General features: G+C 35.5%; 45 protein-coding genes and 4 tRNA genes (1 of these 49 running past the window's edge). 25 read left to right on the top strand and 24 right to left on the bottom strand.

The window, feature by feature from the left end:
• The 5 genes in view from ACPDG9_RS11075 to ACPDG9_RS11055 are tightly spaced (at most 51 nt apart) and all read right to left on the bottom strand, a layout consistent with a single transcriptional unit that may run on beyond the window.
• A protein-coding gene (locus tag ACPDG9_RS11075) for a hypothetical protein (RefSeq protein ID WP_430527816.1) crosses the window boundary here: on the bottom strand, positions 1–1,163 show its 5' portion. The gene continues 1,132 nt to the left of window position 1, outside the view; 1,163 of the gene's 2,295 nt are visible here — the first part of the coding sequence; the start codon lies at positions 1,161–1,163; its stop codon lies beyond the left edge, outside the window.
• 48 nt (positions 1,164–1,211) lie between these two features.
• A complete protein-coding gene (locus ACPDG9_RS11070; RefSeq protein ID WP_430527815.1) occupies positions 1,212–1,784 on the bottom strand; it encodes a pentapeptide repeat-containing protein in 573 nt (190 codons plus the stop codon).
• A 51-nt stretch (positions 1,785–1,835) separates the two neighbouring features.
• Positions 1,836–2,978 (bottom strand): glutathionylspermidine synthase family protein, encoded by a 1,143-nt coding sequence (locus tag ACPDG9_RS11065; protein ID WP_430527814.1) that lies wholly within the window; start codon positions 2,976–2,978, stop codon positions 1,836–1,838.
• Between the two features lie 9 nt (positions 2,979–2,987).
• Positions 2,988–3,356, bottom strand: a complete 369-nt coding sequence (locus tag ACPDG9_RS11060) for a hypothetical protein (RefSeq protein WP_430527813.1) — start codon at positions 3,354–3,356, stop codon at positions 2,988–2,990.
• A 1-nt stretch (position 3,357) separates the two neighbouring features.
• Positions 3,358–3,654, bottom strand: coding sequence for a hypothetical protein (locus ACPDG9_RS11055; protein WP_430527812.1), 297 nt, complete (start codon positions 3,652–3,654; stop codon positions 3,358–3,360).
• Between the two features lie 153 nt (positions 3,655–3,807).
• On the opposite strand from ACPDG9_RS11055, the gene ACPDG9_RS11050 reads away from it, so the two are divergent.
• The gene (locus ACPDG9_RS11050) at positions 3,808–4,683 is read left to right on the top strand and encodes a helix-turn-helix domain-containing protein (RefSeq protein ID WP_430527811.1); all 876 of its coding nucleotides are present in this window, start codon (positions 3,808–3,810) and stop codon (positions 4,681–4,683) included.
• Between the two features lie 124 nt (positions 4,684–4,807).
• On the opposite strand, the gene ACPDG9_RS11045 is transcribed toward ACPDG9_RS11050, so the two are convergent.
• From ACPDG9_RS11045 to ACPDG9_RS11035, 3 genes are all read right to left on the bottom strand, one after another.
• Positions 4,808–4,878 (bottom strand) — tRNA-Trp (locus ACPDG9_RS11045).
• Positions 4,879–4,922: 44 nt separating this feature from the next.
• Positions 4,923–5,291: a DUF983 domain-containing protein gene (locus tag ACPDG9_RS11040; RefSeq protein ID WP_430527810.1), complete on the bottom strand. Its 369-nt coding sequence runs from the start codon at positions 5,289–5,291 to the stop codon at positions 4,923–4,925.
• A 234-nt stretch (positions 5,292–5,525) separates the two neighbouring features.
• Entirely contained in the window at positions 5,526–6,245 is a 720-nt protein-coding gene (locus tag ACPDG9_RS11035) for a hypothetical protein (RefSeq protein WP_430527809.1), read from the bottom strand.
• 462 nt (positions 6,246–6,707) lie between these two features.
• Here ACPDG9_RS11035 and ACPDG9_RS11030 point away from each other — a divergent pair, with 462 nt between their 5' ends.
• The 11 genes from ACPDG9_RS11030 (at position 6,708) to ACPDG9_RS10980 (ending at position 17,075) form a co-directional block, all read left to right on the top strand.
• Positions 6,708–7,181: a hypothetical protein gene (locus ACPDG9_RS11030; protein ID WP_430527808.1), complete on the top strand. Its 474-nt coding sequence runs from the start codon at positions 6,708–6,710 to the stop codon at positions 7,179–7,181.
• Positions 7,182–7,332: 151 nt separating this feature from the next.
• The gene (locus tag ACPDG9_RS11025) at positions 7,333–8,106 is read left to right on the top strand and encodes a hypothetical protein (protein ID WP_430527807.1); all 774 of its coding nucleotides are present in this window, start codon (positions 7,333–7,335) and stop codon (positions 8,104–8,106) included.
• Positions 8,107–8,309: 203 nt separating this feature from the next.
• Positions 8,310–8,882, top strand: coding sequence for a zinc-ribbon domain-containing protein (locus ACPDG9_RS11020; RefSeq protein ID WP_430527806.1), 573 nt, complete (start codon positions 8,310–8,312; stop codon positions 8,880–8,882).
• 206 nt (positions 8,883–9,088) lie between these two features.
• Positions 9,089–9,514 carry a hypothetical protein gene (locus ACPDG9_RS11015; RefSeq protein ID WP_430527805.1) on the top strand — a complete coding sequence of 142 codons (426 nt, stop codon included), beginning with the start codon at positions 9,089–9,091 and terminating at the stop codon, positions 9,512–9,514.
• A 607-nt stretch (positions 9,515–10,121) separates the two neighbouring features.
• On the top strand, positions 10,122–11,354 hold the full coding sequence (locus tag ACPDG9_RS11010; RefSeq protein ID WP_430527804.1) for a tyrosine-type recombinase/integrase: 1,233 nt from the start codon (positions 10,122–10,124) through the stop codon (positions 11,352–11,354).
• The gene (locus tag ACPDG9_RS11005; protein ID WP_430527803.1) at positions 11,339–12,610 is read left to right on the top strand and encodes a hypothetical protein; all 1,272 of its coding nucleotides are present in this window, start codon (positions 11,339–11,341) and stop codon (positions 12,608–12,610) included. The genes ACPDG9_RS11010 and ACPDG9_RS11005 overlap by 16 nt, the downstream gene beginning before the upstream one ends.
• Before the next feature lie 67 nt (positions 12,611–12,677).
• The gene (locus tag ACPDG9_RS11000) at positions 12,678–12,941 is read left to right on the top strand and encodes a helix-turn-helix domain-containing protein (RefSeq protein WP_160339287.1); all 264 of its coding nucleotides are present in this window, start codon (positions 12,678–12,680) and stop codon (positions 12,939–12,941) included.
• A gap of 100 nt (positions 12,942–13,041) precedes the next feature.
• Positions 13,042–14,280, top strand: a complete 1,239-nt coding sequence (locus ACPDG9_RS10995; protein ID WP_430527802.1) for a primase-helicase family protein — start codon at positions 13,042–13,044, stop codon at positions 14,278–14,280.
• 203 nt (positions 14,281–14,483) lie between these two features.
• Positions 14,484–15,419, top strand: a complete 936-nt coding sequence (locus tag ACPDG9_RS10990) for a toprim domain-containing protein (RefSeq protein WP_430527801.1) — start codon at positions 14,484–14,486, stop codon at positions 15,417–15,419.
• Positions 15,420–15,625: 206 nt separating this feature from the next.
• On the top strand, positions 15,626–16,117 hold the full coding sequence (locus ACPDG9_RS10985) for a BfmA/BtgA family mobilization protein (protein ID WP_430527800.1): 492 nt from the start codon (positions 15,626–15,628) through the stop codon (positions 16,115–16,117).
• Positions 16,080–17,075 (top strand): DUF5712 family protein, encoded by a 996-nt coding sequence (locus ACPDG9_RS10980; RefSeq protein ID WP_430527799.1) that lies wholly within the window; start codon positions 16,080–16,082, stop codon positions 17,073–17,075. The genes ACPDG9_RS10985 and ACPDG9_RS10980 overlap by 38 nt, the downstream gene beginning before the upstream one ends.
• Here ACPDG9_RS10980 and ACPDG9_RS10975 read toward each other — a convergent pair.
• Positions 17,068–17,760 carry a hypothetical protein gene (locus tag ACPDG9_RS10975; protein WP_430527798.1) on the bottom strand — a complete coding sequence of 231 codons (693 nt, stop codon included), beginning with the start codon at positions 17,758–17,760 and terminating at the stop codon, positions 17,068–17,070. The genes ACPDG9_RS10980 and ACPDG9_RS10975 overlap by 8 nt on opposite strands.
• Positions 17,761–17,777: 17 nt before the next feature.
• Positions 17,778–18,296, bottom strand: coding sequence for a hypothetical protein (locus ACPDG9_RS10970; protein ID WP_430527797.1), 519 nt, complete (start codon positions 18,294–18,296; stop codon positions 17,778–17,780).
• A 377-nt stretch (positions 18,297–18,673) separates the two neighbouring features.
• On the opposite strand from ACPDG9_RS10970, the gene ACPDG9_RS10965 reads away from it, so the two are divergent.
• The gene (locus ACPDG9_RS10965) at positions 18,674–21,751 is read left to right on the top strand and encodes a metallophosphoesterase (RefSeq protein ID WP_430527796.1); all 3,078 of its coding nucleotides are present in this window, start codon (positions 18,674–18,676) and stop codon (positions 21,749–21,751) included.
• A gap of 73 nt (positions 21,752–21,824) precedes the next feature.
• Here the strand turns inward: ACPDG9_RS10965 and ACPDG9_RS10960 are convergent.
• The 3 genes from ACPDG9_RS10960 to ACPDG9_RS10950 all read right to left on the bottom strand — a co-directional run bounded on the left by ACPDG9_RS10960 (position 21,825) and on the right by ACPDG9_RS10950 (position 22,100).
• Positions 21,825–21,898, bottom strand: a tRNA-Ile gene (locus tag ACPDG9_RS10960).
• Between the two features lie 27 nt (positions 21,899–21,925).
• Positions 21,926–21,999 (bottom strand) — tRNA-Ile (locus tag ACPDG9_RS10955).
• Between the two features lie 27 nt (positions 22,000–22,026).
• A tRNA-Ile gene (locus tag ACPDG9_RS10950) sits at positions 22,027–22,100 on the bottom strand.
• Between the two features lie 319 nt (positions 22,101–22,419).
• On the opposite strand from ACPDG9_RS10950, the gene rbfA reads away from it, so the two are divergent.
• The 6 genes from rbfA (at position 22,420) to ACPDG9_RS10920 (ending at position 30,667) form a co-directional block, all read left to right on the top strand.
• Positions 22,420–22,812, top strand: a complete 393-nt coding sequence (gene rbfA / locus ACPDG9_RS10945; RefSeq protein ID WP_430527795.1) for a 30S ribosome-binding factor RbfA — start codon at positions 22,420–22,422, stop codon at positions 22,810–22,812.
• 4 nt (positions 22,813–22,816) lie between these two features.
• Entirely contained in the window at positions 22,817–24,022 is a 1,206-nt protein-coding gene (locus ACPDG9_RS10940; RefSeq protein ID WP_430527794.1) for an ABC transporter permease, read from the top strand.
• A 211-nt stretch (positions 24,023–24,233) separates the two neighbouring features.
• Entirely contained in the window at positions 24,234–26,747 is a 2,514-nt protein-coding gene (locus ACPDG9_RS10935) for a tetratricopeptide repeat protein (RefSeq protein WP_430527793.1), read from the top strand.
• On the top strand, positions 26,747–28,525 hold the full coding sequence (locus ACPDG9_RS10930; protein ID WP_430527792.1) for an HSP90 family protein: 1,779 nt from the start codon (positions 26,747–26,749) through the stop codon (positions 28,523–28,525). Before ACPDG9_RS10935 ends, ACPDG9_RS10930 begins: the two co-directional genes overlap by 1 nt.
• 1 nt (position 28,526) lies before the next feature.
• Positions 28,527–29,612: a hypothetical protein gene (locus ACPDG9_RS10925; protein WP_430527791.1), complete on the top strand. Its 1,086-nt coding sequence runs from the start codon at positions 28,527–28,529 to the stop codon at positions 29,610–29,612.
• Positions 29,609–30,667, top strand: coding sequence for a hypothetical protein (locus tag ACPDG9_RS10920; RefSeq protein ID WP_430527790.1), 1,059 nt, complete (start codon positions 29,609–29,611; stop codon positions 30,665–30,667). Before ACPDG9_RS10925 ends, ACPDG9_RS10920 begins: the two co-directional genes overlap by 4 nt.
• A gap of 105 nt (positions 30,668–30,772) precedes the next feature.
• Here the strand turns inward: ACPDG9_RS10920 and ACPDG9_RS10915 are convergent, their stop codons facing one another.
• Both ACPDG9_RS10915 and ACPDG9_RS10910 read right to left on the bottom strand, forming a co-directional pair.
• Positions 30,773–32,380, bottom strand: a complete 1,608-nt coding sequence (locus ACPDG9_RS10915; protein WP_430527789.1) for an ATP-binding cassette domain-containing protein — start codon at positions 32,378–32,380, stop codon at positions 30,773–30,775.
• A gap of 267 nt (positions 32,381–32,647) precedes the next feature.
• Positions 32,648–33,757 carry a hypothetical protein gene (locus ACPDG9_RS10910; RefSeq protein ID WP_430527788.1) on the bottom strand — a complete coding sequence of 370 codons (1,110 nt, stop codon included), beginning with the start codon at positions 33,755–33,757 and terminating at the stop codon, positions 32,648–32,650.
• A gap of 157 nt (positions 33,758–33,914) precedes the next feature.
• Here ACPDG9_RS10910 and ACPDG9_RS10905 point away from each other — a divergent pair, with 157 nt between their 5' ends.
• The gene (locus tag ACPDG9_RS10905) at positions 33,915–36,665 is read left to right on the top strand and encodes a DEAD/DEAH box helicase family protein (RefSeq protein WP_430527787.1); all 2,751 of its coding nucleotides are present in this window, start codon (positions 33,915–33,917) and stop codon (positions 36,663–36,665) included.
• Positions 36,666–36,959: 294 nt separating this feature from the next.
• Here ACPDG9_RS10905 and ACPDG9_RS10900 read toward each other — a convergent pair whose 3' ends face one another.
• Both ACPDG9_RS10900 and ACPDG9_RS10895 read right to left on the bottom strand, forming a co-directional pair.
• Complete coding sequence (locus ACPDG9_RS10900; RefSeq protein ID WP_430527786.1) at positions 36,960–39,338, bottom strand: TonB-dependent receptor domain-containing protein; 2,379 nt, start codon at positions 39,336–39,338, stop codon at positions 36,960–36,962.
• Positions 39,339–39,555: 217 nt separating this feature from the next.
• On the bottom strand, positions 39,556–41,937 hold the full coding sequence (locus ACPDG9_RS10895) for a TonB-dependent receptor domain-containing protein (protein ID WP_430527785.1): 2,382 nt from the start codon (positions 41,935–41,937) through the stop codon (positions 39,556–39,558).
• A 351-nt stretch (positions 41,938–42,288) separates the two neighbouring features.
• Between ACPDG9_RS10895 and ACPDG9_RS10890 the strand changes: the two genes are divergently transcribed.
• Complete coding sequence (locus tag ACPDG9_RS10890) at positions 42,289–42,600, top strand: helix-turn-helix domain-containing protein (protein WP_430527784.1); 312 nt, start codon at positions 42,289–42,291, stop codon at positions 42,598–42,600.
• A 78-nt stretch (positions 42,601–42,678) separates the two neighbouring features.
• Here the strand turns inward: ACPDG9_RS10890 and ACPDG9_RS10885 are convergent, their stop codons facing one another.
• The 6 genes from ACPDG9_RS10885 to ACPDG9_RS10860 all read right to left on the bottom strand — a co-directional run bounded on the left by ACPDG9_RS10885 (position 42,679) and on the right by ACPDG9_RS10860 (position 51,066).
• On the bottom strand, positions 42,679–43,671 hold the full coding sequence (locus tag ACPDG9_RS10885) for a beta-ketoacyl-ACP synthase III (protein WP_430527783.1): 993 nt from the start codon (positions 43,669–43,671) through the stop codon (positions 42,679–42,681).
• Between the two features lie 158 nt (positions 43,672–43,829).
• Positions 43,830–44,726 (bottom strand): helix-turn-helix domain-containing protein, encoded by an 897-nt coding sequence (locus tag ACPDG9_RS10880; RefSeq protein WP_430527782.1) that lies wholly within the window; start codon positions 44,724–44,726, stop codon positions 43,830–43,832.
• Between the two features lie 143 nt (positions 44,727–44,869).
• On the bottom strand, positions 44,870–48,031 hold the full coding sequence (locus tag ACPDG9_RS10875; RefSeq protein WP_430527781.1) for an efflux RND transporter permease subunit: 3,162 nt from the start codon (positions 48,029–48,031) through the stop codon (positions 44,870–44,872).
• 24 nt (positions 48,032–48,055) lie between these two features.
• The gene (locus tag ACPDG9_RS10870) at positions 48,056–49,117 is read right to left on the bottom strand and encodes an efflux RND transporter periplasmic adaptor subunit (protein ID WP_430527780.1); all 1,062 of its coding nucleotides are present in this window, start codon (positions 49,115–49,117) and stop codon (positions 48,056–48,058) included.
• Between the two features lie 25 nt (positions 49,118–49,142).
• Positions 49,143–50,465, bottom strand: a complete 1,323-nt coding sequence (locus tag ACPDG9_RS10865; protein ID WP_430527779.1) for a TolC family protein — start codon at positions 50,463–50,465, stop codon at positions 49,143–49,145.
• Complete coding sequence (locus ACPDG9_RS10860) at positions 50,458–51,066, bottom strand: TetR/AcrR family transcriptional regulator (protein ID WP_430527778.1); 609 nt, start codon at positions 51,064–51,066, stop codon at positions 50,458–50,460. Before ACPDG9_RS10860 ends, ACPDG9_RS10865 begins: the two co-directional genes overlap by 8 nt.
• A 317-nt stretch (positions 51,067–51,383) precedes the next feature.
• Here ACPDG9_RS10860 and ACPDG9_RS10855 point away from each other — a divergent pair, with 317 nt between their 5' ends.
• Positions 51,384–52,361, top strand: coding sequence for a polyprenyl synthetase family protein (locus ACPDG9_RS10855; RefSeq protein ID WP_430527777.1), 978 nt, complete (start codon positions 51,384–51,386; stop codon positions 52,359–52,361).
• 7 nt (positions 52,362–52,368) lie between these two features.
• Entirely contained in the window at positions 52,369–52,719 is a 351-nt protein-coding gene (locus ACPDG9_RS10850; protein ID WP_430527776.1) for a hypothetical protein, read from the top strand.
• A 73-nt stretch (positions 52,720–52,792) separates the two neighbouring features.
• Here ACPDG9_RS10850 and ACPDG9_RS10845 read toward each other — a convergent pair whose 3' ends face one another.
• Positions 52,793–53,371 (bottom strand): hypothetical protein, encoded by a 579-nt coding sequence (locus ACPDG9_RS10845; protein ID WP_430527775.1) that lies wholly within the window; start codon positions 53,369–53,371, stop codon positions 52,793–52,795.
• 116 nt (positions 53,372–53,487) lie between these two features.
• Here ACPDG9_RS10845 and ACPDG9_RS10840 point away from each other — a divergent pair, with 116 nt between their 5' ends.
• Both ACPDG9_RS10840 and odhB read left to right on the top strand, forming a co-directional pair.
• Entirely contained in the window at positions 53,488–56,259 is a 2,772-nt protein-coding gene (locus ACPDG9_RS10840; RefSeq protein WP_430527774.1) for a 2-oxoglutarate dehydrogenase E1 component, read from the top strand.
• 48 nt (positions 56,260–56,307) lie between these two features.
• On the top strand, positions 56,308–57,531 hold the full coding sequence (gene odhB / locus ACPDG9_RS10835; RefSeq protein WP_430527773.1) for a 2-oxoglutarate dehydrogenase complex dihydrolipoyllysine-residue succinyltransferase: 1,224 nt from the start codon (positions 56,308–56,310) through the stop codon (positions 57,529–57,531).
• Positions 57,532–57,671 lie beyond the last annotated feature (140 nt).

Raw genomic sequence — 57,671 nt, 5'->3', positions numbered from 1 at the left:
AAATCGTCAAAGAAGACGTCTACTTTTTGTGTTTTTGCTTTTTGTTTTTGCTTTTGATTTGACTGGTGAAAGTACAATTCAGGTTGCTTGGCTTTGATCGATCCAATATGCAATTCCTCTTTGACTTGGTTTGATATGCGTTTGAGGTGCAAGCTACCGCGGTTCACGAACCATTCATCTAAAGAGTTGACGCGGGTACTGTCTATATCGATGGCTTGAATAGTCAAATCAAACGGCAATAGTTTAGCGTTGACCGCCGTTTTAGTTTCTTTCTTTTGGGTTGATAACGGATTCGCTTCTACTTTTACGTCGACAAGTGGTGTTTGTATTTGATCAATGTGGAGATAGAAATCCGCTTGATTCTTATACCCCCAGTCGGTGCCTTTTAGTAGTAAGGATGGTGCATCTATTGTTACAAGTCGATGTGGTAAGTCTGCCTTCGCCTTAGAAGCGGTCAACGGGAGTAAGGAAAGGCGTTTTGTGCTGATTTGATGTGTATTAATCTCAATACCGCGAATGTTCAATTGTTGCGCATCTGAAACTAAACTAGTAACAGAGTCGCAGGAAATAGTGTAATCTTTATAGGTAAAGGGAAGGGGTTTGTCTTGGGTTTCTACACCAAAGTGAATCCCTTTGAGCTTTGCATTAAAGTTGTGTACTTCGTGTAAACGCAGGTTTTGTTCTGCTTGTTGTATCACCACATGGGCTTGTTTTACAACAATCGATTTAATATCAATGGCGGATATAAATTGTAGTGGTGCTTTGGCTGTGGTATCTTGCTCCATTTGACGCTCATATACTTGAATGTCAGGTTGAATGATTGCAATCCCTTGGGCCGTAAGATGATGTCTTTTAATCAGCTCCCAAATCCCAACTTGTTGAATGTCTATTTGGTTGACACGCCCCTTGATATAAGAAATGGAATCTACGGGCGTGGTTGCTTTAGGTTGAATTTTAATCTTCTTTACCGTCAATTTACGTTCCGCTAATGCGTAGTGAACCGTTTCATAGGTTAGGTTATAAGGAGAATCGTTTTTCTCCGCTATAATGCTTGGTAGGTATCGATTGATAAGAGTATTGATGATCCATTGACTTGAGCCATAGAGTACAACTCCTAGAACAAGAATGAACAGGATAATTTTATATTTCTTTTTCAAATGCATAATGCGATCCCATAAGTTATCACTTAAAGGTACATTTTATTTTGGTAATTACTTTAAAATCAATTGATGTTTTCGGAGGAGTCCTTCCAGCCCCTCTTTCGCAAAGATGGCATTTTTCAACTTCGTTGAGTCGGGATCGATATCAAAATTATAACTGGTATAAAAATCTGCTTTTTCAGCTTTGGCTTTGGTAAAAATGGCGCGGTATAAATTGCAATTGTCAAACAAGACTTGAGATAAATCCGCTTCCATAAAATCCGCACTGATCAGACTACAATTGATGAACGCTGTTTTCTTTAAGTTTAAGCCATAGAACAAAGTGAATTCAAGCGTACAGTCTGTAAAAGAAAACTCAAAAATAGTTTGATCCATCATGGTGAAATTGACGTGAGTAAAATTGCACATTTGGAAGTGGCAATTTCTTAGTCCGACATAGTTTATCTCTGCATTTTTGAAATTGCAATTTTTAAAGTCGCAATCAATAAATAGCGTGGATAGAAAGGAACAAGCGGTGAAATCACAGTTGATAAATTTACAATTTTCATATTCTTTAAAAGAAATACTGTGCGGCTCTAGCGCGATATTTTCAAAAGTTTGGTCGTAGATAAAATCGGGTGTCATGGGCGATCTATATTAAAAAAGCCTAATTATATGCATTAGGCTTGTATGCTATTATTCAATAAGGTGAGGTACAAATCTACTTTTATCTGTCGTAATTCGTCTATCACTTTCTCGGAAAGTAATTCCACAAGGTTCTTGTCCAATGAGCCAACTACCAATAATGAAGTACCCTTTACCTAGGTTAGGGATATGGGCTAAGGCTTGACAAACATATCCCTCGTCTCCATAATCTCCTTTGGTAGCCTCAACAATTTGATTATCGAGATAAAGGGTTACATTGGCTCCTTCACGGGATAATAGTGGTTTCTTGACGAAATTTTGCATGCCTTTTGGCTCGTCAAAATACGATTCGAGTAAGAGTGGGTGGTTGGGGTACAATTGCCATAGAATAGGCAGTATAGCTTTGTTTGAAAGTATCATTTTCCAAGAAGGCTCAATCCATTGCGCTTGCGCCATATCATTGGGAATATGGAGTGCAAAGGGCTCGTAAATGAGCCATTCCCAAGGATAGAGCTTAAAGATATCTGTGATTACTTCATCCTCTAAATCGGTGAACGTTTCTCCATCCCAACCAATGTCGTCAATGAAGATGAGTTTGGTGTTGATTCCCGCTTGTATGGCACAATCGCGTAAGTATTCGATATTGGTGAGATCTTCTAAGGTTTCTCGCATACAAGAAAAATGAAGTGTACTGCCTTTTAGATAGGCTTTCGCATCTTTCCAGGATTCAATTAATCGATCGTGTACGGAGTTAAATTGATCTTTAGAAGTGCCAAAGTAGGTATTCATCCATTGCCATTGAACAACACCTGTTTCATAGAGTGAAGTAGGGGTGTCCGCATTAAACTCCAATACCTTGAGCTGTTGTTGAACAGCGTCATATACAAAATCGAAACGACCATAGATACTCAATTCATCATTTTCCCAAGAGCGTTCAATATGTTCGTGGAAAAACAAGGGAATTTGAAATTGGTCATATTGTTTATTGGAGATGACATAATCCACTGCTTCCAGGCACATTTGCCATAGATCTGCTGTTGCAGCATAGATTTCATCTGCCATGTTTTCCGAGATGCTATAGTAGTAATCTTCCATCCAATACGGAACATTGTTTTCATCCGTATGATAGCCAAAACCCTGCTCTTCCAATCGGTGTTTCCAGTTGGACTGTGGTGTTAGTTGTTTTATCTGCATGAATTTCAATTAAGAAGAAGCTGTGTTGCTTTTTGATGTATTACCAAAGCCACCACGTGCTGTTTGCTTTTTGTACGCATCTGCTTTAGAAGCGTTTGTACCTACATTGGATTGAGGGGAAATACCAGGACTTGTATAGCCCATACCTCCTCCCATCATGGGGCGAAAAGCCATATACCAAAGCAGCGCACTTCCCATTCCCATGCCACCTCCACTACGTTGCTGTTGGTATTGATCCGTTACTTCTGTGTAAGGAGCACTACTATCTGCACGCATAAAGACGCGTTGTTGTTCTTCTTTCGTTTCCGTAGGTTTAGAACATGAAGCTAAAGTTGCTGTAATCAAAACTAAAGAAACGGCTTTACTACTTTTTTTCATACTATTCTACTGTTACGTAAATTGGAATTTTTTCTAAACTAGTGGGTTGAGATGCTCCCCAGTCATTGATGTTCTTAGCGGTCGTAATTGTGTCTACTTTTTGTTGTATCATTTGACCATTAACCCAAATTGTTTGAGCGGTTATATGATAGATACTATCACCAACAGAAACCGTTTTTAACGTAACTTCTCTTGCTGATTTCTTATCTAGTGATTCTAAATTTTGGGACGACTGTTGTTGGGTACAAGCAGACGCTAGTAAGGTAATAGTACCTATAACGAGTATTGCTTTTTTCATTAGAGCAATTGGTTTTTAGATTGAGTAACAAAGTTTGAAAATAAAATTTGCTTATGCAATTCTTAATCAATTAAAATGAAAGTTCTTGTAAGATAGTTAATTATATTGGGCTACGTTAGATTTCTTGTTACTTTTGTTGCAAAAGGGGAGGATATGGATGAAATCGCTATTTTACAAATTAATGATCTGACGCATAATAACTTACAGACAGACTTTTATGCGAATACGCTGTCACAGCATTTGCTTGATAACCACAGTCATATCGAACGACCACATAAGCATAATTTTTATGTGGGGATCTTATTTACCAAAGGCGAGGGGATTCACGAGATTGACTTTAATCGGTATCACGTAAAGCCTGGTTCTGCTTTTATGCTGGCACCAGGGCAAACACACAGCTGGGAGCTTTCAGATGACATTGAGGGGTTTATCTTCTTTCACACGCAAAATTTCTTAGACTTATACCTGTTGAAAGAATCGCTGCGCGATTATCCTGTTTTTCGATCTGCCTTTTATCCCAATCACGTGATGTTAAATGAAAGAGATACCGATGTTTTGGCTTTTGTATTAAAGCGAATGGTTCAAGAAGTTCGCCAAGAGCAATGGAAGCGCAATCAGCAACTCGTCAGTTTAACCTTGTTGTTTTACATTGAAACCAATCGCATCTTATTGGGAGGAGAAACCTTTAAAACAATTCAAAATAATTTATATGCGACCCATCTTCAGCTATTTGAAGAGCTAATCGAAAAACACTTTGCGGAGGAGAAATCTGCGGCGGTGTATGCGAGTTGGATGAATATGACACAAAAGCACTTGAATCGCGTATGTAAAACAATGGTCAATCAAACAACTACGGATATTATTTTGGATCGCGTCGTTTTAGAGGCAAAGCGAATGATGATTTACACAGATCATCCGTTGAATGATATTGCTTCTATGTTGGGGTATGATGATTATTCTTACTTCTCTAAGTTATTTAAAAAACGAGTGGGAGAAACACCAAAAGAATTTTTTAAGCGATATCAGTAATCAGGGATCGGTTATCGTTGAACGTCCTACATAGGGTTGATCGTTTTTGTAACAATAATTTTCAAACAGAAATCAAAATCAATATAAATAAAAAAAGTCCTTACAATTTGTAAAGACTTTTTTGCACGGGTGGAGGGATTCGAACCCCCATCAACGGTTTTGGAGACCGCTATTCTACCCTTGAACTACACCCGTTTTTGTTTCAAGTGGTGCAAAGATAACTAACTTTTTGAAAGAAACTATTCTTTTTTATAAAATATGTTTAACCAAATGATGCGCGATAATCTGTAGTTAAATGTCCAACATAATAGTAAGACAACAACAATGGCGATAAAGGTTTGAAGTAGAGTGATATGCACGTCAAATATAGCATTGATAATTAGTCTCAACACCATTACAGCACACATTTCTGCAACTGTAAGTCCATAGCTTACATACATGCCTCCAAAGTAAAAACCTGTTTCTCTATGGAAATTATAATGACAATGTGAGCATTCTTTCGTCATTTTCGGCATGCGCATGGTAACGGGATTCCCCTTATCATAGAATAAATCTTCCTTGCCACAGTTTGGGCATTTTCCACTTAAAACTCTTGATATGTATGACATAAGATAATTTTTATGCAAAGTAAAGTAAAAATACTGAAATGCAACGGTTTTAAAATGCTGTATTTTGGTGTAATTCGGACATTTTAAAAAAGGTTATTACTTTTTCTGTCTTTTGTATAGCTGTTATATTGTTGGTTGCCCTTCTAAGTGTGTAATTAAAACGGACATACAAAGAGGGTGAACGCAAAACAGCAGTAAACATTGTTTACTGCTGTTTTTATCACGAGACGTTGTTTATTCTTCTTCGTATTCTTCGGTATAGTTTTCTTGTTCTACTTCCGTTTCATTTTCTGAACTATTTCTAATGTTCAAATATTTTAACGGGTTAGTTTCGTTTTCACCGCTGTAGTAATCGTCAAACTCTTTAACCAAGTTAGCGATCTCTTCTAAAGACATTACATCGTTGTCCTCTCCAGTAGCATTGTAATATTCTGTTAGTTTTAGGCGATCTGTATCGTATTTTTTTCGAATTGCCGTTTTTTGAGCTGCATATATTTTTCTATCCATTCCATATTTACGATAGATTTCTTTTTGCTCAAGTTTGTACAACTCATTCAAGTCTTTTAAATCCTCTTTTAAGCCTTTGTCAATGTTATTGGTTTGATCGTATTCAACTTTTTTCTGTGCCCAAATATCCATTTGATCTTTGGTTAAGGTGCGTTGTATGAATAATTGATAACCAGCTTTTATTTTTTTCTCTGTTTCTTTTTTCTCAACAGGCAACATGTCTGTTCTGTCGTTTAAAGCTTGTAAATCTCTTTTAATGTATTCATTTTTAACAACAAAAGAGGCTTCTTGCTTTTGATTTAAACCTAGCTCTCCTTTATTTTCAAGAAGAACTTCAATATCCTTATACATAATAATGTCGTTCCCCGTTAATAACACAGGTTTTTTTTGTGCATATGTCATTGACATAGATAAGAATAGGATTGATAATGAGATGATCTTTTTCATTTTTTTCTTTGTTTCTTCGATTGCAAATTTAGTACAAAATAATCTTTTTCCTTTCGTAGTAGGAGTAAATAAAATAGGGACTGTCGCTCGTATTTTACTTTCATCCATCCTCTGTTTAAAAACATCAGTAAGCGCGTTTTCTACTCCGCCACTTCAACTTGTGTTTTGGTTCTTTTTACAGATTATAATTGTTTACAAAATTAAACATATCTTTATTAAAATTAGTTAATTTTTTTTAAAATATTAATTCAAAGCGTCTAGGACTACTTTATTTTTCTTTTTAGAGAATATTAACCTTTAATTCGATTGGTTTCTACTACTAGTTAAACGTGGAATCTCTATTTATGGTGTGTTTTCTGATTTATTTTTTGTGAATTTTTACTCGTTTTTACCCGCATAAGGTGTTTTTTTATATTTTTAATTATTATTTAATTTGTCTTTATTTATGATAAAAAGCTATATATGCGTTTTATTCAATTATTGTGCCAAAATTTGATTTTTAGATATTTTTATGATCATTTGCGATTTGTAAGTGTGGTTATTTTTATCTTTTTTTTAACTCCAACCCTGTGTGCGCAGCAGCGTGAAAGTAAAGGGGCGGAGAGCGTTGGGTATGCTATAAGAGACTCAATTCAAGTGAATAATGTAGAAAAAGGAGGACTTTTTCTTGAAATAAAAAGTTACTTTGAAGATTTTAGTCCAACTAAACCAGGAAGTGTTACGCAGCTTTATTGGCTCGATCAACTTCCTAACGGAGACTTAGAAGTTCGCTATGTTTTTGTAAATGAATTGATCGATTTTCGCGTGGAAACAAAGTTTCATTATGCGAATAATGAGACACAACGCTTAGCACTCAATTTAGGGCGGCGAGTGCCTTTGTCGGTTGAAGTGAAACTTTGGGTGGAAAACGGGCAATTAAAGGTTGAATTATTGTAATACCTTCATTTTGTGGTGTAAAATCCAGATGAAAAATTCTTTTTAAGTTAATTTTTCGTATTCGTTGGTTTTATTTTTTGTATTGGTTGGTTTTTTTTCTACTTTGCGTAACCCAATTCGGGAAAATGTACAACAAAACCACTAAAACACAATGAAAAAGCCAGTTATTTTTACCTTGCTATTGTTAACGATGAGTACGGGTGCATTTGCTCAAATGGCACTAGATCGAATCGATGCAAATCCAAAATGGAAGCAATACGACCATTTTTTTGAAAAAGATGCGCAAAGTGTGTTTCCTAATGATCGTATCGAGTATGAACTAAAGGACGGCAAAATTAAAAGCTATCGTTTGTATTACAAAGATGAGTTAGGTAAGTTGTTTGATGTTTTCTATGATGACAAAGGACGCGTGTATCAAGAAGTTCTAATGTACGATGCCGATCGCGGTCAAGTTAGAGAAGTCGTGTATCAAAGTACTTTTACTTACGATGAAAAAGGAGCTATGGTAGATGATGGTGAACATACGTATACTAAATTTGTCAAAGGACGCCCTATGTTGGTTACCTCTCGAGAGTATTCGGAAGAATATGAACGTGGGTTTAGTACGGTAAGAGCTTATAATGAAAGTGGTTCTATTCGCCTAGAGAAAACTACTTTTTTCGACCAAGGCGAAAAGAAAATAAAAACAAGTACCTACAAATACGATTCGTGTGATAATGTTGTAGAGGTTAATACAAGGACGATTATTGCTCCAACGTATACCAAAGCAAAGCGAAAGAAGAAAGATAGAACACCGCCACGTCGACCTGTTATAGAAAAAGAAGTGTTTGAATATGAATACAATAGTGACTGTATCTGGACTAAAAAGTATAAAGTAGAGAACGAGATGAAAACCTTGCTTCGCGAAAGAGAACTTGTGAAATAGCACAAAAACCAATCAAACTATATTATGTAAAGCTCAATGAACTTTTGTTTGTTGGGCTTTTTTTATTGCGTTACACGTATTATTGTTTGGTGGATATGGGAGTAAACTGTTAAATTTGACCGTTAAATTAACCAAAGGGAATGTCAGTGTATAGCATACTACTTGTGGGAATTGCTAAAACAAACCAAAAATAAATTTCACAGATGAAAAATGTATGTCAAAATTGCCAAACAGAGAATGGAACAACGTCTAAGTATTGTTCAAGTTGTGGCTATCAACTTCCGGAAATTGAAGTAGAACCTAGTGTTGACCTGACTTCCAAGGAAACAGATAGTCAATTACCTAAAAAAGCAAAGAAGATAAATTTAGGTGTTTTGTTGGGAATCGTTATTGGAGTAGCCGTTGTGGGTTTTGCTGTCAATTATTTTTCGAAATCTTCCGTTGCAATTGATCAAAAATTGAGTATTGTCGCTTCGGAAATCAATAAGAACTGTCCCATGGTGATTGATCAAGATATCCGATTGGATAACACGGTAGCTATGCCGAATAAGACGTTTCAATACAACTATACCCTTATCAATTACGAAAAGGCACAGTTGAACATGGACGTAGTAGAAGAGACACTGTTTCCAACGCTGTTGGAAAATGCAAAAACAAATCCGGATATGAAAGAAATGCGTGAGGCTGAAGTGACGATTAGTTACTATTACAAGGATAAGAAAGGAGAATTTGTAACAAAATATGTCATTACTCCAGCTATGTATCAAAAGAAGTAAAGGATCACATCCCGTATAGATGAAGCCTTTTCAATGCATTGTTGAAGAGGTTTTTTTATAAGTTTACTTTTGTTTCTCATTAAGTATAATGTTTAATAAAGAATACATATTTTTATTTTCTGCTACTTATAGTAAGATGTCGATGCTTTTTAAAAGGAAAACAAATTGGAAATAGCGATGTTTATTTCCCTGAATGGACCACAATAATGATAGAACAAGAAAACACAACCTACGAAAGTAAGTTTTATTCAGTCAATGCAATTCGCATTGCAACTTTTTTAGGAGGACCTTTAATTGCGGGATATTTAATTCGAGCCAATTATCGCGCTTTAGCAGAGGAACAAAAAGCACAACAGGCGCTCGTCTTGGGTATTGTGTCTACTCTTGTTTTGGTAGTTGGGCTCTTGCTGCTCCCTGTAGAATGGGTTGATCGAATTCCCAATTATATTTTTCCTGCCATCTTTGCGGGTATAGCGGGGTGGATAGTAGAAGTAAAACAGGGAGATGTATTGCGACTACATAAAGAGAATAACAAGAGATTCTATTCAAACTGGAAGGCAGTAGGTCTTGCTTTGCTTTCGGCTTTAATCTTGTTTGTTACGGCTGTTTTGTTGCTGTTGCTTTGGGAATAAATAATGGAAATAAATGATGGGAATAAATGAAAAACTATTGGGGAGAAAAAGTAGTGCTGATCCTAGGTGTTATTGTCAATCTTGTCTTTAATCTAATCTGTATGGGGTTTATGCTCGTAATGGTTTTATTTTCTCATTTGAAGCATAAGTTATTTAAGCGGCGGTAGGGGGCATGACAAGAATTATAGATGAAAATAGAACTTGAATAGAACGTAGATATAAAGAGTATGTTGAATATTGAATATATAGAAGCAGGAATAGAAGATTGTGAATTGTTGACACAAACGGCAAAAAAAGCAAAACCCCTTCAATATCTGTTGAAGGGGTTATTTTGTGGTCCCACCTGAACTTGTTTTGTTTTTTAATTCGTTTTTATATAGTTTTACCTATTGATAATCAGTTTAATATGGTTTATTTTAATTCGTTTGAACTGATTTGAATTCATTTTAATCATATTTCTAACCCCTAATTTGCCCCTTCGTAAAAAATGGATTTTTAGAGTATGTTTTTAAGATTTTGATCGATGAAAATTAAAAATAGGAAAAGCTCCTGTTTTTTTATGCAAAAGCGTTGCCCCCTTGGCAAGCCCCCTTAAAAAACAATAATAATGAAGTACTATTTCGAGCTGAGAAAAGATAAGATCGATAAAGAAGGTATGGTTCCTATTCGCTTAGTTGTTACTGCTCCAAAAGTTAGGATAAGAAAAAACATAAGCGTCAAGACAAAACTCGATGATTGGGATGCTGAGATTAATCAAATTCGTAATATCAAGAGAGATGATAATGAACTGTATTTGGACTACAAAGAGTATAATGCTATACTTACTAATACCATTAATAAAGTAGAACATATCTTCGATTTTTTTAGATTTAACTCCATTCCTTTTACAGAGAAAATGTTTGAGGAAAAATATAAGTTAGAGACAGTTAGTGTATCTATCCGTTTTTTTGATGCTTTTAGTGAGTATATTAAAGTTTCTACTGTTTCTAAGGCTAAGTCAACTATAACTAAATATAACTCCGTAAAAGCGTTCTTTATTGATTTTGCCACATCTTCCAAGTATGTTATGCGTTTTGATACTATAGATTTTCGTTTTGAGGAGGCTTTTATGGAATACTGTTTTGTTGAGCGTAAAACATTGAATAACTATTACGGAAAGTTAGTAGCTACATTAAAAGCATTTATGCAATGGGCATTTAATAGAGGGTATCATAACAGCTTAGAATTTAAAAAGATTAAAAGAGTTGATAATGAAATAGAAGTTGTGTTTTTGACTATGGATGAATTGATGAAACTTTATAATCATAATTTTGAAAACAGATCTATGGAAAGAGCTCGTGATATGTTTTGCTTCCTTTGTTTTACAGGGCAGAGGCATAGTGATATCTATTCTCTTAGAGATTGTAATATAGTTGAAGATTATCTGAATTATACTGTTGTTAAGACTAAGACAGTTCATCACCAGGTATATTTAATATCATATGCAAAAGAGATACTAGAGAAATATAAAGACACTCCTTATAGCCCTGTACCAAGAATCACTTCTCAGAAATTGAATGAGAGACTTAAAGAATGCTGTGAGGAAGTTGGAATTACAGATAAGATAAGATTAACTCGTTACATAGGTGCTAATAGAATAGATACAGAAGTAAGAAAGTGTGATGTAATTACTTCACATGTAGGAAGAAAGACATTTATCACTAATAGTATCATTTTAGGAATTTCCGAACGAGTAATTAAGAGTACGACCAATCATAAAGATGAAAGAAGCTTTAGAAGGTATGTGCATGTTGGAGAATCATTTAAACAAAAAGAACTGAGTAAATGGGAAAGCTTATAAATATGATTAAAGAATTCTTTTTTGCTAGTGAAAAAGAAAATATAAATAAATTCCAACTTGTTTTAAAATCATACAGTACTCAAGTAGTAGAATATTTAGAAACTAATGATGGAATAACAGAAGATGATTTGTATCTCGAAATAATACAATATTTTAATCTTAAGGAATTATGTGAGTTACAATTTCAGATTTCATTAAAATCTAATTTGACTAAGTATACTTGTGTTTTTAAAAAATATGATTTTAGTCTATTAGTAGAGAAAAATTCTTTTAATCCAATAAAAAAGGCAAAAGTAAGCCTTTCAAAAACAGAGTATTTAGCTTATTTATTAGGAGAGAAGAACAAACTACTTAATACTTCAAGAATTATTAATGTATCTAATTATATCAATAGCATTGATATAGAAATATTACAAACTATGGCAATTCTTCAGAAACAGGTAATGACTCCTCTTAATGTAAGAGATGCTTTTAGTTACTTTTTTATTTATGAGAAGCAAATAGCAATGAATCTGTTTAAGAATTATATAAGTCAGTATGTGAAGCAATATAAAGACTACGACGAAGTTGTTTTTATAATGCATACTGTTATGGATGATTTACAAGCAAGATTAGGTTTGGAGCATATTCCTATGATAGATAGTTTTAATTATCAAAGTGCTGATATATTCTCACAAAATAATTTAATTTATTCGAGCTTTTCTGAAATCAGAAATCTTGCAAATTTTAAGGAATATTTTTTAGAAGTGTCACCAATGGATATGCTTGATGAAAAATATTTTATCAATGTAAAAAATGATTGCACTGATGTTCAATATGTGGAATATGTACTATTTGAGTTCTTTAAGTTAGTATGTAAAGATCAGTTTGAGTTTAAAAATACAAATGTGTTTTTACTCTTTTGGTCAAATTGTACAGAGAAGATTTCTTGTTATGACCGTTTTGAATTAGGACATGCTCATATGGTTTTAAATCGCTTAGTAAAAGAAGATAGACAGATTTTAAATTATATAATAGCAGTCTTTTTATACTTTAAAAATGGAGATTTATTATCTAAGGTTCCTACTAATGTACCAAAGATATTATCAATGTATTTTGGAGAAAATTCTTTAAAAGAAGGTACTATCAAAGACTTATTGACACGGGAAGTTATAAGTAATATAAGTTTCAATAAAGACAATGAGTATATTAATGATTGGGCTATTGGTATTCAAAATCAATATGATAAGGTGTTTGTTGATAGTGGAGTGTATTGATGTGTACTGCTTTTTAAATCTTTAGTTTTCATATTTGCGGTGTTCAAATGTTCTAAAATCAATTCAAATGAGTACAAATGTTTTAAATGAAAAATGTGAGAGTATGTCTAATCAATCTCAAGAGGTATTAGCGAATACTTTTTTCCCTACAGGAGATGATCGTATGTCTCAGCAAGAGGTGGCTAATATGTTTGACAGAACGGTTCAAACTATTATCAATTGGAAGAATAAAGGAAAAATTCCTTATTATGAAATTGACGGACGACCTATCTTCTCTCGTAAGCAATTAATTCAAATTGCTTTAAAAAATCAACATCTTTTAAATCCATAAAAAAAGCGTTTGCTTCCTTCAAAAAATCAAACGCTTAGAATTTTATTTTTTAATCAAATCCTTATAGTGCAAATATAAGGATTATAATCTATTATTTATTATGAACTTAGATTCTGCCGAATTTCTTCGAGTAGGCACGGCTTATTATGCCATTATCGAACGACCTACACTCAACAAAACAACTGAAAAGATTATGCTTCCTTGGAACAAGGAAACTATTGTAAATGATTTTGGAAAAGACTTTGTTTCTACTATTAAGAAATATTACGGTTTCTGTTGTATTCCGCAACATATCAATTACAGCAGAGAGATAGCTGACTTCTACAATATTTATCATCCTATTGATTACCAAATACAAAGATGTAATGACGACTTAACTTTCTTAGAAAGAAAACTAAAATACACCTTAGATTTTATACGCCATATTTTCGGAGAGCAATACCACTTAGGTCTTGACTATTTTAAAATTCTATTGGAATACCCTACTCAAGTTTTACCTGTGCTTGTATTAGTTTCTAAAGCTAGAGAAACAGGTAAATCAACAATGCTTAAATACTTAAGAAAGATCTTTTCATTTAATGCAACTTACATCAATGCAGAATCTTTTGTAAATAATTTTAATTCAGATTTAGATGGTAAATTATTAGTACTTATAGATGAAGTCGTTACTGATAATCAACAAATCACAGAACGCATCAAGTTTTTAAGTACTGCTGACAGAAATAAGATTGAAAGAAAAGGTAGAGATAAAGAAGAAGTAGAATCTTTTTACAAGTTTGTAATGACGAGTAATTTTGAGGATTCGTTTATGAAGATAGATAGAGAAGAAATACGTTTTTGGGTACGCAAAATTCCACAGATAGAAAAGAATCCCGATTTCTTAGACTTACTCTTTAAAGAAATCCCAGACTTCCTAAATTATCTACATACAATACCCTATTCTACAACTAAGAAAACACGTATGTGGTTTACACCTGAGCAAATACGTACTGATGCACTTATAAAACTAATGAACTCCGAAAAAAATAAACTAGAGCAAGAAGTACTTGATTTATTAGAAGAACTTACAGATAGATTTGGTGATAAAGTAATATGTCTTGCCCCTCTAGAAACTTTTACACTCATTACAAAAATTAATAAGAGAAGTAACATTAAATCAAATGATATTAAAAAAATCTTCAAAAATTGGGGATTTATGCCATCAGATAACTCCTATAAATATTCGGGTTACAAATATGATTCAAATGGAGAACTAGTAAAATTTGATAGGATTGGACGCTATTATAAAATTGAGTTGAGTAAAATTATCCAATATTTTGATGATAATGATGATAGGTAGCATATGTTGTTTAATTTCAATAAGTTAACCGTCATCAAAATCGTCATCAAACTGTCATCAAATTTATTTTGATGACAGTTTTTTAAACAGGTTTGATGATTGATGACAATTTGATGACAACGTATTTTATTAATTATCAATAAATTAAAAGATTCTGTCATCAGGTCATCAAAAATACACTAAAATTTAAGTCGCTCAGAATTATGACATGTAGTGAAGCAAAAAAGATAAGTTTAGTTTCTATTATAGATAAAATTGGAGCTAAAAAAATCAAGCAGAACAATCGGGAAGTTTGGTATATAAGTCCGTTTAGAAATGAAAGTACAGCATCTTTCAAAATTGATATAAATAAAAATATTTGGTTTGATCACGGAGCTGGTAAAGGTGGTAATGTTTTAGACTTTATAATGGCATTTTATAAATGTGATTTAAAAGAAGCTTTACAGATTTTAGACAACGAATCTTTTTCTTTTCACCAGCCCATTTTTAATGATAATGCTATTGAAAAAGAAAAGAATTACGAAATAAGAGTGATTAAGCCACTAACGAATACTCAATTAATCAACTATATCCAAAATAGGTGCATCAGTCTTAAAATTGCTAAAAATTACTGCGTAGAAGTTTATTACAGTCTAAACAATAAGTCTTATTATGGAATAGGTTTTAAAAATGACTCTGAAGGATATGAGATCCGAAACAAATACTTAAAAATGTGTTTAGGAACCAAAGCACCTTCTTACTTTAATAATAACAGTAATCAAATTGTATTATTTGAATCGTGGAGCGATTTTTTGAGCTTCCTAACATTATACCCTAGTGCTGAAAAATGTTATGACTTCTTGATATTAAATTCGGTTGGGACATTAAATAATGTTTTAATTAAAGAGTCTAATAATTATTTGTATAAATGTACAAATGGGGAAAGTGACAAATGTATCAATGTACATATGGACAAAAGTATAAATAATGTTTTGTACAAGGAATTAAAGTATGATGTAGTTATTTGCTGTTTTGATAATGACGATGCTGGAAACAAAGCAACTGAAAAAGTGCAAAATACTTTTCCTAATCGTGTAAAGGATGGAAGATACTTATATCCTAATCACAAAGATTTGAACGATTGTATCTCCACAAAGTAAGGACGGTAGGGACTAGCAAGAGGGAACGGGGCAGAGCCCTGTTCATCTTGTTTTAATTGTTGCAATCAATTAAAAATCAAGTGATTAATAATTTAATCGTTCTCGTAAATTATATTTAAAATATAATTATTATGTCCCTTCCCTATTTAAACCATTGTAATTCAATACATAACCATTAATGTCAAATATATTTACATCAATACTTCATGAAAACTAAGAATGAAAAAGAAACTACAACTGTAGCTTTATCAGTATCTGATAATCAACGATTAACAGAACTATGTAAAGCATATTCAATACCTAAAAAAGACTTTATAGGTATTATATTGAATTACATTGAAATCAATGGTATAAATCCGAAGACACATCATGCTCCTAAAACTGAATTGGAAAAGATAACTAAACGAATTAATCAATTATTTGCCTTTATCAAAACACATGAAAAAGATTACACTCGACCTGCGTTAGAAGCAATTTTAGCTACTGAAAACAGAATGCAAAATAGTATATCTACCCTAGCTACTAAGAAAGATTTGAATGAATTAAGAGTAATGGATTTACTAAATCAACTCTTAGAAATCCTTAAAAAAAGTAACCAAGAACAGACTAATAAAATCCTAACTGAGCTTAAATCTTTTCAAGAAAACACTGTAGATCATCTTGAAGAAATTAAAAATAAAAAAGGCTTTTCACTATAAAAATATACTTATGCACATAAAAATACAAGGTGGTGGAAATGGGAAATATGCTAATAGCGGAAGTTGTTCTTCGCTTGTTAGTTATTTAGAACACGAAGATTTAGATCGTATAAAAAAAGGACAAAAAGTAGAACCTTTTTTCTCGCATACTGACGATGCAATCAAAAGCAATGTAATTATTGAAGCGATAGATAACAACAAAAAGAAATTATGTAGAGATGAAGCTAAATTCTTTATGATAACAGTTAGTCCAAGTCAAAAGGAATTACAACATTTAGGCAAGACGCCAGAAGAGCAATCTGAAAAGCTAAAGGACTATATTCGTCACGGAGTGATGCAGCAATATGCTGGGAACTTCAATAAAGGGCTAAATGCTGAGGATATAATGTACTTTGCTAAAATACATCACGAACGCCAAACAAACAAGGATGAAGGCAATCTACACATTCACATCTTAGTGTCTCGCAAGAGTGCTGATGGGCGATTAAAGCTCTCGCCTATGACTAACCATCAAAACACGAATAAAGGTGCTGTAAAAGGTGGATTTGTACGTATTGATTTTTATACAAGTACAGAGAAAGCTTTTGATGAGAAGTTTTTATATCAACGTCAGCGTGAAGAACAATTTGACTATAAAAAGCAGTTTAAAAATGGTACTGCAAAAGATTGGGAACAGCTAAATAAAGAAAAGTACCAATATAATCAACAACAAAAGGAAAATAACAATCATTTTATACGAAACTGTAAAGAGCAAGGTTTTTCAGATAAGGTAATTGACCAAATGCTTCAAGGTAATTCAATCGAGAAAGGAAATGAATCTTTCTCGATTGGATTAATTGATAATTCTTTTCAACTTGTTCGCTTTGTTTCTTCTATGTCTCAAGCTCTGCAGTATGTGGGTGGCAGTGGACAAAGCCCTGTAGATAATCGTAGAAGGAAGAGAAAGCGATCTATTTAGATCCTTTTTCTATTTGTTTCATTATTTTAATTACAACTATCTTATAATCATGAATTAATTGATAAAGAAGTTTTCCTAATTGATGCATATTAAAAGCATAATCAACTTTTTCATAAATCGGAAACTCTCTCGATTCCGAAAATCTAATATAAAGTAGAAAATCTTTATCTGGGTTATCTTTGTTCTCATACAAATCACTTCCAATTTTGATATGTTCTTCAGAAAAATGTATTAATCCACTAGTGTTATTATATATAGTTTTAAAAAAAGGAAACAACTTGTCTAATTCAGTTGCTAAATAACCATCCCACATTTTGTTGCCTTTGGAATCTTTAATATCTCTAATAGAAACTCCTGATGTAACCTGATTATAAAAAAACACCTTATCTTCTACTAAATTTAAAGCGTGAAACCTCATACAGTTATCAGCCTGTAATCTTATCAAGCTTACTGCAGTAATCCAATTATTGGATTCGCTTAACGTTAGAAATCCACGATTTAACTCAATTGCTCTATGAATAATTGCAAAAACAAAATGACTAATTTTAGACAACCGTTTATATTTGGTTTCCTCATTAAATATATCAAGCCCCAATTGATTTAAAGCACTATTTAAAACTTTAATTTGTTCAAATATTTCTTTCAGATCTAAATCAGTTACATCTTTATTAATAGGGTCTTTCATACTACTTATAAATTATTTCACACAAACATATTCAAAATATCCTCATTAGTCCTAGCTTGTTTATTAAAATTTAATACTTTATCGTATTCAATTTCAGAAATATAATCTACCACTACTTCTACTCTATGTAGGTTTTCTATATACATATAAAGCGCTCTGTAAATTACTGAATCAGTATTGATACCACTTAAGAATTCAAACATCATTTTATTAAATTCAGCTTCGTTATCTTTATTAGTATTAACAGGCTTTTTGGACTCTATTAGATCAGTTAATAAAGCTGCAGTTACTAACACATCATTCTCAGCAATGATTTTGACAATATCTACTCTTTGTTGCTGTGTTAGAGATTCTAAAAATTCATGAATACATTGGTAGAAATGTGTACTTTGTTTTGCTTGAGCATACTCTTCCATAGATAAAAAGTACCCTTCAGATAATTTGATACATTCATCTTCAATGACGACTTCTTTACTTCCTGTTAAAATTAAGTTGATTAGTGGAACTAAAACTGAGTAATATTCTTTTGTTTTCATAATGCCTTGGTTGGTGGTTAAAAAAAAGGCGTGAAACTAAGATCATGTCCTTATCAGAGGTTTGCGACAACCCAACAGCCAGACAGACTCAGCCCACGCCAATATAAGGCACGGGCGTAAGTCTATCGCTATGTTGGCTGTCATCTGAAGGTCGCAATTTCTGATAAACCAATAACGATAGATTACGCTTGTTCGTAATGTTTTCTAATGCAAATGTAGTTAATATTTGTATTATTTAAGAAGTGTTATTTGTTTGAATTATTTTATAATATTAGCATAGTGTTTAATTTGTTTTAACTAATTTAAATAGTTTGTATCTTTCGCTATAAAAAGCTTTTGAGTAATAACTCTTTATATATTGATTTAATAAAAAAAGTATGATAAAAGTAATTCAAGTTGGTGATCTTCATTTTGACAATACAAATGATTATCAGAATATTAAAGTTTATAAACGATTTATTGAGGATTTAGTATCTAATAATAGTGTTGATGAGAATACTATTTTGGTTATTAATGGAGATTTGATTAACATGGGGGGAAAAGGGTTCGGAGGTGTAGACCAGGGGTTAAGAACATTTAAAATTAAATTTATAGATAGAGTACTTGAACAATTTCCTATTTTAAAAAATAGATTATTTATAGTGCCTGGAAATCATGATATAGATAGAAAACTAGTTGATAAATTTGTTTTTACATCTAATATCGACAGATGTAAAGAAGATAAAGAGTATAAAGAAGAGTTTTTCAATGAGTTTTCAACAAGAGAATCTATAATCAAGCATTTTACGAGTTACAAAAAGTTTAAGAATATGTGCTTTTCTTCATACGATGACTGGATTAATAATGATTATTACGACAATATGATTATTAATTTAGGTTCTAGAAAGGTAGGAATAACATGTGCAAATTCTGCTTTGTTTTGTGTAGGACATAACGATAAGGATCATTTATTATTAGGCCGTAAACAGATTGAAAACTCTATTAACCAACTTGAAGATTGTGATTATAGAATCTTTATATGTCATCATTATTTGTATTATTTGAATGAAATAGAGAGAAGTGATGTCGAAGGTCTAGTTAATTATAATTATCATTTAGCACTTTTTGGACATGTTCATGAGGATAAAACAAGTTTAACTGATTTTGGGAAACATAAAATTTTTGAGTCTACGTGTAAAACACTTAAGTATGATACAGAAGGATCTTTGAAATACTCTTGTGGATATAAAATTATTGAATTTGACGGGATTAAATATAGTGTTAATGTGAGATTATTTAATAGTTCTACATTTAGTTTTTATGATTCTACTGATGATCAGACTCCAACTGGAAAAAAAGAGTTTTTTATTAACACAGAAGGAGTAGTTTTAAGGAAAACAGAAATTAATGTGAGTAATATTTTTAAAGACTTTTTAAATGATATAGGCGCTAATTTTACTAATCAATCGTCTACTAGAATAAATCTAGAAGATTTGTTTGTCGTTCCAAATATTGAGAAAATTGGATTGCAAGATGAAGAACAAAATCAAAGTGTTCAAATGGATTTTGATATTGTTCTAAACGATTATGGTTTTAATAGTCATAATATGTGTCTTATAGGAGAGGATTTATCAGGTAAAACTACTCTATGTAAGGTTATTTATAAACGCATTAATAAAATTAAAGATAATTGTGTTGTTTATTTGGATTTTGAAGAATTAACAAAAAAAGAAAGCCTGCAACAGTTTATTGAGCGTCAATATCGTAATCAATATGATTGTGAATTCTATGAAGTTTTTGATACTTATAAGATTTATCTTATCATAGATAATCTATATAAAAATGAAGCACTTGTAACATCTCATAGTAAAGAGTTTAATGAGTTATTTAGTAGATATAATTACTGTATAGTTTGGGATGAACTTGTTACTTTTCAAGAGTTATTTATTAACCAGTTGATAGATTTGTCAGTTTATAAAATTCTTTCGTTAGATGACAATAAGCGAAAACAGCTTATATTAAAATGGTATGATTTAACTAAGGATCTTATTACAGGGGAGAATTATAAGTCAGCTGTTTATTCCGCTATAAAACTTGTAAACTCTATTTTAGGTAAAAATCTAGTTCCTAGTTATCCATTGTTTATATTAACAATTCTACAGGCAAATGAACTTTCAATAACTCATGAGTTGAAAGAAGGAACTATCGGTCATTATTACGATGTTCTTATTAAAACATCTATGAATCAAAAAGGAGGAACAAAAGAGATAGATAAGTACTATTCTTATTTAAGTGAATTCTGTGGTTATTTGTATTTTGTAAATAAGAACCAATTAATAACTGAGGATGAAATAATGAAGTTTCATATAGAATATAAAAAAGTTTATGGGGTTGAATTGAGTTTTACTACAGCAATTAATTTTCTTTTAGAAACAGAGATTTTAGTTAAAGAGAATAGTTTTTTTAAGTTAAAGTATCAATACCTGTATTTTTATTTTCTGGGAAAATATTTCTCGGATAATTTTGAAAGTAAAGTATATACTTTTGATAATCAAGAAATTGATATAGATTCTGAAGTTAAAATTTTAACAGGAAAACTCTATGAGTCTGAGGCCGCTAATATTATTCTATTTCTAACTCATCATAATAAATCTAAGAAAATTATAGATTTTATATTAGAAAGTGCAGATGAGATTTTTAAAGAAAATACAATTATAGATTTTAAGGATAATAATTATAGAAATCTAAATGAAAAAATTGAGCAATTGACTTCTACTACTGATAATGTTAAAGAGATCAAAGGTTCTAAAAATGAGGTTTTTGATTCTATAGGATTTATATCTAACGTTAATAAATCTTTTAAAATTATTGAAATTTTAGGTAATATATTAAAGCATAGATATGCTTCTTTTAGACAAGATGATAAGGTTCGTATGATTAAGACTATTTATAATCTTGGTAATCGAAATATCTCAGCTATCCATGATCTTATTTTTGAGGATAAGAATAACTTTGAACAAAAGATCTTAGATGTAATAGATGTAAATAATCATCTTTCTGTATATGATAGAAATCACATAGCTCAAAAGATACTATTTAACTTAATATACTTGACTAGTTCTTCAATTATTTCAAAAATTTGTTATTCTATTGCGACAAAAGAGTTAGAGCCTGCTTTCGAGACTATTAAAGCAGAGAAAACTACTCAGTATGGTGAATTATTATTTTTAGGTAATTATTTGGAGTATACCCCAACTGTACCTATTAAACAAATAGATATATTAATTAAAGATTTTGGTAGGTATTCTTTAGGTTATAGAATTCTTAGAAAACTTGTGATTTCGTATCTACGTATTTATGAGCAGAACGATAGTGAGAAGCAAAAGATTGATGGATTGTTGATGATTGGTATGCAAAATCAAAGATATCTGCAGAAATCTTCTAAGCAAATGAAAAAGAAGCATAGTAAAAGATAGGTAGTATGTCCCCTAATCAACCCCCCTAAAAAAAATAAACCCCTCATTACCAAGGTAATGAGGGGTTCTTTTGTGGTCCCACCTGGGCTCGAACCAGGGACTTGCTGATTATGAGTCAGCTACTCTAACCAGCTGAGTTATAGGACCGGTCGATTTGACTGTAAATTTTGATTGTGGTCCCACCTGGGCTCGAACCAGGGACTTGCTGATTATGAGTCAGCTACTCTAACCAGCTGAGTTATAGGACCGGTCGATTTGACTGTAAATTTTGATTGTGGTCCCACCTGGGCTCGAACCAGGGACTTGCTGATTATGAGTCAGCTACTCTAACCAGCTGAGTTATAGGACCAGTCAAATTGACGATTAGCGGATGCAATATTACAGCGTATTATTGGTTTTTGCAAGAAATAAAATCAAAAAATGAATATTTTACCCTATCTCAATTCCTAACCCCTAACCGATAATTGATAACTTTTTCGTTCTCAGTCTCTTTTTAACTTTCGCTCTTATTTTGATCGATTTACAAATGCGGAAAGGAGGTGGGATAACCGAATTAAATGGCTTTGAAAACTCTTCCTTTTTCAGCTGTAGAAGGCTTGTTAACCAGGGATCTATATTCTTCCTAAAATATAAAAAAATTGCTATCCAAAAAATTGTATTTTTGCAGCATGGAGACAAATAGACAAAAGAAGATGGGTGCGCTTCTGCAAAGTGACCTCGTAGATATATTACAAGGAGAAGTGCGCAAGAACGGAATAAGCAATTTGATTATTTCAGTTTCTAAAGTACACATTACCTCAGATTTATCAATCGCAAAAGTGTTTTTGAGTATCTTTCCTGCTGAACGTGGGGGAGAATTATTGAAGGCTATTCAGTCGAACGCGCCACTCATTAAGCACGACTTATCGCAACGTGTAAAAAATCAAATGCGTAAGGTGCCAGACTTGATGTTCTACGTAGACGATAGTTTGGAGTATATCGACCAAATTGACAAAGCACTAAAAGGGGATGAAAATCCAATTGCTAACCCTGATTTATTAGCGAAGAGAAAGAAAAAATAAACGAGTGAAGATAGCCTTTTACATAGCCAAACGCTACGCTTTTAGTAAGAGCAAGAGCAAAGCAATTAACGTCATTACAGCAATTGCCTCTATAGGTATTGTTGTAAGTGCTATGGCGATGTTAATTGTGTTAGCTGTGTTTAGTGGTCTTCGCTCCTTTAGTTTGTCCTTTACAAACGAGCTTGATCCCGCCTTAAAAGCGTTTAGTAAGCAGGGAAAAACGTTTGTTGTATCGGATGCACAATATGAAAAAATAAAGCAATCCCAATTGTTTTCGGGAGTTGCTCGTGTAGTAGAAGACCGTTTGCTTTTTACTTATAATGAAAAGCAAACCGTTGCTATACTTAAAGGGGTAGATGACGATTTTTCAAAAGTGAGTCAGTTTCCCGAAAAAGTAGAATTGGGACAGTGGATTGCTCCCGATTCAGATGAGGTTGTCGCCGGAATGGGGATGGCTTATCTTTTATCTATGGGGTTATTTGATATTGAACACAGTCTTCAAGCGTTGTCTATAAGACCAGGAGAAGGCGTTGTCAGTAACCCAGAAGATGCTTTTATACGCACATACTTGCATCCTGTTGGGATTTATTCCTCTCGAAATGAGGATGTTGATAGTAAATACGTATTCTGTAATGTTGATCTAGCTCAGCACTTACTCAGTCTATCCGAAAAGGAATACACTAATTTAGAATTTGCACTGAACAAGGATGTGAGTGAAAAACAAGCGGTTTCTTTTATTCAAGAAGTACTCGGTGATACGGTTGTTTTAAAAAATCGAATTCAAATGAATGATAGTTTATATCGCATGTTGAATACCGAAAACGCCGTGGTGTATTTTATCTTTTTATTAGTGGTGATTATTGCGCTGTTTAACTTAGTTGGGGCCTTATTGATGATTATCCTCGAAAAGAAGATGAATATTAAAACCCTAAATGATTTGGGGGTATCTTTAAAACAGCTCAAACGCATTTTCTTGTTACAGGGAATGATTATTAGTACAGTTGGTGGTCTTGTTGGGATTGTCTTGGGGATGATCTGTATCCTGATTCAGGAATATTGGGGTGTTATTCTCATTCGTCCTGGATTTCCTTACCCCGTAGAGTTTAATATCAGCGATGTATTTGTTGTGTTTGGCTCTATCTTTATTTTGGGCTTTATCGCTTCTTATATCGCTTCAACGCGTGTGAATAAAAAATATTTACACGATTAACTTCTTTTTTTTTATCGCTAAAGCATTATATCCTATACTGTTGCGCGGTTTTCCTCCTTTTTTATATTCCCTATAAATGGGGATTTTTATTTTTCAAGGGTACACTTTTTTATAATTAACAAATTATATCAATAGCGTTTCTTAAATTTGTGTTTGCTTGGACAAAATCCAACACAATAAAAAAATTGTTTTAATAGAAAAAGAAAAAATTATGGGCGAGTTTAATGTAAGATACTTAAGCTACATTAGCGAATTTGCAAACGGACAAGAAAGCTTGAGCGGAGCTGCACAAGCGTATGTTGAAGCAAATGATTACGCAGATCCAATACGATGGTTTAAGGCACATGCACTTTGTATGTTAGCCTTACAAACGGGAAAAGAAGGGACAGTATTTCAACAGTTATACGAACAAATTAATGAGGAATCAAATCGTGAACGAAGTAGTTTTTATTTGAATGATAAAGATTATGCGTTATGGTTTGACGATGTTGTTTTATTAAATCAGCTTTTTATTGATAAAGGGTATGCAAAGGCTTATACCTTTATGCATGAATTGTATATGAATGCGCGTTATGAGTTTAAGGATGAGGAGAAGGCAACAGCTTTTTTAAAGCAAGGCTATGATGCAGGAGATCCTACAGCTAAGGCATTTGTTGGATACAATTTATATTATGGCAGTCAAGGGTATGAACAAGATCAAGAGAAGGGATTGGAGTTTATCCGCTCTTCCTATGCGCCAAATAATCGCGTAGCACCTTTATTTGCCTTGAATATTGAATTTCGCGCTTGTGAATCTGCGGAAGAAGGAAAGGCCGTCTTAGACAAATATCACGATTTAATTCACGTAGAAAAACGAGGGTTATACGTTCTAGCTGATTATTACTTGAGAGAAGGTGAGGATGAAAAAGCAGCAGAAACTTTTTTAGAAGGAATCAACAACAACAGTGGTTACTGTAATTATATGATGGGGTTGATGATTTGCAATACGCGTTTTGCTCCACTAGGGTATGAAATTGAGCAAGGAGTTCCTTATTTGCAAATGGGCTTTGCGCACGGAATCGCTTATGCTGGTTTCGTTCAAGGCTATTATTATCTGTATCCGGCAGATCAAAGTGAACCCCAATTCGAAAAAGCCATCCGAACTTTAGAAAAAGCAGCGTTATATTGCTCTAATGAAGCACTATTGGAATTGGCAATCCTGTACTTATATCACAGCGATTACAAAAATATAGCGAAAGCAATCACCTATCTTGATCGTGCAATTGAAGGAAAATCGACACGTGCGATGAATGAAAAAGCAGTGGCGCTATTAGAGCATCAAGAAATTGAACAAAATCCAGTAGAAGCTCATGCGCTTTTAGTTGAAGCGATGGAATTAGGAGATGATTACGCTCCTTATCGCTTGGGATATGGGTATCAATTTGGTGAATTTGGAACGGAAGACGAGTACAACAAGTGTATCGAATTTTATGAATTAGCTGCTGAACGAAACAGTGGATTGGGAATTGAATATGCTGGAAGATACTACCGTTATCATGAAAATCCCGACTTAGATAAAGCTATTGCTTACTATGAGAAAGGATTGGAATTGTACAATTCGAACTACTGTAAGGTAGAGTTGGCGATGATGCTCGAACGCGGATACGGCTTAGAAGCTGATCCTGTAAAAGCAGAGCAGTATTACTTAGAAGCAATAGAGAACAACTATCCTTTTGCTGCTGTACGTGTAGGATACTTATACGAAGATGGCTTGTTAGGGGAAGTAGATGCAGAAAAAGCGAGAGCGTATTTTGAAATGGCAGCAAATGCTGATCTAGCAGAGGGAATCTATCAATTTGCACGTTGCAATCGCTATGGTATTGGTGGAGAAGAAAATCGCGCTTTAGCCTTTGAATTGTTTGAAAAGGCATTGGGATACGGGTATAACGATGCGAATGTAGACTTAGCTTTAGCATATGAAGAAGGAGCAGGAGGAATAGAGGAAAACCCTGAAAAAGCGGTGGAATACATGACTGCTGCTGCTGAAATTGGCTTTGGTTATGCACAATATAAATTAGGTACTTATTACCTCTATGCTTACGGAATAGAGAAAGATCTAGACCTCGCAAAGTATTGGTTAGAAAAAGCAAAAGACAACGGATCGGCTTTGGCGATGCTTACTTTAGGTGATTTCTATTTGTATGGATATGAGGAAGATCAGCCGTATGATTTAGCTTTCCCTTACTATGAAGAAGCACAACAACAAGGCTACGTTTCAGAAGGATTGGGAATTTGTTATCAATTTGCTATTGGAGTTGAACGCGACGATAAAAAAGCGTTCCATTACTATAAAATTGCCGTAGAACGCGGATACGATGCTGCTTATTTCCGCTTGGGAATGTGCTACTATTACGCCATCGGTACAGAAAAAGATTATGTAGAAGCGATGTACTATCTAAGAGCTGTTGCAGATCGCGGTCACTTAGAAGCGTCTTCTTATGTGGGAGTGATGTTGGTGAAAGGTGAGGGGGTTGCACAAGAAGCGGTTGAAGGAGTAAGTTACCTAGAAAAAGCGGCGAATAACGGATTTGATATGGCGCAATATGAATTAGGTAATTGTTATTTAAAAGGAGAAGGTGTGGAGCAAAACGATGAAACTGCTTTACATTGGTACCAACAAGCGGCAGAAAATGGAAATGAAGACGCACAAAAAATTGTTGGAGGCCCAAGAAAAAGAAGAAGATAATGGACAATAAAAAGAATTATCAGTTCCAAGTGAATATGAAGGGAATGATAGAGCTGTTGAGTGAGCATATTTATAGCTCACCAACGGTCTTCATTCGAGAATTACTCCAAAATGGGGTGGATGCTGTTACCGTAAGAAAGGGAATTGATGAGCGTTTTCAGGGTAAAATAACCTTGTTTTTTGATAAAGATCAGTTGATTTTTCAAGATAATGGCGTGGGGTTAACCCTAGATGATATGCATCAGTTCTTATCCGTAATTGGACAAAGTTCGAAGCGCGGGGAATTGGCGGAAAAAGATCTAATTGGTCGTTTTGGAATCGGTTTGCTATCTTGTTTGGTGGTTTCAGAAGAAATTGTTGTGGAATCGCGCTCTTTGTACAAAGAGGAATCTGTGCGTTGGACAGGACGTGCTGACGGAACCTATGAAGTCGAAATGATTGATCTACTTCCAGAGGTTGGAACTCGCGTTATTCTACAAGCTAAAAAGAATTGGAGATCGCTTTTCAAAAAAGAGGACGTAAAGCAAAATGTACTCTTCTACGGAAGTGCATTGCCCATCGAAATTAAGTTTATTGAACAAGGGGAAGAGGAAATTGTATCTGATGGAAATCCCATTTGGTTAGATCCTAATGCAAGTAAGGAAGCCTTATTAGCCTACGGAAAGGATGTGTTTAAAACGAAGTTCTTAGATGTATTCCCAATCTCTTCTGAAGCAGGGGATATTCAAGGGGTTGCTTTTGTGATCCCAAATAAAGTAAATGCATCGACTTCCAAAGAACATAAAATATTCTTGAAACGCATGTATTTATGTGATCAAGCGACAAATTTATTACCCGAATGGACTTCTTTCGTTCGTTGTATTATCAATTCGAATGGATTGCAACCAACAGCATCGCGTGAATCCTTGATGAATAACGCTCTGTTGACTGATGCGAAAAAAGAATTAACGACGTGTTTTAAAGACTACCTGAAACTCTTATCGGTTTCGGATCTCGATAAATTAGAACACATCATTTCTATTCACCATTTGTTTATTAAATCTTTAGCAGCATCAGATAATGAAATATTAAAATTATTTGAAGACTATCTGCCTTTTGAAACGAATCAAGGTATGCTATTGTTTAGGGATATTCGAGTGAATTACGGCGCGATTTACTACACGCCTTCACTTGATGATTTTAGACAAATTAGACGTATTGCAGGATCGCAAAAGAAATTGGTGATTAATGCTGCGTATAGTTATGAAGCAGATTTGATTCAAAAAATAAAAGCGAGTAATCCTGCTTTGAAAATTGAATTGATCAAACCCAATGACGTATTGGATAGTTTTGAAGCGGCTTCAATTACCGATGATAGTATCGATCTATTTCTTGAGAAAGCCAATAAAATTTTAAAACAACACTATTGCAAAGCAGAGGTAAAGCGATTTGAACCTCAGGATACTACGGCAATTTACATTGCCAACGAAGAAGCATTGAACAGCAAGAGTATGCAAAATCTATCTCAAAGTTCGAATCCATTCGCAGCAGCATTAGGACATTTTAAAAAACAGGAAGAGGTTTTGCCAACGTTGTGTTTTAATCAACAAAATGATTTAGTCGCTAAATTGTTGGTTATTAAAGATCCTGAGTTATTTGAAGCGTTGATCAATGTATTGTATGTACAGGCTTTGATGTTAGGTGGATATACCATCAACAAACAAGAAATGGATATTTTTAATCATGCCCTTTATCAATTTGTTATTTTGGGAATGACTAACTTTTTACCAGAGTTCTAAGATGTTCTATCGTTTAGAGATACAAAAAATACTCTTGCAAATTCAGGAGTATGTTCAAGATTCAAAAGACTGTATTGCTTTGTTGAAACAGGCCATTCACCTGGCTGATAAACACGGAGATATCAATTGGGGAATTGATTTGCGAATCATGTTGATTCGCGAAGAACGCTGTTCTTCTGCTTGTATTGAAAGTCCTTTGGCTTTTGCTTGGCTATTAGAACAAGCGCGTTTGCATCCTGATTTGTTGTCTGAAGTGGAGTTTTTGGAAGAATACGAATGGATGATTTGTTCTGCTTATGGCAATGTGGCTATTTCTCTGGATCAAGTTCACGCTATTGCAGCGGATTTGGAAGAGAAATTAGAACAATTCAAGGTCTCTAAACGCAGTTTTTATTATACGATGGCGGGGTTTGCTCAACATCTAGGGGATTACAACCTAGGTGCAGCATATGTAGCGAAAGCTAGGGAAGAAGCACTGAGTGAAGATTGTAGTGAAGCGATGGCCTATGACAATGAAATAGAAAGCGCCGCCCGATTAGGCCATTTTGACCAAGCCATTGCGCTCATGCATCAAATGGAATATAAAAAGATCCGCGATTTCTCCTTGCCTTTCGAAACCTATATCTCCATGGGGTATTTTATGATGCGCTATGGTGATGAACGCGCGCGCATTTACATCGATAAAGCCAAAGAAGAGTTTGTAAAATTACCTGAAGTCAATAGTTCACTCCTCTACGGATTGACACGTTTAATCTATGCCTTGCATTTAATAGAGGATGAGGATCGTTGGGGATATTACGAAATCGTCGCAGGCTGGGATATTGACGCAGAAGATGACTTAAAACTGATGTTAAGCCGTCATATGATGTTCGTCTTAGATCAAGAAGAGAAAAAACAATTAACCCTATCTCCTTCTGTTCCTTTCTATCAGGAAAGTGGTTTTTATGACCTCAAGGTATTAGCTCTTGCCTATAGGAAAAGCGCTTATGATTGGGCCAAACGATTTGATTTGCGCAATGGTAATACCTTTGCACAAGATGATTTAACCCGAATGGAAGAGGAGAATAAAAGAAAAAAAATGCTATGAATTACAATTTAGAAATCCAAAAGATCTTACTAAAAGTAGAGGGACTTAAAAGTTTAGAAGATAAAATAATCGCCCTGAAAGAAGCGATTCAATTAGCAGATCAACACAACGATATTGATTGGGGATTTGATTTGCGCTTGGATTTAATCCGCCAAGAACGCAATACCTCTCGTTGTAATGAGAGTTTTCCTGCTTTTGCATGGATCTTACATACCAGCGATGCAAACGAAGATTACTTCGACGAGTCTGAATTCTTATGGGAATACAAGTGGATGTTTTGCTCCGCTTATCGCAGTGCAGTAATTCCGATGGATGAAATTGAGAAAATTGGAGAAGATTTAAAACGCAGATTAGTGAAAAATGGATTCAGTACCCGTGCGTATCACAACGTGATGACAGGGTTGGCCTTCCATTTACGCGATTACGATTTAGCGAAAAAATACATTGATGCAGCCAATGCAGAACTTGTAGATGATATGACCAATTGTCCTGCTTGTGAATTGGATACAGAAGTAGAATTGCTTTTGTTTCAGAATAAGTTAGATGATGCTATCGTGAAAGCGCAAGATTTAATTCATAAAAAATTAACGTGCTATTCAATGCCTTTTCAGACATTTTGCAGCTTGACGTATTACTCGTGGAAAGCGGGAGATATGGAAGGGGCAGCGAAGTACTTCGATAAAGCAATTGAAGAATATGAGGCCCATGATCAATATGATAGCTCCGTGGGGTATTCTATGGGTTTATTGATGTCGTATATGAATGCAGTCAACCATCCTGAAACGTGGTCGTTCTTTGAGCGTATTGCAGCATGGGACATTGAAGCAGAGGATATTCACCGTTATAACTTTGCGCGTTATATGTTGCCGATTATGAAACAAGGTGGAAAAAGAGAATTACAGCTATCTACGCAATTGGAGTATTACAAAGAAAGTGGGATATACGATTTAGAAGATTTATACGCGTATTTCAAACAACAAGCTCAAGCATTCGCAGAACGCTTTGATGCACGTAATATGAATACAAATTACACAACGGAAATTGCAGGGTTGTAAAGGATAATAGACACTATACTAAAAAAGGGAAGCATTAAAACGCTTCCCTTTTTTAGTATAGTGTCTAATCCGTAGCTGTTGGTCGTCAACAACCAACCACCGATGTTATGAATTCCCTCCTTCTTCCAGTAAAATCGTGCGATTAGGTTGAATAACCTCACGCAAGTTTACGTCGTGAGAGACTAATATAATAGTTCCCTGATAGTCTTTTAAGGCTTGATATAAGCTTTCTAAACCAAAAATATCAAGGTTATTACTCGGCTCATCCAGCACTAAAACATCCAAGGAGTCTAAAGAGAGATTCAGACAACAAATCGTTAAGCGCAAGCATTCTCCGCCACTCAATTGTGCGACTGGTTTGTTCCAAATTTCTGGTCGAAAGCCATATTGAAATAAGGTGTTTTTTAAACTAGCCTCATCGAGTAAGTTGTGATTGAAATTCGCAGCTTGTTCGAGCAGGGTTTTACTGTGATCTAAGAGTGAATAAAACTGATCCAAATAGGCTATTCGACTCGTCATTCGATCAATCGTTCCCTTGGTTGGTTGTATTTTCCCTACAAGTAAATGCAATAAGGTTGATTTACCAGAACCGTTTAAACCTTCGATTAATAGGCGATCACCGCTTCTAACTTCAAACTTCATAGGCGTTGACCAAATTTCAGCTACTTCATTCGCGTATTGATAATTGACGTCTTTGAGCTGAAAGAGCACTTTATTAACGTGGAGATCAGAGTTGTTGAAAGATAAGTGAAATGGTTTGAGCTGTTCAAGTTGATCTTTTAACTCCCATAATTCTCCTTGTAGCTTTTGTTGTTTTTCGGCTTGAACTTCCGTGCTCTTCGCACTGCTGTTTTCTGCTGCATTTTTAAGCATGTTCACGACAATTTTTGGTAAACCGCCTTTTTGTTCTGCACGTTTATTTTGTCCAATTGCTTTTTGTTGCTTTTGCATCAGCTTTTGTTGCTCCACTTTGACTTGACGCATGTCTTTTGACAGCGCATCTATGCGATGCTGAAGCGTGCCTAACTCCTCTTGTTTTTGCACTTTGTAAAAATCGTAATTTCCCTTGTACTGTTGGATGCCTTTGGTCGTAATTTCAAACGTTAGTGCTTGACGGTTGAGTAATTCAATATCGTGGCTTACTAAAAGTACGGTTCCTTTGTATTGATCTAAGAAGTGAAAGAACAATTGTCTGGTTGCTTGATCAATGTGATTGGTAGGTTCATCCAATAGGAGAATATCGGGGTGATGAATGTGGATAGAGGCAAAATAAACGCGCATTTGTTGTCCACCACTGAGTTGGTCCATCGGTAGGTTTAAGTCTTTTCCCTCCAACTGCCAGTATTGCAGGGCTTGTGCTATATTTTCCTCAATTTGCCAATCATCATCTAGATCGACATAGTCTTGTTCGTCGATTGATCCCTGTAAAATTCGATGTAAAGCCTGTACCTTCTTGTCCGTTTGCAAGGCTTGTTGGATCGTCTGACCTGAAAGGTGGTTGCTGTTGATTTGCGGTAAATAGTAAGCCGTTCCATCCAACTGAATAGCAGCTAGAGGTGTGGTGGCAATGAGTTTTAACAACGTGCTTTTTCCTGTGCCGTTGGCACCGATTAAATTGGCTTTCTCTCCTTTGTTAAGGACGAGATTAACTTCTTGAAATAAGGGGGTTTTATCCGAATGTTCGTAGGATAGGTTTTTTATAACGATAGACATAAGAATCAAAATAAAATAGATGAGTATAAAAAATTTGTGGCCCGTATACCACTACTCACGGTATTAGAGTGAAAATCACATAAATAAATAAGTATTAGGAATCTAGAAGATAGATGCCGATCAAACATTTTGCTCCTACAAGTTGTTTATAACCTGTATTGTTAAAACGATGTACTTATTTATATTTTCATTTGATTGTTTATTCGTTACTACTGACGCAAAGATAATAAAAAAAGCTATTCGAGATCGAATAGCTTTGTATTGTTCTTAAAAAAGACTGATTTGCCCTTGTTGGCTGTTGTCTTTCACGGGTTTCTTTTTTTCCTTTTTAACCTCTTTTTCCCCTTTATCATCTTGTGATTGAACGGGTGTAAGTGTTTCTTCTTCAAAGAGATTCAGTGTTTCTTCTTCTCCTTCTTTTGTCGGGCAATCTGAGGAGAAAGGATCTTCCGATTCAATGCAAATGGAAGTTTTGGTTACAATGCCATCAAAAACAGGGGGTGCAACTTGTTGTGCCCAAGAAGGAGTAGCAACAGCTTCTTCTTGTAGTTCTGTCTTTGTTTCTTCTTCCAAAATGGATTCCTCTCTTCCTGTTGTTAGCGTTTCACTCTTCGCTGTTAAAGTAGGGAGTTCTTCTGTTGGCGTTTCCTCTTGAGGAGATGCTAGTTCTTCTTCCACAGCGGGATCTGCTGCAACAACGGTTTCCTCGGCTTTATGTACTACCGTTTCAAGGACTGTAATTGATTCGTCCTTTCCTTCAATTTCATTGCTTTCCGTTTCTTCTAGGGTTGCATCTGTAGGAGGAGTTTCTTCCAAGAGATCAAAAATAGAATAATTGTGTACGACAATTTCATTGACATCAATGGTGGAATCAAGTACGGGATTGTTGTCGTCCTGTAGGTCTTCACAACTCTCTCCTTCTAAAATAGTAGCTTCTTCAATAATGATTTCGTTGACACCTAAGCTTGGAAAATTCACGTGATCCGGAGAATCAGCTTCTGCTATATCCGCTGTTTTATTCTCTGTCGTAAAGCTTTCAACTTTGTTTTCAAGATCAACTAAAAGACGCTTGATCTTTTTGATATGAGGATGGTCTGCAAAAGTTTCTTTCTCGTATACTAATTCCAAAAGTTTGTACATTGTATACGCTTCATGGTACTTTAAAACGATCGCATGCTTTTTATTGTGATCTAAAATGGATACCTGTTTCTGAATATTCTTGGCTTTGTCCTCCAGTTTAGCAAGTAGGTCTTCTTTTATACTAACCAATAAAGCGTCTTTTATCGATTGTACAACATAGTCATCGGTTTTTTCAACCATCTGAATAACAGTAAGAAGAACATCGTTACTTAATTTAAATTGAATTTTTGTCGTCATTTTGAGTATTGGAAAGCCAGTTTAGTCGTTTCAAATATTGATAGTTCTACAAAATAATGAAAAAAATATGACTTTACACTGTGTTAGTAACAAACATTTAAAAGGCTTTGTTTCTTAAAAAAGCTTGCTTACTTTTAAAGGAGAAATATCGACTATATTGAAACAGTTTCCCACTCCCATAGCTTTTAAATATCCATGGCGCGCTTATCAAAAAAAGGTTTTAGATCAATTAGACATTCATTTGAATGATGATAAATTGCACTTAGTTGCCCCCCCTGGATCAGGTAAAACAGTTTTGGGATTAGAAGTGATTTTGCGTTTAAATCAGCCGACTTTAATTTTAGCACCAACGTTAGCGGTAAAGAATCAATGGATCGATCGCTTTTGTTCTCTTTTTTTACAAGTAGATGAGGTGCCTGATTGGATATCCACGCAGTTAACAGAACCCAAGTTTTTGACGGTTTCTACCTACCAAGGATTGCATGCGGCCTTTAATTATCTAAGAGAAGAAGAAGTAGACGAGGATGCGTCCTTGGAAGAGAATACAGTGTATACCAATGTGTATGCGGATGAGGTTATCAAGAAACTGCAACGGGTGGGGGTACAGACTCTGTTGGTTGATGAGGTCCATCACCTTAGAAAAGAGTGGTGGAAAGCCTTGGATCTGCTAGATAACAAGCTCAAACCTACTATTGTCGGACTAACGGCAACTCCTCCCTATGGAGCCACTAGTTTTGAATGGCAACGCTATATGGAATTGGCAGGTCCTGTAGATGAAGAAATTGCTGTACCAACTTTGTTGGAAGTAGGCGATTTATGTCCGCATCAAGATTTTATCTATTATTGTACCCCTTTAGCAGAAGAAAGAGAAAAAATATTAGCGCATAAAACTAATGTGTATGATTGCTATACAACCTATAAGTCTCATCCTCTATTGGTTGATAACCTCAAGCAATTACCTCTTTTTAACCAGCCCCTCGAACACTTGGATTGGATTTACGAAAATCTGACAACGTATGTAGCTTGTTTGGTTTATCTAAAGGATAGTGAACAACAAGTGAATAAAACTCACCTCAAAGTTTTGGGGTTGTCTCAAGACGAGATTCCGTCATTGGATTTGGTTTGGTTTGAAAAGGTGCTCAATTTTTATTGCTTTCAAGGAGAAGATTTATTTCAAGAGATTCCCGCTTATGCAACTATGAAAGGGGCGTTGATCAGAGCGTTAAAAAGCAAGGGGTTAGTTGCTTATCGACAGGTTCAATTGGTTCACGATAGCAAAGGGGATGATCTGTTGCTGTCGAGTTTGAGCAAGTTAGAGAGTATTGGGAAAATTCTCGATTTTGAATATGCTACGCTAGGGGATACTTTGCGTATGGCAATCTTAACAGATTATATCCGCAAAGAGTATTACAGTACAACTGGACAACCTCCTGCTGTTTTAGGAAAATTAGGGGTAATGTCTATTTTTGAGACGCTTAGACGTCAGCAAAACGCTGCTTGTACCATGGCTGTATTGACGGGGTCTATCGTGATTTTACCCGCTGCTTGTCTCGATCGTTTACAAGAGAAAGCAACGGAAAAAGAGGGAGTAGTAGCTTATACTCCTGTAGTTTATGATTCTTCGTATGTTTCGCTTCAGTTGACTGCAAGACAAAGAGGTAAAATTGTTCATTGGATGACGCAATTAGTGGAAGAAGGCGCTATTAAAGTGTTGATAGGAACAAAATCTTTGTTGGGTGAAGGATGGGATGCGCCTGCGATTAATTCACTAGTGATGGCGAGCTCAATTGGAGCTTTCATTACATCAAATCAGGTGAGAGGACGTGCTTTTCGAATTAATCCCTTGGATCCAGAAAAGACAGCAAATATTTGGCATTTGGCTTGTATTGATGAATATGCAAAAGAAGGAGGAAAGGATTGGGAAATTATTCACAGGCGTTTTCAAACTTTTGTGGGTATTTCAACAGATGATCTTCCGGAAAATGTATTCATTTCCAATGGGATAGAGCGGTTAGGAGAGTTGAAAGCAAGAAGTAAATTTGATCCTGCATATGTAGAGGCACAAAATACAAAAACGCTGCAATTAGCCCAACGCAGAAATGAGTTAAAGGATAAGTGGTTAGCAGCCATCCAACAAGGAACGCATTTAACAGAGGGAGTTAAAGTGTTGTTCTCTTCACCTAATGAAAGAAGAGATGCTACACAAGCCAAGCGATTTTATACCAATAAAACCCTTGTATCCGCCTTGTTTACGCTGCTTTGTTCTGCAATTTTTTTCGTCACCTATCAGGTTGTTGGATTGGGAAGAGGAATCTTATTACACGGGTTGAGCTTGTGGTCTTTTGGGTATTGGTTTTTTCAGACTTTTGTATTGGGATTGGGATTGCGCTTCGGTTGGAAGGGATGGAAGTACTTTAAAATGTATCAGAAATTTGGCGATATTCGCAAGGATGTACAGCAAATAGGAGAGGCTTTGTGTAATACGTTGTGTCATTTTAATTTAATTTCTACCGCTCGAGAACATATTCAAGTAGTAACGGAAAAGGAATTGGGAGGAGGAGTGTTCTGTTCTTTAGAGGGAGCTACCCTAAGAGAAAGTCACGTTTTTGCTTCTTGTATGAAAGAACTTTTATCGCCCATAGAAAATCCGCGCTATGTATTGGAACGCAAAACACTACTGCCTATTCAAGATAGTGAAACAGATTTTCACGCTGTGCCAGATTGCCTTGGAGTCAATAGAGAACGCGTCAACTATTTCGCCCAACAATGGACGTATAAAGTAGGGCGTAACAGAATTGTTTATACTAGAACACCTGAAGGGCGAAAAGAACTTCTTCAAGCGAGAATAACGGCTATCGTGAATCAGCTTGAAGAACCAACTGTCAAACAAGAGCACCATTGGTTGTAAAAAAAAACGTCCCTTGTAGGGTGTACAAAGGACGTTCAACTAACTAATCAATTAAAATGGGTCATCACTCCACTTTATATAAAAGTGTCTAAACTTATATTTTTTCGGTGAAGAAGAGTATAAGGTAAACAGACTTTTCAAAGGATTTATTTTTTGTTTTTTGCAAAATCAATCTTAGATTGTTTGCAATACTAAGTATTAGTAGGTTGTATATTTGATTTGTTACAACTATAGTATTGTTTTTTTTGTTAAAGTTTTCTTTAACAAGAGAAATAGATATTCCTCTCTTTTATTCTATTTGCTACTTCTACTTTTGTCGCTAAACGTTGCCTCTTTAATGCTCTTTTTGTTCGTGCTATCTCCAAAAGTATACGTTGCTCCAATGCTTAAACTTCTGCTGTTCCACGTATTGCTAAACGATTGGATATTGTCTTGAAAATAACTGGTTCCACTAGATTTTCCTGTATTGAAAATGTCATACACAGATAGGTTTACGTTTAATTTTCTATCGAGCATATTTACTTTTAGGCCAGTTGATAAGGCTTGGTATTTCCCGTATTTAGTATTGTCTTCTTTATGGGGAACCTGATGGTACCAGTTTAAAAATACACTCAGCGTTTTGGCTTGATTTAAGGTAAAGGTATTTTGAGAGTAGTAACTAAAGTACACCCCGTTTTGCGGAATTTGATTTGACTTGTTATTCCTGTAGTAAGACTTTCCATAAATCAAATCTGTACCTGTAATTGTTTGCCACCATCCGGTTATTTTCTCACTGTATGAAGCGGTTATTCCATAGTTATCACTGTTGAGCATATTGTAATACGTGCTGACAAACACGTCGTCAACTAATGTTGAATATTGATCAAAAGAATTGGAAACATGATAGTAATTGAAACTAACAGATAACGCGCTATTAAATAAGTAGTTCAATTCAAAGTTATCCGTAAAAGAAGGATCTAGTTCTGGGTTTCCACTGTTGTATGAATAGCTGTTGGCATAATAGCGAAACGGATTTAAAATGCCAGAATATGGGCGATTGATTCGCTTAGCATAATTAAAACTAAAGGCGTGTTTTTCATTTGGGTTATAAGCCACAAATATAGAAGGAAACCATTTGTTGTACGATTTGGTGAATTTTTCATTCGTTTCAAGTAAGTGTCCTTCTACCTCTGTTTGTTCAAAGCGAACGCCTCCTTTTACATTCCACTTGTCGTTGAGTTGTTTGTTCAAACTCAAATAACCAGCATAGTTGTCTTCTTTATAATTAAAGCGATTGCTACGCGTTGTATCGTATATGAGTTGGTCGTCAAAGCGGTTGTAGTAAAGTACCTTAGACCTGTTGTCATAATTGGTGTATTTACCACCAAATTCCACATCTACCCACGATAATTTATACGAAAGATCGGCAGTACCACTCCATACTTTATAGTTTAAGTCATTGGTAAAATAAGTTGATCGGGTCAAATTGCTTGGCGAATTGTGTTCGTCCATATTCGTCGTGCCTTCAGGAATATTCGAAAAATAGTTTACCCCTAGTGACAATTTACTACCCAATGTATCGATATTGTAATCGTAAAACGTATTGAGTGTTTGATACAGGTTGTTGTTGTTGACTCTTGTTAAGGAGTTAATAACAGAATCGTGTGTATAAGTCGGTAAAGCAATATACTTTGATTCGTTGTTATTTCGCGTTGAGTTTTTGTATTTAGATAAGTCGTACGTTACGCCAACAATACTATTAGTTGAAAGCTGATAATTCGTTGTTAAGTTTATTCCTGCCGAGTTATAGCTTCCTGTAGGATCTCCATAAGCATCTAAAAAGCGGTCTTTATTGGCGTAGGAATACGAATTTACACTGCTAAATCGCCCCTCGCCACTGTTGGCTTTCAGCATGAAATTCCACTTCTTGTTTTGGTAGTTAATACTCCCATTTCCCGTAATAGAATTGTGGTTATTGTAGGAGTAAGAACTGCTAACAGATCCGTATAAACCAAGCGATTTGTTTTGTTTTAAAACAATATTGATTAATCCGCTGTTTCCACTAGCTTCATATTTTGAAGGAGGATTGGTGATAACCTCAATTTTCTCAATGTCATCCGAACGAAGTGTTTTGAGGTAATTCGTTAATGCTTCTGCCTGAAGGTGTACAATTTTATCGTTGATCATGATCGTAACGCTACTTTTTCCAACAAGGCTAATTTTGTCATTTTGAATCTTAACCATAGGAGTATTGTTTAACGCTTCGATCGCATCCATCCCTTGTGAGGCAATACTTGCTGAGGTGTTAAATACCAAGCGATCTGCCTTGCGTTCTACGAGTTTCTTTTCTGCTTGAAGAACAATCTCTTCTAAAGCAGTGGAAGATTCAGTGATAATTTCTCCTAGATCTATATCGCGATCTAACATAATAGTTTGCGTATAAAGTTGTTGTCCTAGATAGTAAATCGTTAGGGTGTATTGTGAGGAGGGAATATTCGTTAGCTTGAATTCTCCCAGTTCTGAGGTAAAGCCTTGTTGTACCAGTTGAGCGTCTGCCTCTTTTAACAGATGTAGTTCTGCAAAATCAATAGGTTCCTTGGCTTGGTTGAGTACTTTTCCCTTTATGCTATTTTGTGCCTGTAGCAGTGCTATGCCACAGAAAAAGGCAATAAATAGAGTCAGATTCTTTTTCATAGTAATTGAATTTAAACTGACTTATCAACAGTGTTGATAAGTTTATTAACAAGTCTATTTTTTTGGTTGATAACTTGGTTAATGTTTATAAGTAGCTATATTAATTAATTTGTTACGACTTATTTAGCTTTGTTTATAACTTTTTTAGTTTTGGGTTTTAAAACGGTTATATCTCAGTTGTTTACCTGTGTTATTAACAACGTTATCAACATATTTTTTATTTTCTGTTGATAATGTCTTTATTGCTTCCTTGACGTTCGCGCACTTTAATTTTTGAATTTCCAAAGCTATAGCTCAACCCCATGCTGAAGTAGCGGTTGTCATTATACATGTTGTATCCTTGTTTTACACCATCTGAGGTTGCTTCTGCACGTAAATGCGAAGTTCTCAAGACGTCGTTCATATAGGCAGATAAATTTAGTCTTTTGTCTAATACCGCATATTTTAAACCTAGACTTAATGCGTACATTGGTCTGAGTTTCCAGTTGCCACTGTTTAATTTTGATTGATACCAAAAATCTACCTGTGCTTGCAAGGTTTGAGGTTTATTTAATTGCAAGGTTGTATTAGAGCTCACATAATATCCCATTCCATTGTTGGTTTCTAAATTAATAGGTTGTAATAGTTTAGAAGAGCTGTAAAACACGTTGATTGTGTTTTGAGTATGGATCCAGTGCCAAGCATCGAATAGGTGTGTGATTCCTAAATTGTAGTTTTCTGCATCGAAGATATTGTCGTGTTTCAACATTTGAATGTTATTTGCTGTATCAATGGTTGAAAATTGTGTCGACATATCGGTTGCTTTCGAATAGGAAGCATTGAGGAATAGCTTATTTCTAAAAGAATAACTAGCTGTTATTGCATGGGTAAAAGTCGGTTTAAGAGCAGGGTTTCCCGTCACATAGTTGTATTCGTTTACATACCATCTAAATGGATTGAGTTGCCAAAAGCTCGGTCTATTAATTCGGCGATTTGCGGTAAGAGAAAGGGTATTGTCATCATTCATCTTATAATTAACATAGAGACTAGGGAAAAGCTCTGTGTAATTTGTTTTTTTCTTTTCTGCTGTAGCTACAGATTCACCCGTTGTTTGTGTGCTCTCTACACGTAAGCCAATCTGGGCTTCCCATTCCTTAGTGAAGGTTTTGGTAGCGCTAAAATAAGCGGCTTGTATGTTTTCCTTGTACACAAAATGGTCGGCTTGTAGCATCTCATAAGCTGTCGCATTTTCGTTTGCGTTGAATGAATTGGCATTGTTTACGGTTTGTACAAAACTCACTTTTGCACCATACGATAGCTGGACGAAAGACAAGGGCTGTTCTAAGTCTATTTTCGCACTGTAATTATCGATCTTTTGATCGCCTTCAGTTTGTGCATCTTGTACGTTGTTAACAAGGTTATCAACAAGGATCGTATTTGTGTTGAAAACTCTGTTTTTGTTGGTGGTGAAGGTAAAGTAATCGATGTTAAAATTTAACTTATTGCCCACTGTATCAAACTTATGTGAGAAATTTATATTCAACGCGTGATTGTTGAAATCTGGATTGGATTTTCCCTTTGTATGGATGTTTTTAACTAAGTTATCAACAAGGTTATAAACATTGGATTGATTTTTGTCTGCCGTTTTTTGTGTGTTGCTACTCCCTCTGTACTGAAAGCCAAATCCTGTTTTAGCATTGGCTTGATAATCCAATTGAAAGGTAGCAGCTAAATCTTCGTTTCGCTTGGTTTCTCTGTATATTGTTTTCCAGGTTTCAGATGGATAATATAGGTCCATTTTTCCAATTTCTTGGTTGTACCCTTTGCTTGCGTTGAAGGATGCGGCAAGTGATATTTTGTTTTTGCTGTAGTTAAAGATATCGCTCAATTTCCACGTTGCTTTGTCTGCCGTTTCAAATCCTGCACTTACTTGATTATTCCAAGCATCTTGTTTGGCTTGTTTGAGTACGATATTGATTAGACCACTGTTTCCGCTAGCCTCATATTTGGCAGGAGGTGTAGTGATAACTTCTATTTTTTGAATGTTTTCAGAGGGAATCGTGCTTAAATAGCCGATGAGCTCTTCTCCTGTAAGAGGAAGCATTTTATCGTTAATCATCACTTGCATGCTGCTTTTTCCCACTAAAGCAATTTGATCTTTGTCTACTTTTATGCCAGGGGTTAGTTTTAAAACATCTTTCGCATTGCTGTTGTTGGCGTGTACGGACTGATCGATATGAAATACGGTGCGATCAATTTTGCGCTCTATTAGCTTGGGTTTGGTGGATACGACGATTTCGTTTAAAATTTGATCTGCTTGTAGAACAATGGGGTCCAGTTTTCGATCAGTAGTGAGGGTTAGATTTGCTTCATATTGCTGGATACCTGCATTGAGAATTCGCAAAACATAGGTGTCCGCAGGAATAGGAGCCAAGGTAAAGCTGCCTTTTTCATCTGTGTAGGTGTGTAAAAATAAATCTTCTTGTTGGTTGAATAAAAGGATTTCAGCATAGTCGATGGGTTGATGTTTCGCATCGAAAACAGATCCTGTTAGCTTTGATTGGGCCTGACTTAAGAAAGAAAAAAGTAAACAGATAAAAATGATTCGTTTAGTTTTCATGAATTGTTTGTATTTGCTAGAAAACAAACCAAAGCTGTACCAATAAAATTATATTTTTTTAATTCGCTGAATTTTAGTATATTAAAAAAAACAGGGCAAAAAGTAAGTGTCCGATTTCGAACAACAAGATCTTAAAAGTGAACACATAAAAAAAACTGCTTTTGGGGAAAGCAGTTTTTCGTTAAGCGTATATGAATTTTGAATTTCAATTTCAGATCATTCATTTTAAGCTTGACATTGATTTTGTTGTTTATGTTAACCAAAGGTACGATAAAGTTTAATAAAATGGAACTAAAATATAATAAAGTGTTACCTTTGTGCAAGATAATTTATTAAACTACAAGGTTTATTATGCAAACACCAACACAAAAATGTAAATTTCAATCAGAAAAAATGCGAACAAGAAGGAAAGAATTAGGTTTTTCACAAGAATATGTGGCAATGAAGCTGAATATTTCTCAAAAAGCATATTCTGATATTGAGAGTGGGAAGACAAAATTAAAGAATGATGTGCTCAATGAAATAGCTACTATTTTAGAGATATCACCCTTTGAGATTTGTCCAATTGCCTGTGATTGTACTTCTGATTTGCAAACAAAGCACGGACGACTTATTGAGTATCTGAAAGAGAAGGATATTACTTTTCCGGAGGACTTGATTTAATTGGCGTGCAATCTAACCTGAAACCTATCGTTTATATTTTATAGGAAAAGAGGTCTCTATTAGAGACCTCTTTTTGTTTTATATATTCCATTGTAATAGACTTGCACCCCATGAAAATCCAGCACCAAATGCGGTTAAAAGCAGTAGATCACCTTTTTTGAGTTGATCTTTAAATTCCCAAATGCAAAGGGGAATTGTCGCTGCGATTGTATTTCCCGCATAGGCAATATTGCTTAATGCTTTGTGTTCTTCGATCCCTAGTTCTTTTCCTACGGCATCGATAATGCGTTTGTTGGCTTGGTGAGCCACTAACCATTGTACGTTGTCTATCGTCAAGTCATTTCGTTCTAGTACAGCTTGACACGTATTACTCATCGCTGTTACAGCATTTTTGAAAACCACTTTGCCGTCTTGTTTTAAATAACGGTAGTCTTCTTTCCATTGGTCTGTTTCGTACGGATAAAGAGACCCTCCTCCTTTGATGTTTAAAAATTCGATTCCTTTGCCGTCGCTAACCAACAAAGCGTCTCGTATTCCTGTCTCAAGTGAAGGTTCTAACCATACTGCACCAGCGCCATCGCCAAATAAAATATTAGTGGATCGATCTGTTTCATCGACATAAGTGCTAATCTTGTCTGCGCCAACCACCACCACGTTTTTATAGCGTCCTGTTTCGATCAAAGCCGCTCCCATATCTAAGGCATATAAAAAACCAGAACAGGCTGCATTCATGTCAAAGGCCCATACATTAGCCAAATCCAATTTATGGCAAACAAGATTCGCTGTCGAGGGCATAGGCATATCTGGGGAAGAAGTTGCAAGTAGTATGGCATCTATTGTAGCCATGTCTTTTTGATAGGAAGAACACATTTCCTTGATGGCTTCTACAGCCATATCCGATGTCGCTAGACCATCTTCTAAAATTCGTCTCTCCTTAATTCCCGTTCTCTTCATAATCCATTCATCAGAAGTGTCTGATAAACGTTCTAAATCGGCATTGGTTCGCTTCTTCTTTGGGAGATACCCTCCAATGGCTGTGATTTGAGCATATTGTTGTTTATTCTTCAACATCTTTGTGAGTTTTGCGTCTTATATGCAAATAATAATTACTTCCCTTTAATGCAGTGATTTCCCCATTAAAGAACTCAAATCTCGCTATTTTTGAGGAAATATCAGTAGTTAAATAAACGGTATAACTTGCCTAAAAGACGCATAAATTATTTAAAATGTTAATTTATTAACTTAAACTCGCGAGGTGAAATTCCCGTACTGTTTTTAAAAAATTTACTAAACAACGCAACGTCTTGAAAATTAAGTTCACTGGCGACAGAAGTAATGGAATTATTGGGGTTCTTTAAAAGTATTTTGGCTTCGAGAATGATCGATTCTACTATGATGTCTTTTGGCGTTTTGCCGAAGATTTCTGTAATGACTTTGGTCAAGTGTTTTCTACTAATGAACATATGGTCTGCATAGAATTGCACACTTCTTTCTTTTTTAAAGTGAGACGAGACGAGTAGAAGAAAGTTTTTGGTTAATTCTTCTTTTCGAAGCGTCTTTTTTCCAGTTTTAGCTAAAACGCGTTTATTGTAAAAATGACCTAATTCATACATCAAAATAGAAAAATGATGTAGAATCAATTGAGGGGTAAACATATTATCTTGATCAAAAACGAGCTTTTTTAATCGCTTCATGTGATAGTTGAGCTCTTTGATCAAATAGCTGTTTAACGATAAGATTTTGGGGTATTGAGAAGAAAAAAACTGGATGAGGTTATTGGATTTTAGATGAAAACCTGCATCCAAAAATAGTTCCCCACTTGCAAAGAAAGCTTGTACACTAAAATCTTTAGTGTACTGAATAATTTCAAAAAACTGTTGAGGTAAAACAACGAGAATATCGTTTTTTTTCACTTTTGTTGGTTCTAAATTAATGGTAATCTCACATTCTCCAGATGTAATGAGGATTAAACCAAAGGAAGCAAACGTATACGGTTTGCCAATGACAAAATATTGACTGTGTTTAGGACCAATTTCTACAACGGCTAATCGCTTGTCTACAATAAAGCGTTCGTATCGATTTAAGATATCTTCAATAGAGTAGGATTGTATATAATTATTCTTCACAATAAAGTAACATAGTTAAGGGGATAAAAATAAGAAGTACGAGGGATAAAAAACTTGTTTTAGGTTAAGAAAAAAAAATAGAGTAGAAAATTATTTTCTACTCTATTGTGAATTGTTTTATTTAGGTCAACGAGGAAGCACTCCTAGTGATGATCTACAAAATTGTGGTTTGGTTCGTAATCTGATTCCATTTCTGCTTGGTAATCGATCTTTTCTTTTTGACCGAAACGCTTGCCTATTTTGTCAAAAATAGAATAGATAATCGGCACAATAACCAAGGTTAACAAAAGAGAAGATAATAAACCACCTATGATTACTACGGCTAATCCGTTGTTCATTTCAGCCCCTGCGCCACTTGCTAAGGCAATTGGCACCATTCCGATGACCATGGCAATTGTCGTCATCAAAATTGGACGTAAACGTGCATGGTTGGCTGCGATTAAGGCGTCGTGAACACTGTCACCTGATTCTACTCTGTGGTTGGCAAAATCGACCAGTAAGATCGCATTCTTACACACTAGTCCGATTAGCATAATGATTCCTAAAATAGTGAATATATTCAAGGAAATATTAGCGATAGCTAAGGCTAATAAGGCTCCAATGAAGGATAGCGGTACAGAAAAGATCACGATAAACGGTTTAGAAAAACTGTCATACAAAGCGACCATTACTAGATAAACTAAAATAATAGCAGCTAACAACGCAACTCCTAAGGTACCAAATCCCTCTTCTTGATCTTCCATGGTTCCCGTCCATTGGTATTTTACCCCTGGTTTTAAGGTTAATTGGTCAAATTGAGGCAACCATTCGTTGGCGATATCTCCAGGAGAACGACCAATGGTTTGCGACTTGATTGTAACAGAAGGACTCTTGTCTCTTCGCTCTAAAATGGAAGGACCTGAACTATAACTTACTGTTGCAAATTGTTCAAGCTTTACATCTTGTCCTTGGTTGTTTTTAAAATTAATCGTTTTTACATCTTCTATGGTTGTTCTGGCATATTCTTGAAAGCGTATGTTGATGTCGTATTCATACTCACCTGCTCTATATTTACCATCCGTATTTCCGTTAAAGGCCGTTTGCATGGTCATCCCTACCGTGTACATATCTAAACCAAGAGCAGCCATTTTATCGCGATCTACTTGAACGTTGATTTCGGGGCTACCTGTTTCCGTAGTTAGCTTGGTTTCCATCGTACCAGGTATTTGATCTAATAAGGCTTTGGCTTGAATAGCAAACTCCATCGCGTCATCCAAGTTTGATCCTGTAACAGTCAGCGCTAAGGGAGCTTCTTCCGCACCAATTAATCCAACGGGTACTGTTTTTACTTTTACACCAACCATCAAAGGAGCTAGTTCTTTTTTCAACTTTGCTGCATAAACAAAGGAGCTCTCGCTTCGTTCTTTTTTATCCGTTAAGATAACGTGAATCTCTGATTTGTATTTGGTTGCCTGACTTCCTCCGTATCCTTCTGAAGATTGTCCAACGGTTGTAATCATATCTACTACTTCAGGCTTCGTACGCAAAAAAGCTTCTGCTTTTTGTGTCATACGGTTGGTCTGTTGTACAGACGCATCTTTGTCTAATTCCAACTGTACTAAGAATTCTCCTTTATCTGTTTTCGGAAAGAATTCTCCTCCAACATATCCCAAAGAGGGAAGTGCTAAAGATCCAAAAAAGGCCAACGCTACAATAATCAATACAATCACCGTGTTTTTTGTTGAGTTTAAGGACCATACCAATAGACCTGAGATACTGTGAGTGAAAGAGGTTAAGCCTTTTTCAAATCCATGTAAAATCTTTCCAAAGAAAGAGGTTGGTTGGATAACCTCAATCTTACCATATCTTGAGAATAACCAAGGTACAATAGTAAAGGATACCAATAAGGAGAGCATGGTTGCTATAATTACAGTCACACAGAACTGTTTAATGATATTTGGTACTAAACCTGAAGACATAGCAATAGGTAAGAATACAACAACAATAACGAGCGTAATTGCCGTTACAGTAAAACCAATTTCTTTTGCTCCATCATAAGAGGCGCGTATTTTGTTCTTTCCCATTTCCATGTGGCGGTGGATATTCTCAATAACCACAATGGCATCGTCTACTAGAATACCAACAACCAAAGAAAGGGCTAGTAAACTCAGTAAGTTTAAGGAATAACCCAAAAGGTAAATCCCGATAAAAGTAGCGACCAACGATAGGGGAATCGCAACCATTACAATTAAGGCATTTCTAAAGCTATGTAAGAAAAATAGCATCACAAAAGCCACTAAAACAATCGCCAAGAACAAGTCAAACATTACAGCATTCGCTGCTTCTAATGTAAACTGGGAGGAATCATTTGCCGTTTTGATGTTTAGCTGAATATCAGCGTAGTTTTTTTCTACTTCAGCAATGGATTGTTGGGTCAATTCACTTACCGTTACTGCATTGGCATCTGATTGCTTGATGACTTGCATCAAAATAGTCGATTGCTGATTTAAACGCGCAATCTTTTCTACTTCTTTAATTCCGTCTTGTACATCGGCAATATCGCTTAATCGGATGTCTATTCCGCCTTGGGAAGCAATGACTAAGTTTCGCATCTCATCGATGTCTTTGTATTTACCTGCTAAGCGAATAAGGGTTTGCTTGTCTCCGGATTTTACACTTCCAGTGGGGAAATCTAAGTTAGAACTTAATACCGCTTGTTGTACCATTGGTACACTCAAGCCATAGGCTTCAATTTTCTTAGGATCGAGTAAGACTTGAATCTCTCTTTCTTCTCCACCAACTAATTCTACTTTAGCTACTCCAGCTACACGGGAAAAAATAGGCTGAATCTTCTTGTCTAGTAAGTCGTATAATTCTTTTTCTGTTAGATTACTCGTTACACTAAGTGTCATAATTGGCAAATCACTCAGAGAGTATTTCTGTAAGGAAGGAGGATCAACGTCTTTCGGTAAGTCTTTTAAGATCGCATTGATTTTGCGTTGGGCATCGTTTAAGGATAAGTCTACATTCGCTTCTGATGTCAAGTAAATCATAACCGTAGATAAGCTCTCGAAAGACAAGGCTTCTACTTTTTTTACATTTTCCAGCGATGCAACGGCGTCTTCAATCTTCTTGGTCACGGTGTTTTCAATTTCCGAAGGAGAAGCTCCTGGATATACTGTTGCGACAGTAATCACGTTCACTTCAAACTTGGGAATTAATTCGTAACTCAGGTTTTTATAACTAAATATACCTCCGAGTAAAAGAGCTATAAAGAGCACAATGATGATACTCGGACGCTTGATGGATATTTCGGCTATTTTCATATGTCAATCCCTTGGTTTAGGGCGTTATTTAATAATAGATACTGGGGCTTGGTCTGTTAGGTTGATTTGTCCAGAGGTAATTACAACTTCACCTTCTTTTAATCCATCGAGGATCTCGACAAAATCACCTAAATTTCTCCCTGATACAACTTGAGTGGCTACTGCTTTGTTGTCGATCACACGGTAAATTAAATTTGAACTTACACTGCCAACGAAGGCATTGCGCGGAACAAGTAGAAGCGGGGTATCTTGATTTTTATCAGCATCAAAATAAGCCGAACCATACATCCCTGCTCTCAGCTTATTGTCTTTGTTGTTGGTCAACAATAGATCTACGGGATAATTTAGGGCCGCATCTGCTTTTGGAGCGATAAAAGTTACGATTCCCTCGAATTGATCATTGGGAAATACGCTGGCTTTTACTTCGATCTTATCTCCTTCTTTTAAGTTGGCGACGTGATTTTCATCTACATTTACTCTCAGCTTGAGCTGATTGACATTGACAAGGTCAAAAATCGGTGCACCAGGAGCAACAAAGCTTCCTTGTTCGACGTGTTTTTTATTGATAATCCCATCGATTGGTGCTTTGATGTGGGCATCTCCAGCGGTAATTTGAGCCGATTTTAAATTGGCCTCCGCATTTTGTACCATCAACTGCACTTGATCTAGTTGTTGTTGGGTTACTCCACCAGTTGTATAGGCACTTTCAAAACGTGCTGCATCTGCTTTTGCTGTGGCATAGGCAGCCTCTGCATTGCGTACTTGTACTTTGATCTGATCGCTGTTAACTAGAGCTAAAACTTGTCCTTTGCGCACTTGTGCTCCTTCGTCTACCAGGAGTTTTACAACACGTCCAGGAGTTTCAGCAGCTAGTGTTACTTCTTGATAGGGAACAAAGTTTCCATTGGCTTTATAATTGGCATCAATAACCTGTACGGTTGCTTTTTCCACGCGAACTGTAATCGTTGCCTGCTGTTCCGCTACGATTGCAGTCTCTGCATCGTTGTTTGATTTATTTCGATTTAAGATATAGACAGTCCCACCAATCAAGGCGATAAAGACTAAAGCTGTAATTATTTTTTTCATGGTTGTTTCGAAATTAGATAGTGAATTAGTCAAGTAATGTTTTTAATGCTCCTTGCGATTTGATAATTTGAATCTCAGCCAATTTAAAATCCAACAATGCTGTCGTATAGTTGTTTTCTGCTTCTGTATAAGCATTTTCTGCATTCAATAAATCTGTCAAGGTGGCTAAACCGTGTTTGTAGTTGTTTTGCATATTCGTCAAGATACTCTTGGCTAAATCAACATTTTCCTTTTGAATATTGATGGTGATTAAGGCATTTTCAATTGACTTTTGTGCATTGACAAAGTCTAGTGTAAGTGCTTGTTTGGTATCTTCTAACTGCACGTCAATTTTTCGCATATCTACTTTTGCTTGTCTAACTTTTGCTCTAGTTTCAAAACCATTAAAAATAGGTAGCTTTAGCGAAATGCCCACAGCTGATGCACTCGTCCAAAATACACCATCACTTGGTTTATTACCCCAAGGAAATTTATCTCCCATACCTTGATAACCAAAGGTTCCGAAGGCTGCAAGTGAAGGATAGTAATCGGCTTGAATAGACTTCAACTTATAAGCGAGTAATTCTTTTTGTTTTTCCAATAGGTGAATTTCCGTACGGGAGTCAATGTTGTTTTCAGTCAATACCGTACTTTCATCAAGGGTAAACGTGTTCTCAGGTAGTTGAATTGCAGTTGATAAATCCATTCCCATAAAGAATTTTAACGCATTTTGCTGTAGTTCTACCGCGTTGATTACCTGTTGTTTATTGGCTTTTAGATTACTTAGGCTCACCTTAGTTCGGTCTAAGTCAATCTGAGTAGCTAAGCCGTTGCGGTGTAAGTCCTCGATGATGTTTTTGATGTGCGTCGTACTGCTAATGGTTGTTTCTAGTGTTTGCAGCATCGCCTTGGATTGAAATACCTGATAGTAGGTCGAAGCTACTTTTTCAATGATTTGCTCATCCGTTAGTTCCTTGTTGATGATGTAAAACTCTTTGGCCGAACGCGCCGCTTTTAACCCCATAAAAACCGTCTGATTGAATAGAATTTGAGAAGCAGTAGCTGTAATTTGAGAATTCCACTTTAGATTGAACGGAATCATTTGCGTTTGCCCGCCCATGGTTAAAGGCATTTCCTGAATCTTGACGTTGTTGGCAAGATTGGCCTCTACATTGAGATGAGGTAAAGCGTTCGATTTTACTTCTTGAATCTGATAGTCGCTATTTTCAATGTCTAAGTTGGCTTGTTTGGCTTCTGCTTTGTGAACTAAAGCATAGTGTAGCGCATCTTTTAACGTTAAAACAGGGGCTTGTGCCCATAGGCTACAAGAAAGAAATAGACAGCATAAGGTCGTTAGGGATTTATTCATTTTTAATGCTTTCTTTGAGTTCTAAGTATTGTTTAAGTCCTTTTTCTGTGGCAATACTTCTAATTTGATGATCGAGGTGCAAGGCGTGTAGCTGCATATGCGTGTATTCTTCTGGCTCAAAATAATCGTGGTCATCGATTAAGACAATGGAAGCGATGTGTAAACGAGCCGTAAATTCTACATCTAAATTAGAGCGATAAACGCCTTCTCGAATTCCCTTTTCTAAATTGCGCTCTATAATACCCACGTATTTTTTCTTGTGATACGTCTTTTGTTTGAGTGCAATCTTCGGATAGTATTTGTTTAATTGGTACAAACAAACAGAAGATTCAATCGCGAATACCTCATTCATGCTGTTGTGTGCGGCTATCATTTCCGCTATTGCTGTTCTATTTTGTGTAATAACTGTTTCAAGAGATTTTAGGAATTTCTCGTTAATGTAGACTAAACTTTTTTCAATGAGTTCAGGTTTGGATGCATAGTGTTGATAGATTGTTTTCTTGGATATAGAAAGTTCTGCTGCTATATCGTCCATTGTTATACTTTTAAATCCTTGGGATAAAAATAAATGGGTTGCTTTTTCTAGTATTGCGGTTTCCATGAATCGTATTTTTAAAGGGGCAAATATAATACGGAAACTTTATTAGTGTTATAGTTTCCTTTTAATTAAGAAAACTTTAACTAGGTTAGGAGTTTCCTTGATGAGCGTTGTTGTAAAAAAGAGATATAAGGCGAGAAGGAACAGGGATTTCCAAGTTTGAAAAAGATAAAAGCAGTAGTAGAGGGTGTGTTTTTATTGGAAAATTGATGGTTAACTGATCTATTTTTAAGATATTTGCGCCTGTTAAATGGTGAGGATACGGCAAGAAACGGAAAGTCTTTAAAAAACGCGTATTTTTACCTAAATTTTATTTGAACATGCAATCAATAGTAAAATATAAAGAACAGATAGCGTCATATCTTAATTCAATACAATTAGACGGACAACCGATAGAACTTTATGAACCTATTTCGTATATTCTTTCTTTAGGGGGAAAGCAAATTAGACCTGTTCTAACCTTAATGGCGGCTGATGTTTTTAATGAAGATCCAGCAAAAGCGATCCAAGCAGCTACAGCTATCGAATTGTTTCACAACTTTTCTTTGATGCATGATGATATCATGGACGATGCTTCTCTTCGAAGAGGACATCAAACGGTACACGAGAAATGGGATGTTAACACGGCTATTCTATCTGGGGATGCCATGTTGATCTTGGCGTATCAATATTTTGAGTATTATGAGCCTGTTGTTTTTAGAGATTTGGCGAAGTTGTTTAGTAAAACAGCGATTCAGGTTTGTGAAGGACAGCAGTATGACATTTGTTTTGAAGGTCGTTCGGATGTGAAAATTGAACAGTACATCAAAATGATCGAGTACAAAACAGCTGTTTTAGTGGCTGCAGCGCTTAAAATGGGAGCTATCGTGGCTCAAACTACCGCGGAAAATGGCGATCAGATTTACAATTTTGGATTGAATTTGGGAATTGCCTTCCAATTATTGGATGACCATTTGGATGCCTTTGGAGACGAAGCTACATTTGGTAAGCGCATTGGAGGAGATATCTTAGAAAATAAAAAAACGTTTTTGTACCTAAAAGCGTTAGAGAATGCGAATCCAACGCAGAGAGAGGCATTGGAGGGATTCTATGCTTCCGTAGCATGTGTGGATGAAGAGCAGAAGATCTCAAGCGTGAAACAATTGTTTGTAGAAACGGGTTCACAAGAAGCTTCGCTACAGTTGATTGAACAATATACAGAAGAAGCCTTACACATTTTAGCTGATTTAGCGATAGACGAAGATAAAAAAGAACTACTTCGTGTTTTTAGTAAGGAATTAATGAATAGACAAATGTAAGAACAAGATGGAAGTAGCAGTAACTTATCTCGAAAATCAATTAAAAGAGCAGGATTTATTTGAACAACTAGTACAACAAATAGAACGTGATTTTAGAATGAGCGTAGAGGAGGACCTGACATTTTCCGCATCAACTCCTCTTGAACTTGTACAGCAAATTCAAGAACTTCTCGAAAGTATTGCAGCGCGTACCCCAGCTAAGTTGTCTATGCTGTTGTATCGCATCGATGTTGCAGAACGCGATATTCGCGCAATAGAAGAAGGCGATGTGTTCAATTACTTTCAACAATTGACCTACCTTATTGTAAAACGAGAGTTTCAAAAGGTGTACTTTCGAACAAATTTGTCAAAAGAATAAGGAGTATTTTACACGATAAAAAAAGAGCCGATTTGTAGAATCGGCTCTTTTTTTGTACCTTATAAAAGTGTTCTTAGAAATAGATGCGAATAAAAGGCATAAGCGCACTGCCGTATACCATGTCTTTTTCCTTGTATAGAACATTGTATCGCACTCCTACAGTAGCAGGTCCACTACTGTAACCAGCACCCAAAAATAAAGCAGTATTCCAAAAGTTAGCATCCAACTTGTGTAAATCTTGTTTATAGGTATAGGTGTTGTTCACGCGCAATTGTTCTAATTCAGCAGATAATTGCAGCTGAGGGATAGGATTAGCTAAGACAAGTAAGCTTCCTCCGTAAATCCAAGACTGATATTCTTTTACATTACTGTAGTAAAAAGAGCGGTCTTTGCTATTGATATAGCTTCCTTGTAAACCTACACCTACGCTGAAATAAGGATTTACCTGGTACAGGGCACTCGGTGCTAACATCACATCTGTATAGCCACTGCCGAAGCCCAAACCAAAACCTCCTCCAAATCTCCATTTTTTGACAGAATCGTAATTTTCGGAGTTATTTCGGTTTTGTTGTGCAAAAAGTGAAAAATTGGACAATAAAAAAAATGAAAAAATGAATAAAACACTCATTTTTTTGACATAAAATCTTCTCATAGCTGTTTTATGAAATTGTTGTGAGATAAAAATAAGAAAAAGTTTATACTTTTGTAATCAAAGAGTTGTATTTTTGTATATATAATATTTAATCAATAGGTCTTTAGACGAAAATTATGGATAGATTTTCCTTTTTAAACGCGGCACACACTGCATTTTTTGCAGATTTGTATGATCAATATTTAGAAAATCCAGATAGCGTAGAACCAAGTTGGAGAGCCTTCTTTCAAGGGTTCGATTTTGCAAACGAATTTAATGATGGCACAGTTGAAAAAGTAACGTACGTTTCATCCCCAACAAGTGGTTCAAATACAGGTAATTCAGTAGATACAAGCCAAATTGCAAAAGAGTTAGCTGTACTGAAGTTAATCGACGCTTACAGGACTTATGGACATCTATTGACCAAAACTAATCCGCTTAGAGAGAGAAGAGTAGTTCACCCTGATTTAAGCTTGGAGAAATTTGGCTTATCAGCGGCGGATTTAAGTACAAAGTTTGATGCGGCTAAAGCCTTGCAGTTATCAACGGCTACCTTAGCGGAAATTATTGCCCAATTAGAGAAAATTTACTGCGGTACTTTAGGTATTGAGTTTAAATATATTACAGACGAAAAAGAAGTGAATTGGATTCAAGATCACTTCGAAATCCCAGAAGCAAAATTTAATTCAGAAGAGAAAAAAGAAATCCTACACAAATTAATTGAAGCGGTTTCTTTTGAAAATTTCTTGAATACGAAATATGTAGGACAAAAGCGCTTCTCCCTTGAAGGATTAGAAGCCGCTATTCCAGCGATGGACTTTTTAATTGAATCTGCTGCTGAAAAAGGAGTGGAGGAAATTGTTGTGGGTATGGCTCACAGAGGTCGTTTGAACGTTTTAGCGAACGTATTTAAAAAACCAACCCAAGAAATCTTCTCGGAATTTGACGGAAAAGACTACGATACAGTAGAAGGATTCGACGGAGACGTAAAATATCACTTGGGATTAAGCTCTACACGTAAAACACGTGCAGGAAAAGATATCCACGTAAACTTAACGCCAAACCCTTCTCACTTGGAGACTGTTGGTGCGGTAATCGAAGGAATTGCAAGAGCAAAACAAGATACGGTTTACACGAATCAACCTTCTAAAGTATTGCCTATCGCTTTACACGGTGATGCAGCTATTTCAGGCCAAGGAATTGTGTATGAAATTGTGCAAATGGCTCAATTAAGAGGGTATAAAACAGAAGGTACAATCCACATAGTATTAAACAACCAAGTTGGTTTTACAACAAACTTTACAGATGGTCGTTCTTCTATTTATTCAACTGATATTGCTAAAGTTACTGCTTCACCTGTGTTACACGTTAATGCGGATGATACAGAAGCAGCTGTACGCGCGTTCTTATTCGCTTTAGAATACCGCATGACGTTTGGTAGAGATGTATTCATCGATTTAGTAGGATACCGTAAGTATGGACACAATGAGGGGGATGAACCAAAATTCACTCAACCTTTATTATATAAGTTAATTGCAAAACACCCTAACGCAAGAAATATCTACAACGCAAGATTGTTAGAGGATAAAATTGTCGATGAGAGTTTTGTGAAAGACTTAGAGCAACAATACAAAGATGTATTAGAGCAAGATCTACAGATTTCTCGTGAAAATGAGTTCGCTAAGATCCGAACATTCATGCAAGAAAACTGGAAAGAATTCAAAATTGTGGATGAAAAAGCAATGGTTGTTGATTATGATACCAAGGTGTCTAAACAATTATTAACGGATATTGCTGAAGTAATCACAGCATTGCCAGAAGACAAGAAATTCATCAATAAAGTAAAACGCCTAATCGGAGACCGCAAAACGATGTTCTTTGAGCAGGACAAGTTAGACTGGGCAATGGGTGAATTATTGGCTTATGGATCTTTGATTTCTCAAGGATACGATGTGCGTATGTCAGGACAAGATGTAGAGCGCGGTACGTTTTCTCATCGTCATGCTGTAGTAAAAACAGAGGATACGGAAGAGTCAATCATCTTGTTGAATCAATTGAAAGAGCAAAAAGGTCAAATGAGAATTTATAACTCATTGTTGTCGGAATATGCTGTTTTAGGATTCGAATATGGGTATGCGTTGACAAACCCTAATACGTTGACTATTTGGGAAGCTCAATTTGGTGACTTCTCCAATGGAGCACAAATTATGTTGGATCAATATATTTCTGCTGCAGAGGATAAATGGAGTAGCCAAAATGGGTTGGTGATGTTGTTGCCTCACGGATATGAAAACCAGGGTGCAGAACACTCTTCAGCGCGTTTAGAGCGTTACTTACAGCTATGTGCAGAGCACAATATGTTTGTAGCAAACTGTACAACACCTGCCAACTTCTTCCACTTGATGCGCAGACAAATGGTAACTGATTTCAGAAAACCTTTAATTGTAATGTCGCCAAAGAGCTTGTTGAGACATCCAATGGCAACGTCAACAATTAGCGATTTTACGGATGGTAAGTTCCAATATGTTATCGACGACGCAGGAGTAGATAAAGCAAAAGTAAAATCATTGGTCTTCTGTTCAGGTAAGTTCTACTATGATTTAGTGGCAAAAAGAGAAGAATTAGGAAGAGAAGATATCGCATTTGTGCGTTTAGAACAATTATTCCCTTTGCCAATTGAGCAAATTAAAGCTGTAATTGCTTCTTATCCAAATGCAGATGATTTTGTTTGGGCACAAGAAGAACCGAAAAACATGGGGGCTTATAGCTATATGTTGATGAACTTTGAAGAGAAGCCATTGCGTTATGCAGGTACTAAAGCGTATAGTGCACCAGCTTCAGGAAGTTCAACGCGTTCTAAAAAGCGTTTCGCTTATGCAGTTGAAAAAGTTTTTAATAAGAACTTATAATAAAAAAAGAGTATTTTTACATAACAATATTTAATTAAAGAATATACGATGAGCATCTTAGAAATGAAAGTTCCTTCACCAGGTGAATCAATTACAGAGGTTGAAATTGCTACTTGGTTGGTAAAAGATGGAGACTATGTTGAAAAAGACCAAGCAATTGCTGAGGTTGATTCAGATAAAGCAACATTAGAATTGCCTGCTGAAGCAAGCGGAATCATTACTTTAAAAGCAGAAGAAGGTGACGCAGTAGCGGTAGGTCAAGTGGTTTGTTTAATCGATACCGGCGCAGCAAAACCAGCGGGAGGTTCTTCTACAGAAGCTAAGCCAGCAGCAGAGGCTCCAAAAGCGGAAGCTCCTAAGGCAGAGCCAGTACAAGCACCTGCAGCAGCTACTTATGCAACAGGTTCAGCTTCTCCAGCTGCCAAAAAAATATTAGATGAGAAAAATATTGATCCTGCTTCAGTTGCTGGAACAGGAAAAGATGGTAGAATCACGAAAGAAGATGCTTTAAACGCTAAGCACGCTATGGGAACTCCAACTGGTGGGCCAAGAGGTGAAGAGCGCAAAAAAATGTCTATGTTACGTCGTAAAGTAGCAGAGCGTTTGGTTGAAGCTAAAAACACAACAGCGATGTTAACGACGTTTAATGAAGTTAACTTAACAAACGTAAACAAGCTAAGAAGCGAATATAAAGACGCTTTTAAAGCGAAACACGGTGTTGGTTTAGGATTCATGTCTTTCTTTACTAAAGCAGTTACTCGTGCTTTAGAATTATATCCAGACGTAAACTCGATGATCGACGGTCAAGAGCAAATTAAATATGACTTCTGCGATATTTCAATTGCAGTATCCGGTCCAAAAGGATTAATGGTTCCTGTTGTTCGCAACGCTGAATTATTGTCTTTCCGCGGCGTTGAAGCTGAAATTAAACGATTAGCTACAAGAGCTCGTGATGGACAAATTACCGTGGATGAAATGACAGGAGGTACATTTACAATCACGAATGGTGGTGTATTTGGATCGATGTTATCTACGCCAATTATCAACCCTCCACAATCTGGAATCTTGGGCATGCACAACATTATTGAGCGTCCAATCGCAGTAAATGGTAAAGTTGAAATTCACCCAATGATGTACGTGGCATTATCGTATGACCACCGTATCATCGACGGACGTGAGTCAGTTGGTTTCTTAGTGGCTGTGAAAGAAGCTTTAGAAAACCCAATGGAATTACTACTTGATAATAATCCGAAAAAAGCATTTGAACTTTAATAGATTTTTTCTAAATAAAAAAAGGGCTGTCTCAAAAAGACAGCCCTTTTTTATTTTACTTAGAAAGTGTATTTTAATTGAATTTATACTTAAATAGTATAATTTAACATTTTTTTTACAGGGAAATCCCTCTATTTTTT

The sequence above is a fragment of the Myroides sp. C6-3 genome, from assembly GCF_050522425.1.
Lineage (GTDB): Bacteria > Bacteroidota > Bacteroidia > Flavobacteriales > Flavobacteriaceae > Flavobacterium.
Note: the sequence above shows the minus strand (reverse complement) of the source record. Positions and strands in the feature narration are given on the sequence as shown.

What these genes read in the sequence shown, in the direction of transcription:
- ACPDG9_RS11070 (WP_430527815.1), bottom strand. Translation starts at nt 1,784, where the DNA reads ATGACACCCGATTTTATCTACGACCAAACTTTTGAAAATATCGCGCTA.
- ACPDG9_RS11065 (WP_430527814.1), bottom strand. Translation starts at nt 2,978, where the DNA reads ATGCAGATAAAACAACTAACACCACAGTCCAACTGGAAACACCGATTG.
- ACPDG9_RS11060 (WP_430527813.1), bottom strand. Translation starts at nt 3,356, where the DNA reads ATGAAAAAAAGTAGTAAAGCCGTTTCTTTAGTTTTGATTACAGCAACT.
- ACPDG9_RS11055 (WP_430527812.1), bottom strand. Translation starts at nt 3,654, where the DNA reads ATGAAAAAAGCAATACTCGTTATAGGTACTATTACCTTACTAGCGTCT.
- ACPDG9_RS11050 (WP_430527811.1), top strand. Translation starts at nt 3,808, where the DNA reads ATGGATGAAATCGCTATTTTACAAATTAATGATCTGACGCATAATAAC.
- ACPDG9_RS11040 (WP_430527810.1), bottom strand. Translation starts at nt 5,291, where the DNA reads ATGTCATACATATCAAGAGTTTTAAGTGGAAAATGCCCAAACTGTGGC.
- ACPDG9_RS11035 (WP_430527809.1), bottom strand. Translation starts at nt 6,245, where the DNA reads ATGAAAAAGATCATCTCATTATCAATCCTATTCTTATCTATGTCAATG.
- ACPDG9_RS11030 (WP_430527808.1), top strand. Translation starts at nt 6,708, where the DNA reads ATGCGTTTTATTCAATTATTGTGCCAAAATTTGATTTTTAGATATTTT.
- ACPDG9_RS11025 (WP_430527807.1), top strand. Translation starts at nt 7,333, where the DNA reads ATGAAAAAGCCAGTTATTTTTACCTTGCTATTGTTAACGATGAGTACG.
- ACPDG9_RS11020 (WP_430527806.1), top strand. Translation starts at nt 8,310, where the DNA reads ATGAAAAATGTATGTCAAAATTGCCAAACAGAGAATGGAACAACGTCT.
- ACPDG9_RS11015 (WP_430527805.1), top strand. Translation starts at nt 9,089, where the DNA reads ATGATAGAACAAGAAAACACAACCTACGAAAGTAAGTTTTATTCAGTC.
- ACPDG9_RS11010 (WP_430527804.1), top strand. Translation starts at nt 10,122, where the DNA reads ATGAAGTACTATTTCGAGCTGAGAAAAGATAAGATCGATAAAGAAGGT.
- ACPDG9_RS11005 (WP_430527803.1), top strand. Translation starts at nt 11,339, where the DNA reads ATGGGAAAGCTTATAAATATGATTAAAGAATTCTTTTTTGCTAGTGAA.
- ACPDG9_RS11000 (WP_160339287.1), top strand. Translation starts at nt 12,678, where the DNA reads ATGAGTACAAATGTTTTAAATGAAAAATGTGAGAGTATGTCTAATCAA.
- ACPDG9_RS10995 (WP_430527802.1), top strand. Translation starts at nt 13,042, where the DNA reads ATGAACTTAGATTCTGCCGAATTTCTTCGAGTAGGCACGGCTTATTAT.
- ACPDG9_RS10990 (WP_430527801.1), top strand. Translation starts at nt 14,484, where the DNA reads ATGACATGTAGTGAAGCAAAAAAGATAAGTTTAGTTTCTATTATAGAT.
- ACPDG9_RS10985 (WP_430527800.1), top strand. Translation starts at nt 15,626, where the DNA reads ATGAAAACTAAGAATGAAAAAGAAACTACAACTGTAGCTTTATCAGTA.
- ACPDG9_RS10975 (WP_430527798.1), bottom strand. Translation starts at nt 17,760, where the DNA reads ATGAAAGACCCTATTAATAAAGATGTAACTGATTTAGATCTGAAAGAA.
- ACPDG9_RS10970 (WP_430527797.1), bottom strand. Translation starts at nt 18,296, where the DNA reads ATGAAAACAAAAGAATATTACTCAGTTTTAGTTCCACTAATCAACTTA.
- ACPDG9_RS10965 (WP_430527796.1), top strand. Translation starts at nt 18,674, where the DNA reads ATGATAAAAGTAATTCAAGTTGGTGATCTTCATTTTGACAATACAAAT.
- rbfA (WP_430527795.1), top strand. Translation starts at nt 22,420, where the DNA reads ATGGAGACAAATAGACAAAAGAAGATGGGTGCGCTTCTGCAAAGTGAC.
- ACPDG9_RS10935 (WP_430527793.1), top strand. Translation starts at nt 24,234, where the DNA reads ATGGGCGAGTTTAATGTAAGATACTTAAGCTACATTAGCGAATTTGCA.
- ACPDG9_RS10930 (WP_430527792.1), top strand. Translation starts at nt 26,747, where the DNA reads ATGGACAATAAAAAGAATTATCAGTTCCAAGTGAATATGAAGGGAATG.
- ACPDG9_RS10925 (WP_430527791.1), top strand. Translation starts at nt 28,527, where the DNA reads ATGTTCTATCGTTTAGAGATACAAAAAATACTCTTGCAAATTCAGGAG.
- ACPDG9_RS10920 (WP_430527790.1), top strand. Translation starts at nt 29,609, where the DNA reads ATGAATTACAATTTAGAAATCCAAAAGATCTTACTAAAAGTAGAGGGA.
- ACPDG9_RS10915 (WP_430527789.1), bottom strand. Translation starts at nt 32,380, where the DNA reads ATGTCTATCGTTATAAAAAACCTATCCTACGAACATTCGGATAAAACC.
- ACPDG9_RS10910 (WP_430527788.1), bottom strand. Translation starts at nt 33,757, where the DNA reads ATGACGACAAAAATTCAATTTAAATTAAGTAACGATGTTCTTCTTACT.
- ACPDG9_RS10900 (WP_430527786.1), bottom strand. Translation starts at nt 39,338, where the DNA reads ATGAAAAAGAATCTGACTCTATTTATTGCCTTTTTCTGTGGCATAGCA.
- ACPDG9_RS10895 (WP_430527785.1), bottom strand. Translation starts at nt 41,937, where the DNA reads ATGAAAACTAAACGAATCATTTTTATCTGTTTACTTTTTTCTTTCTTA.
- ACPDG9_RS10890 (WP_430527784.1), top strand. Translation starts at nt 42,289, where the DNA reads ATGCAAACACCAACACAAAAATGTAAATTTCAATCAGAAAAAATGCGA.
- ACPDG9_RS10885 (WP_430527783.1), bottom strand. Translation starts at nt 43,671, where the DNA reads ATGTTGAAGAATAAACAACAATATGCTCAAATCACAGCCATTGGAGGG.
- ACPDG9_RS10875 (WP_430527781.1), bottom strand. Translation starts at nt 48,031, where the DNA reads ATGAAAATAGCCGAAATATCCATCAAGCGTCCGAGTATCATCATTGTG.
- ACPDG9_RS10870 (WP_430527780.1), bottom strand. Translation starts at nt 49,117, where the DNA reads ATGAAAAAAATAATTACAGCTTTAGTCTTTATCGCCTTGATTGGTGGG.
- ACPDG9_RS10865 (WP_430527779.1), bottom strand. Translation starts at nt 50,465, where the DNA reads ATGAATAAATCCCTAACGACCTTATGCTGTCTATTTCTTTCTTGTAGC.
- ACPDG9_RS10860 (WP_430527778.1), bottom strand. Translation starts at nt 51,066, where the DNA reads ATGGAAACCGCAATACTAGAAAAAGCAACCCATTTATTTTTATCCCAA.
- ACPDG9_RS10855 (WP_430527777.1), top strand. Translation starts at nt 51,384, where the DNA reads ATGCAATCAATAGTAAAATATAAAGAACAGATAGCGTCATATCTTAAT.
- ACPDG9_RS10850 (WP_430527776.1), top strand. Translation starts at nt 52,369, where the DNA reads ATGGAAGTAGCAGTAACTTATCTCGAAAATCAATTAAAAGAGCAGGAT.
- ACPDG9_RS10845 (WP_430527775.1), bottom strand. Translation starts at nt 53,371, where the DNA reads ATGAGAAGATTTTATGTCAAAAAAATGAGTGTTTTATTCATTTTTTCA.
- ACPDG9_RS10840 (WP_430527774.1), top strand. Translation starts at nt 53,488, where the DNA reads ATGGATAGATTTTCCTTTTTAAACGCGGCACACACTGCATTTTTTGCA.
- odhB (WP_430527773.1), top strand. Translation starts at nt 56,308, where the DNA reads ATGAGCATCTTAGAAATGAAAGTTCCTTCACCAGGTGAATCAATTACA.